Below are 57,671 nucleotides of genomic sequence, written 5' to 3'. Positions count from 1 at the left end.
GGGTTCTGCAGTGAACGTTTTGAAGTCGCGTGTTCCCTCGGTCATGAGAGCCTCAACATCGATCGAAGGATCTTCGACGTTCCCTGCGACCAAGCCAAAATCGATGTGCGAAAGGTTCTCGCACGCTTTTAGTTTGTCCCGAAACGCCTGCGGAGTCGTGATGGGGGTCTGTGTTGGAAGTTCAACGACAGTCGTGACCCCACCGGCGACGGCACTCGCCGTCTGGGAAGCGAAATCAATGCCGTCGGGGAACAACTTCTCATCGTGCATGTGATTGTGAACGTCTACGACTCCAGGGAGTGCGACCATCCCTTCAGCATCGATGTGTTCCTCCGGAGAAGGGACTTCGGTCTCGAGTGCGGAGCCGATCGCTATCACCTCACCGTCATTGATTGCGATATCGCCGTCTCGAACACCAGTCCCACTCACTATTTGAGCGTTTGAGATGAGACAATCGGTCATGCCTCAATTCACTGTCGGTACAAGTAAAACAGTTGCCGAAAATGTAATCTGACAAACTATAAATCAAATTCGAGTTGCATTTGCCATGCGCATCGGCGATTTATGGCACGGTACCGAACAGATTCACAGCTACTCGTGGTTATAGTTTACAAGCTTCTTCCCCAGTTTTGTCAGTTTTAGTAAAAATAGATTTTTGTGCGTTACTAGCAATCCACATGATGTGATACTGAATGCCGGCACGCTCATCACGATGAATGATGAGCGCGAGATAAGAGAAGAAGTACACGTCGTCATCGATGACGGCGAAATCACCGAGATCAACGATGGATTTGAGACAGGCTCTGAGGTCGTCGATGCACGTGAGGAGGTTGTCATCCCAGGACTTGTCAACTGTCACACCCATATGTATGCGTTACCGATACGAGGCGCACCGCTGACGGCAGAACCACAGAGCTTCTACGAGGCGCTCGTCGATATTTGGTGGAAAGTCGACGAGACCTTTACACTGGAGGACGCTCGGTTATCCTCACTTGGTTCGTGCACCGAGATGCTTCGAGGCGGGGTCACGGCTTTTTGTGATAACTACTCGGGACCAAATACGCTCCCGGGAGCACTTGACGCCGTTGCTGAAGGTGTTTCTCAGACACCAATTCGAGGGATGATAACCTTTGAGACAACGGCTCGCAACACGGAGGAAGAAGCGTTGGCCGGTATTGAGGAGAACAGTCGGTTCATCGACGATGGTGAGGATGACTATGACCGACTTAGAGGACATTATTGTCTACACACTCTGTTCACAAACACCGAAGAAGTCGTTGAGGACTGTGTCGACCAGGCATTGACTGATGATCGTCCGATCCAGATCCACCTTGAGGAGGGACTCGTCGATGTCCATCGTTCGATCGAGAATTACGGTAAACGGCCCGTTCCTGCTCTAGAGGAGATGGGCTTTTTCGACGCTGATATCATCGCTGCCCACTGTGTTCACTCGACGGAAAACGAAATAGAAATCCTGGGGGAACACGATGTGAGTATTGCCCATAATCCGTATTCTAACACGAACAACGCCGTTGGAATCGCCAACGTCGAGAAGATGGAAGAGGAAGGTCTTACGATCGGTATCGGTGACGATGGCTGGGATCCCGATATGTTCGAGACGATGCGGTCTGCGGTCGGCATCCACAAACTAAAGAAAAACAACCCTAGTGGCTTTGATATGGCAAAAGCCCTAGAGTGGTCAACTATCGGCTCTGCCAGCGTTATGGGTATGGACGATGAGATAGGGAGTATCGAACTAGGAAAACGCGCTGACTTCGTCACACTGGATCTCGGTCCGAATCCGGTTCTCCCTGGAAGTGCTCCGTATTACGTCGTGAGCGCGGCAAGCGCAGAAAATGTTACTCGGACGATTGTTGGCGGGGATATCGCGTACGATCAGAATGAGGGTGTACGTGGCGTGGACGATGCAGATATGGATGCCGTTGGCAACGTGAGTGCCAAACTTTGGGATCGGCTCTGATCTCGAAAGTTACTCGTCTCTTTTCGTTAGTCGCGTAGAGATTCGGATGATCGATCTATAGACCCAAACTCGTCGGTATGCAACTGTCCACATTTTGGAAAGATCTCTCCCCGATGCAGTTTTCCCCGCTTCTGTTTTTAACAGACTAAGTGTGTTAATCTCTGCGTTAGGAAGAGGAGCGTCGGGTGTCGACTTTGATTAACAGACTAAGTCTGTTAATCAGGTCTGTTTCAACGAAAATCGCATAGAAAGGGGAACCACCATCGCGGGCAGCAGTGTGCCGCGTTTCCGATATCCAATTTTGGTCGCAAGGCGTATACGCTCCAACACAATTATTAAGACGAGGACGAAAAAGCAGGTAATGGATACGGAAAATGGTTGCAAAGTCGACCATGTAATCGATCGATATGAACTCGAGGAGGTGAATTCTCGCTATGCATCCATCGATGACCGATTACTCGCACGGTGGATCGGAGATGAAAGACACACCGCCGAAGGGTATCGATCACTGACAGAGTGGTTCAACAAACGTCTGCTTCGGCAAGTATTCAATGAACACGGTCGTGACGCCCTTGGTGCCCGTATCGAACATGATTACGAACTGTTAATTGGAGATGATGACCTCCTCCGGGAAGAAGTCACAGAAAGTCTGGAAGCCGACGGTATTGATGCTGAGCAAGTTCGCAAGGATATGGTGTCGTGGGGAACAATGCGGACACATCTGCTCGACTGTTTGAACGGAGAAAAAGAGCAGAAAACGAGCAGTAGCGGGTGGGAACGCGAAAGTATTGAGATGGCGAAGTCGTTTACCCGTGGGAAAGTTGAAGACGCCCTTTCTTCGTTGGCATCAAAAGACAAGATCGACGGTATCGAGACATCTTCAGTATCAGTTCAGATCCAAGTGAGTTGTGACGTCTGTCCCACTCGGGTTCCGCTTGAAGTGGCACTTGAGCAAGGCTACGTTTGTGAGCAACACACGGCAATGAACACGGAAACTAACGCATGACTTGGAACATCGAAATCGAAAACATCGCCGGAATTCTTAGCGGAAGCACAGAAATCCAATCGGGACTAAATGCAGTTCGTGCCTCGAATTGGCAGGGCAAATCAAGCTTTATTGAGTCAATTAAGACTGGTCTCGGAGTCTCAACGTCACTTACTGAAGGCAAAGAACGTGGACAAGTCCACCTTCAGACCCCTGAACACGACGTTTTTGTCGAACTCGTCCGCAAAAACGGAACTGTGCATCGGAACGGTCAGCCGTATCTTGAGGACGAGTACGATGTTATTCGAACCCTGCTATTCAGTTGTCTGGATGAACAAAACGAAATTCGACGGGCCGTTCGAGAGGGTGAGAATCTCGAAGAAGTGTTGATGCGTCCGCTGGACTTTCAGAATATCGACGAACAGATAGCAGATTTAAAACGAGAACGAGACCAAATCGAGTCGGAATTTGCCCAAGCAAAGGAGGCGAAAAACAGACTGCCTTCGGTACAAGAGAAGGTCACACGGATCGAAACTGAACTTGAAGCCCTACGAGAGGACTACGACGAACTTACTGGCCCAAATGATGAGAAACAAGCCTCATCTGCAACATCCAGTCAGAGCCAGTTAGCACAGGCTCGATCTGAGCGTGATAAAGCTGAAAATCAAATTGAACGCCTCGAACGTAGTATTCAACGACTTGAATCTCGTCTGCAAGACAAACAAACGGAACTCGAAGACATCGAAGTCGTGGAAGACAATAATGTGGAATCAGAACTCGTTGCAGCACGAGATCAATTACAGGATACCAAACGAGACGCCGAAGTGTTGCAGTCTGTATACTCTGCGAATGAGATGGTTTTGAATGAGAACCGTCTCGACCTTCTTAGCGAAGTTCAGCGAGAACTAACGGGTGATAAAATCAGTTGCTGGATTTGTGGCAATGAGACGCGTAGGTCTGAGGTGGAAGACCAGCTTGATGACCTCGGTGAGAAGATTGTCGATCTGCGCTCGAAAATCAAGTCCCATCGCGACGAGGTGGAACAGTTAGAAGCCCAGCGGGAAGATATCAAACAGAGCCGACGACGCAAGCAGGATTTGGAATCAGAAATCGGCGCCCTCAAGGACAACTTGGCAGATCACGAACAGAGCCTTGAAGATGCAAACGAGCGTCGTCAAAATGCCCAACAACGCGTTGAGGAATTATCCGAATCTGTCGACGAGACCGTAGAGAAAATTACAGACATCGAGAGTGATATCAAATATCGCGAGGCCGAGTTAAAGGATGTACAAGATGAACTCGGAGCTCTCGAAAGCCGTGCGAATCAGATGGAGATGTTGGAGACCGAACGCGACGAACTCATATCGGAGATTGAGGACTTACGGAACCGTAAGGACCAGATCAAGTACGAAGCACGAGAGGCCTTTGACGAAGCGATGAAGGAGATCATTACGCGATTCGATACTGGATTTGAAACGGCGCGACTAACATCAGAGTTTGATCTGGTGGTGGCCCGAGGAGGTCGAGAGGCAAGCCTTGACGCTTTGAGCGAAGGTGAGCTTGAACTTCTCGGGTTCGTGACGGCGCTTGCCGGCCACAAATCGTTCGACGTTGCGGATGTCACCCCAATTATGCTCGTCGACGGCGTCGGCGGCCTCGACGACGAGAACCTCCACACGCTCATTGATTATCTTCAGGAACGTGTAGATTACCTCGTTTTTACTATTTACCCAGAGTATACCTCATTCGAAGGAGCAGAAATCGACCCCTCTGATTGGGAGGTGGCGACCGACCAGCAGGCGACGGCGGACTAGGCTTTTACACAAATTCGAGGAGAAAGCTCACGACTTTAGTCGTGGAAGTAGTCACGAATTAGACTGCATTTGGCGAGTGATGTAGCCTGCAATACGATTTCGGAGATGGATGGAACGGAGGTCAGTGAGATTTTTCACTGCATTCCGGTTCCGGTTAAATTCCTCCGTAAAGGTGTTTGGATATTGGTTTATGAGACGATTCCCGATACTCATAACGTCGTTCGACTCCACATTCATTTATTGTACCTGCTTTTTACACCTTACACTATAAGGATTTTCGTTACACGAATCTGAGGGCGTTAGTGAAATTCCCCTTCCCACTCGCTTTCAGCTTGCACGAATTATATGTATAACGCCGTCACGGTCGGCACATCATGTTTGGCGGCGGAAATCCGCCCAACAGTCCCACTGAAGGGCTTCTACGACAAAATTCATGTATGGGTCGATATGAATGTGGCACTCTTTGGACGCTATCAGAGAGGGTTAGTTCCGTCTTCTAAGCGATCATCGAGGCCAATCTGCTGATAAAATTCTGCGAGCGTAAGATCGTCTTGAGTGGCCGAGAGACGACCAGTGACAAATTTGAGAAGGTCAAGTTCGGTGAGTAGGCGTCGAGTATCATCATAATCTGTTTCGAGTCGCTGCTTCACTTCGGAAACAGTTCGAGACTGATTGATAACATCGACAAACTCTCGAAGGGTTAAATCCTTCAAGATGCCTATTCCATCGGTTCTAACAACTTCCGTAGTATCGTCCTGATCCATCGACGCGAGTACTTTTGCTACAGACTCACCACCGTAGTTTGTTTCCTTGTTTTTCTTTGAGGCCGTAATCCCTTCACGCTCGGAATCAATCGCATCATCCGTGTCACTGCCGGTCGACTTTCTCTTGTTCTTCTCATCCTTTGGATTGTGAATACCATGTTTCATCATATATCGACGAACTGTTTCGGATGTGACGTCGACGTCGAGTGCCTTTGTCATTTGAGGAAACGTTTCGTAATTCTTGTAGACGGTTTGCAGCGCCTCAGGATCTTTGTATGCAGGAACACCTGGTACTGATGATGTGACAGTCTCGATGTTTGGTGATGACTTCTTTTGCCGTGGGGTGGATGCAATAGGAGCCGATTTTTTGAGAGACTCTGTCGGAATCGAAACGGACATCTCGACCTCTAATCGCTCTTCGGTTAATTCTGTATCCTCTGCTTCGATAATGACGCTGTCACAAAATTCTATCCCACTTAGAACTGGGATACCAGCACAGATATCCATCCGTAGTTCGTCCACGTCGTCTGTTGGTTGTTCACTTATTGAGATGTTCCGCACCTCAATATCGTTATGCTCTAAACACCCCAGTATCTCGGCTAACTCCCCTAGTGCGGTGCTAACCACCATGTCCACAATTCTTTATTAGATATGCATTAATGTTCGTGGTAAGAATCGGTATATCTTCTATCAAATTTAAACTGTTCTTTCCCAGAATCTCTTTGTAATCAGTTACCATCCACCATGCAGAGGATTAGTTCGGTGTAATTAATACGAAAAAATCCATTAAATGCATTGATCTATTGATGGTTCACCAGAATATATTCTGTAATAATAGGTGAATTTCACGATGTCATATTGGGCGAGTTTGTCAATTATCTCAGTCTCGACCGGGGTTTCCACGCCATCTTGGAGAAAGCACGCGAAGTAGTCCTTTACCTGTTCGGGTAATTCATCGAAGTGTGAGACATCACCATCCGGTGGCACTGATTCAATACGCTGAATTGTAATTTGCGACCCCATGTTATGCTAACCCGTGCCATGATTCAGTGCCCAACAACTTCAATATATCGCTGCTGATGAGAATGTCTATGTAACTCACTATGTAGTTCCTCCGCTTTACGTGCCTACGGCTGAGACAAATTGCTAGCCCAAACCTCAGTCTTCAGGCAGAGGAAAAGCGGGAGGCGTGCTAAACCAGTCAATGACCGTGTGTGATGCTGGATTTCTAGGATCTCTCAGGTTCAAAACCGACCACCGCGATGATAGTCACTCACCGGTGCCAGGAATTCAGATGGGGCTTTGTTGACCGCGCCACAGCCCTACACTCGAGAATGAGAGTTCATCCATAGTGTGTCATTGGAATCTACTGTGTGCGGGTTGGAACCTCGAAGACCACTACTGGTTGAACTCCCATTGGGAATGCTACGTCGTTCACGGTATGGAGGAGGATGATGCAATAGCGTTCCTCTACAGGTGAAGTAGGCTAGTTTCTTCTGGGATTGACAACGAGACGATTCACGAGTAAATCCATAGCTTGGTTCGAGGGGATTTGATCCGGACGTTGTGTACAGACTGTATACTCACCATACACAACTTGGACACATCAATTGTGTTCCTATAGTGTTTCATTTATGTGGCGATGTTGGAAGGGGCAAGAATTATTGTGGCTCCAAGTCAATAGTTACCAAATGGCGGTCGACGCTCACGACATAATGAGTATCGGAGATGACTTGTTGAACGGGTATCCAGATACCTTTAGTGAAGATTTTGCAACGAACAAACGGAAGGTAGAGCAGCTCACTGAACTTCGATCGAAGCGCGTTAGAAACCGAATTGCTGGATACATCACACGTAGACATAATCGTGCCAAATCAGAGTAACGTATGAATTTGGTAAGTTTCGCTATTATAAAATAGCTGTAATGTAAAGTACTAAGATGGTGTACACGCACTGTATACACAATGGCAACGATTAGAGTTCGCGATTGGACCAAGGAACAAATAGAGGTGATTCGAGAAAAAGAATCGCATTCGTCGCACGATTCAGTTATCAAGGCGCTCCTAAAGGATCGAGAGTTGGCAAAATTCGCTGGCACTCCACTCAAAAGAGAAGAAAAAGAGACGAACGATACCCCCGCTGAACCTACAGATAAAGTTTTCTCTGATTTAACTGTCCTTGCGGAACTCGACCACGCTGAAAACGGTGTCCTGTTTCTCTGGTGTCCAAATTGTGGGAACGAAATTGCACATCTCGGCGTTGAGAACCCCATCTCGATCCCTATATTTGAAATGGAATGTCAGCGGTGTCTCTCCCGTCTGAATCAGCACGCGATCGTCGGTATCGAAATTGGTTATCCTATAGAAGAACGAATAGTTGAAGAAACGTTGGACAAGGATCTAAGAGCATGTGTCATAGACTACTGGGACAGAACAATACAACGGATAGCCACTGAACCAAACCCTGAGGAAGATCTCGATGAAGAACAGTTGATACGACAATTTGAGGAATATCGAGACGAATTTGGATGGGACTGGCCGACAGACATACCGGTTATCGGATTAAAATCTGGCGAAAAATATTACAATAAACAAACAAATGCTCGTATAGAAGTGATGGAACAAATGGCTGAGGACAGAAACTCAGCAAAAACCTATCGAGTAAAGAAACTCTCTAATGATGATGGCAATGCAGAAGCTACAACAGAAGTATGGAAACCAACCACAGTTATTGATCTTATCCTCAGCCGTAATCTCTACGTAGAATAGCGAATCTACAACAATGAGCGACGAATGTAAATTGCGAAAAACTCCGTTCCGAAGGGTTGAGGACTATGAGTAATAAGAAAAGAAGTAAAACGACGATAGGTATTATATATTCTCCTACTATTTTAGTCAATATTTTGTGGTTCATTCTATCATTGGCCTACGGAGGGGTTATATTCTACTTGTTTCTGCTTGGACCCTACGACGGCGGAATTGTACTGACCGTAATTATTATGTCACTTTCTATATTGTTAGTTTTTGGCTCAGTTCAGCGAGTTCGTACAAGTAACCAATTTAAAATACTATCCTGTCTACTGATGATCGTTTATGGTATTGATGGTCTTTATCACAACGAAGAGTTACTCCTTTCCTTATTTCTTCTCTTTGCCTCTGGTGCTATACTATATGAAAGACTCATTTCACATACTTCTAAATGATGAACTAATGACTAGTATTTTAATATACCAATAACGAACTTAGTAATGTCGAGGAAGTCCTTGGCTAATCGTAGTGGAAAAATGCATTTCTCCCGAACGAAGGCAAGTTGGTAGCACTACGGTGTCAAGGCAGACGAAGGTAAGCGATTTGAACGGTGGTTTTACTCGCCTGTCCAGCACAACAGCAACCGATAACGATACTGTACTAGCCGATGTTTGTAAACCAAATCCCCGATCGGGATCTTCGATCTGCACAGAGTCTACCGCTGACTATGAGTGCTCTAAGAAAGTTCCATTGCTCAAATCTGGTGCATTACTTCGGACTACACAGAACAACTACTTCGAGAATAGATATATTGGTGCATGTCGGTTACCTCGCCGACGCACTCCTTCGACAGAATACACAGTAGGCAACTCACCATCTGTGCGCCGGTACCCTTTCCCGGCGCAGAAAAACTCTCCAAGCGAAGTGAACGTGCACTCAATATCTCGCTACTCGTCTGTGAGTTCACGTGGCCCGGTTCGCACACACTCCCAACAGGGGAAGCCATCGAGTGCAGCACACTCGCAGTCAGAATGGGCAGGAGATAGATGCGAAGCGGTAAACGTAGCCTTCCCAAATATGCTGGATGAGGACCCCGGAAATTGGCCGAAATCCATCCTGCGAAGCTCGTCTCCTCCTGTGATGACTAGGCTATCAATCTCGACACGGACAAGCACACAAATCTAGAATTCGCAGAAAATCCCTTCACGCCGGGCGACTACGTCATCAAACCGGATTACGACGACCCAAATCTGGCGGTGGTCGTGACGGCGAGCGACGACGATGACTGGGATGTCCGTATCGCGTTTTGCCACCAGCTCGAAGAGGAACTCGGTGACGATGCGTACGTGCCTCCAGCAGATCTCCAGTCAACGTATGATGAGGGCGATATAACATCGTACTCGTACAACTTTGCCGAACTAAGCTTTGAGCACCAATACTAAACGAGGCTAAACAGAAAAAGTCAGGCGACGTCACGAATATGCGCCTTCACAGATTGATAGAGGCTATCGAAGTCCTCGAAATCGTCCACCGTGACATGCCACCGATCCGAAACGGCCGCTATCATCGCGCTGTCAACGTTTCGTTCACCGAGGAAGAGAACCTCCTCTTTGAGTTCTTGATCCGAAAGATGCTCGCAGACAGATCCCGTTTCGATTCCGACACCTAAGTTGTCACCCATTGCAGGGGCGATGAAGACCGTCGCCACGGACGCTTTCGTGTATTCAATACTCTGCGTTGCCGCGTCCATCTCTCCGAGTGAGATTTGCGGATCCGTCGCGAGAAATGCGTTCACACCCCGTTCTTCACGGAGTTTTCGCTTGATACCGATGAGCAACCAAAGTGCTTCATCATGGTCGAATTCTTCATCACTGTCCTGTAAGTGGTACAGAGCTTCGTCGAGGGTCTTTCGTGACGTCGCTGCACGATCAGATGGAGGAGGTGATTGATATGGTGGGTGAGATTTGTATGGGCCCATGAGGTAGACGAGAAGACGTGGTTTTGAGACGTCCTTTCGGCCGATATACGGACTCTTCTCGAGTGCTTCGATGAGTCGGTCTTCCATTACTATCTGTGGATACTCTCGAATAATAAACGCCCGGATATGTGGATTGTAGGCACCGAGGCGACCCGCTACACCGGAGTAAAAACATTTAATGTGGTCGCTCTCGAAGTACCAACTGTAATGGAAACCCCGAAGCCCACACCGATGACCGATGGCGGCTCCCTGGAGCGAGTGGACCGTCCAGACAAAGAGGATGGCAACGGGTTTGATCTTGACGTTGAGTTGCCCGAAGACAGTATCTTCGACATTGAGGACTACCTCAAGATGTACGAGGTTGCGTCCAAGCCCAAGCAATTCAAGATCCTCACTGCGCTTGCTGAGAGCAATGAACTGAGTACGAGCGAACTCTCGATGGTACTTGGCGAAGCAGATAACGCGCTGCACTATCCGCTCCGCACGCTCAAGGACGTTGCCCTCATCCGAAATCGACGTGACCCAAACACCGGGACGAAAGAAACGTACTCGTACTACGAGCTCACGGACATGGGCCGTACCGTCTTAACGGAAGGAATCCGAGAGGGAGTCAAAATCCTCGCCCGTGAAGAATCCGCACTCGAAGACAAGTACAGCAAGTGAGCTCGCTTTTTCTCGACGCTTCGTCAACAACCATTTCGCGTGCACGGAGTGCTTTCTTCTGGTTGAAAATGCAGATCATGCGAAAGTGAGCACGAGAGGAGATTACGTGGTTAGCGAGTAGGAACGTCGACGCCATGTGGATTGTCGAGGGAGTCACCAGTGAGTGGGATGTCCCAGTATTTCTCTGCGTCAACGTCTGCGATGGACCCGTCAGCCATCGCTTCGAATGTTGCCATGAAACCGACGGTCGTCGCCTGAATCATCTGTCCGATGCCTTGCTGACCTCGGTCATCAGTCTGCCCGGTCACTTCGTAGAGAAGCCCTGCCGCGTCTGTCTGCGGACAGACCGTATCGAGATACGATCCCCACAGCGGATAGTACCCGTATCGAGTAATACTGTCGAAGATGCTATCGCCACGTTCGGCGAGTGCGTTTTCAATGAGCACGTTCAGCTGGAGCGACCGTTCGCTCGTTTCTGCATCGATAAACGGGTCGACGATCTGCTCAACCGGTGCGTCGGGATCGTTGAATGGAGATCGATTACGATATACTGGGCCATATGCGGGCATCACGCTCATGATGGTCTGTTTCGGTGGTTGATTCCCGTCACCGGAGCCCGGATAGAGATATCGACCCTGATGGTGGTGAGTAATAGCGTAATCTGGATCGGCACGGAGTGCGGAGGCAGCAACTGCGCGCACCTCGGGTGTGAGCATCAGCCCGCTACTCTGGAGCGTGTATCCTTCGTATTCCACATCGTAGTACCGCTCTTGGAACCACGACGCCGTCTGGTCGTCGATGGCGTCAGCGTTGAGCGAGATGTTGAAATCACGGTTCATGTCGTAGCCTGGCGGCGCATCGTCGGGAACGGCGTAGTGGTAATACGGTTCGTACTTCGAGTCACCTGGTTGCCACGCTTGGGTGTTCGTCCGGCGGCCGATCCATTCCTCTCTCCCGTCGTCGTCGATATCGTACTCGAACATCGCCCCGTCTGGGTTCACCCGAGGGATGATGGTGAACGTGAGTCCGTCGAGTAATCGCTCGATTTGTCTGGAGTTGCCGAGCGCGAGTTCGCGAATCAACTTGAGGGTAACTTCCGTCCCGACCGGCTCGTCACCGTGAATCTGGTTGATGAGGTGAACGCTTGTAGTGCCATCACCGACGGTCACTTCCCAGAGCGGATCGCCACGGCCAGCTGATCGTCCGATTTCTGTGAGCGTAATGCGGTCGCTCTGCTGGTCGATCTTCTTCAGTTCACCTGTGAGCTCTTCGTTCGAATGGAAGGCGTTGAGATTGTACGCCTGCTCATTGCCCGGCCACGGCCCTCCTGGCCGGTAGTCTCCACGGCGGTCATCAGCACTGTTTCCGATTACAGTGCCGGACGAAACGAGGCCACCGAGTACAATGCCCGTTGCTTCCAGATAGGTGCGTCGACGCATATCATTGGATATATCACCCATAGCAATAAAATATTTACGCTAAGTTAATAGAAAATTACTGTTGTTTAGTGATACACTGTAGCTCCTCTGGTGTCCAAGCTTGGGGTGGTGATGGGTGTGACGTGCTGACTTCACAGGAAGCTCTGTGAAACCATTTAATGTGAGTCGAACCAAGCCCCGGTATGTATCGTGTTACGCTCGACCTTTGGCAGGACGACTACCCGCTCGCACGAGCGTCTGCCGACCACGAAGTGACATTTACCACTCCATACTGGAACTACTCGCCGAAATCCCACCAGTGGGAGCTGTGGGGTGAGTCCTCTTCAGAGGATCAATCCAAGCTGGAGGCTGGTATTCGGGTGCTCAGGGATACCGAGGCGATGCAGCACTTCGAGTTGAAACGAGAACACGACTCCCATTCGACCCTCCAGGTAGGGTTCGATGAGACGGATGCAATCGATACAATCACCGCTCATGGTGAAGCCGTAGTCGGTCCACTCACTTACTCTCATGGCCGAGAACACATATTCAGTCGATGAACCGCAAGCGAATCTTAGCAACTGCTCCACTTCTCGCTGCGGTATTGTGGGGCGGGATGTACGTCGTCAGCAAGTGGGGGTTCAGTGAGATTCCTCCCCTTACGTTAGCGTTTCTTCGGGTCGTGATCGGTGCGATCGTCCTCTATCTGGGTGTTCGTCTGACGACACCGAACCGTTCGTTTTCTCGTCGGGAGTGGCGGCGATTCGCTACGCTAGCGGTCTGGCTCACAGCAGCGCTCACGACACAGTTCGTCGGCACGGATCTGACGAACGCGAGTCAAGGGTCTTTGCTTACTGTCTTGACCCCCGTGTTCATGGTTGGACTCGGAGTGACAACGCTCGGGGAACACCTCACACGAGGGAAGATTGTTGGGATAGGTCTCGCGTCTGTTGGGACGCTCGTCGTCCTCTTAGGCCAGTACGACGTGAGTACGCTTACGAACGGGAACCTCCTCGGTGTCGGCCTCCTGCTGTTTTCGGCGTTCAGTTTTGCTGCCTTCTCCGCGTTCGGGAAGCCGCTCATTGAACGCTACTCCGCACTCGAAACGGCCACGTACGCGACTGTCCTGTCGGTCCCGTTGTTCGGAGCGCTAGTTCCGCTCGAACTGCATATGCATCCGACCGCCTTGCGTTCAGTTTCAATAACGTTTCCCGTTATCGGTGCGGTTCTCTATCTCGGACTCCTGAGTACTGCGGCAGCGTGGTATTGCTGGTACAAGGGGATGGAGTACGCAGATGCAAGTACGGTCGCCGTATACTTCTTTGCTCAACCGCTTGTCGGGATTGTGCTCGGGTCCGTACTCCTTGGAGAGAGCACTGGTATCAGCATTTTCGGTGGGGGTGCACTTCTCGTTCTGGGTGTCTTCCTCGTGAATAGAGCGGGCTAGTCGCCTAGTGAGAGCCTTTGTAGGGAGAAGTAACTCATCCAATCTGTTGGGAGGATTGACTGAGTCGCGCGCTATATCCTGCACCGGCTCAACGAGTTGCCGAGCTTTTGTCACAAACGGTGTGTATGTCGACGTGTATTAGCCAGGTTAGCGGCGGCTGACATCCCCTATAAAATCGTGTCGGTCACTCACTCATACGATGTGAGCGGACTCCTGACCGAGCGCCAACGGGAGTTCATTTCTGAAGCGGTTGAACGCGGCTACTACGACAGTCCTCGTGGCTGTACGCTCGTCGAACTTGCAGAAACGTTCGGGGTCAATCAATCGGCGGCTAGTGGCGTTCTGCATCGGGCTGAAGGCCGGATTATCAAGGAGTTCATCTCCTAGGCTGCAGAGGGAGACGAATCAAGGGAGTCGGGAGTGAAGTCAATCTCTACCCATACTAACGTGACATCAACGATTTCTCGCCAATCCAAGCGATTATTTCGCTCCTCTGGGCGACGGGGTGGGTCTGAGGGATGACTGTGTGGCTTTATTCTAGCTTGTCGGCATCCCCAGATGCTGCTAAAGGTTCTAATAGAGCAGAACTCCTAGGAGTGACTGATATGGGGATGCTGCGTCTCGATCATGTGGGTGTTGTCGTCGATGACCTTGACGCCGTGGCCGCGTTCTTTCTCGCCCTGGGATTCGAGCGCGAGGGCGGGGCACTGGTCGAGGGCGAGTCTGTGGACAAGATCAACGGGCTCGACGGCGTCCGAGCGGAGGTGGTGATGGTGCGAGCGCCGGACGGCAGCGGCAAGCTCGAACTCGTCAAGTACTATGCGCCGGCCGACAACGAGGGCGCCCACCCCTTGCCGGCGAACCGGCTGGGCTTCCGGCACATCGCCATCGAGGTCGATGACCTCAACACGATCGTCGACGGACTGCGAGACAACGGCTTTGACACGGTCGGCGAGGTCGGCGATTTTGAGGACACCTATCGGCTCTGCTATGTCCGCGGTCCTGAAGGATTGATCGTCGAGCTCGCCGAGCAGATAGCCTCCGAGGGGGCGAGCTAGGCGACCATACGGCTCTCCGACTCCCATATCTGGTCGCGACGAGCGGCGATATCAGAATCTCCAAGAATGGGCCATCGACGAACCCCGCATCCTGGGCGAGGAACTGCTGGTCATCACGTCCGAGTACACGAATTTCGAGGACACTCGAGACCGATTGAATATCCTCGCGCTCGATCCTTTGCGTAGGTTGGTCTTTGGGCACCGCCCTCGATGCGTGAGTACTGCTATCACGATAGCGCTGCGGTGGTTGGCACTCCGTGGCCGATGCTGGCACTATCGTGAATCGAACCGCAACAATGCGATGACAGGCGAAGGGGAAAGCGGGTGCAACATGTGCTTTCTCCTTCCGACAACCTTCCCGCCAATATAACGGTTGATAGCATAGCTAATAGAGATTACTGCCACGAATTGGAGCATTGTATATTTATTCTTTTTATTACTATGGTTCTCGATTACTCACAGTACGAGTGGTACCTTAGTCATCTGGGAGTGTCCATTCAGCAGCGACGGCCACGCATCAGTCAGGTGTGAGTCCGATGCCGTCGGCCAGTAATTCGTGGGAGCGGAGCGCGTCCTCGTGGTCGGCGACCGCGTGCTGGATCATGACTTCGTCGACGCCCACACGGTCAGCGAGTTGCTCCAAGACATCGGCGAGCGTGTCGGGACTGCCGGAAATCGCTCGCGGCCACTCGTCGGGATTCTCGATGTGTTGCTCCGTTCCAAGGGCACTGTCGGCGGCCGGCGAGAGTTTGACGACAGAGTGATCCAAATCCGGCCACGGAGATTGCGAGTGTTAATGATTTGACTAGCAGCAGTTTCTCACGTGTCCATTCGTGACTGACGCCTCGGCGAAGACGGGAGAGATGCGGCTCCCATCGATAAGAACGATGATCCATAGGATGGGACGTACGGAGCTGTGAGACGAGTACTATGCTGATTTGCTTCCATCAAGCGCATACACCGTCCCATTGACGCCGACGAACGCGACGCTACCAGCGGTAGCCACGCCCGCGAACTCGCCGCCGGGTGCGAACGCCCAGCGCTCCTCGCCGGTTTCTGGGTTAAGCGCCCACAAGCGTCGGTCGGTGCTTGCGAAAATCGTTCGTGAGGCGCCAACGTCGACATATCCTTCGACATTTGGCGTGAACGACCACTGTCGCTCACCGGAGACGGGATCGACTGCATGAACTCCCGCACCAGCGACGTAGAGTTGCTCACTGGTTCGTTCGACACTCGGATAGAACTGATCGCTGTCAACCGAAAGCGTCCACCGCGTCGTTCCATCCAACGGGCTGAGTGCGTGCAAGCGGCCGTCGAAGTCACCAACGAACACCGTTTCATCCATCGCCGCTCGTGGCGTCGTCAGCTTGGAGATACCGACGTCGAAGTCCCGGCGCCAGAGTTCGCTTCCATCAGCCAGTTTGAGCGCCCGGACTGAGTTGTCTGACTCGACGAAGACTCGCTCAGCGCGGTTGTCGTAGCCGACGCTCTCGGCAGTGGCTTGCCAGCGTTCATCGCCATTGGTGGAGTCGAAGGCACTCACACGACGAGACGTTTTGATGAGCAAGGTATCACGGCGGTGGGTGTTCCCGTGGTGGGAAATATCGCCTGTTTCGGTTCGCCAGCGTTCATCGCCAGTAGTGGCGTCGAGTGCGTACACGTGCTCACCGCTCTCGGCAAGCTGATCGTCACGCTGGCCGACGAAGACAGTCTTCTCGGTGGTCACAATCGGAAAGAGGAACCGGCGGTCGTCGATATCGAATTGCCAGGCACGATCACCGGTGTCGGGTGTAACAGCGTGAATCTCGAACGCAGTGCCGTGAAGACTCTCCTGCCCAGTCGCGAAGATGAGTCGCGGTGCCGCTTCGGTACCGGTGTATCGGGGTGCAGTCTGAATTGGGTTCGAGAGGTCGACGCGCCACTGCTCGTGTCCCTTCTGCAGGGAGAGTGCGTGGAGTGCGTGGGCGTCGGTCGATACATCGTCGGGATCGGTACTACCGACGAAGAGTGCGGGCGTCTGTGGGCCCCCGCCGAGCGACAGCAACGCGAGCTCACGATTTGGTATCTCCCGGCTCCAGTGTGCGAATGTAGGGGCGTCACCAGATTCTGACTTGGGTGACGTTGATGTGGATCCGGTGGACGTGTTCGTTCCATTCACAGTCGAGGAATCAGTCCCTGAGCGCAGACCGATACAGCCAGTGGTAACAGCGAGAGTAGTTGTGAGGAACGTTCGTCGGGGTGAGGGCATTCTACATACCGTGTATATCTTAACTGCTAAGTATTTGTTGCTGAATGAATTCGGTCAATTACTGAGCGGCGGTGGTCAGACGCCAATATGGGAGGGGTAAACCGTTTGAATTTGATGGATTGGTCAAAATTCGCAGGACGTTGGTCTCCAATACCTCCGCTAAGGGAAACTATGATCCAGAATGCAACGGAAGGGGGGTATACTCGCCAACGCATGATGGTACGCCCACTGAGGCTATCCTTAGAGTCATTGAAAAAGCGAGCTGCATCGGATCGTTCGTGGCTCCTTCAGCGATTTCGCCCATCTATGAGGGTACGTTTGGCACACCAGTCTCATTGTCCCCGACCAGATGCTTTTGAGCAACGTCAGTGACGTCCGGCCCACGAATCATAATCAATGTAACGCGTTCAGATCGGCCGAGAGACGGTTTTGACTATGGAACTCCGGTCGAGCCACGTTCATAATCGGTCTGCTTTCCCGCAAGGAGAGCTGTAATCTGGGTCTGAAAATGCGACGAGGAACGAAAACGGAGAGTCTATGGATGACTGCCTGGTCAGCAGGACATGGTGGCCGATGACCACTACGCAGTCTCCCGATTGGATTCGAGTGCCCAGTAGCCACATCGAGATCTCATAATCACCTAAAACCAGCAGACGGTGACCGATTATGAAGATTCACACGGGGGTTCGAGCCCATGGTGCAAGCCCTTCGACGGCCTGCTGGCAAACCCAGCGGGCCACGAACTCGGGCATTCTGAGCTTCGCAGTCGATTCCACTCGAGTGCGGTTGCATTCCTAGGTAGGTTTCGCGTGAAAACTATTTTCTCTCCTTACGGGGGTTCAGACCGATTATGAACCATCGATGGTGGCGTAGTAACAGCGCAGAGGTTTTCTCGCAACTCCTCGTCTCCTCACTCCGATTATGGATTGATATCGTCATCGACGCAAGATGAGCGGGCTTCGATGAGAACAATCGAAGACGAGGTGTCCATCAAAAGGCGTTCAACCATCCCGATGGGTTCTGTGAGAGACTACTTGCGCATTTCGGACAATAGCAATCCGATCACAGCCGTGATTTATGCGGCTGCATACCGATTACAGTGTCATGACCGACCACCATCTCGGTGAATCAGCCATCTCGTGGGCCGGGAAAACCGCACCCGAAATCACGAAACTTGCATCAGAACGTGGGTCGATTCTCGTCGTGCCGATCGGAAGCCTCGAACAGCACGGCGAACATCTCCCAGTTGCCACCGACACGATCCTGGTTGATGCCATCGTCACAGAAAGTGCAAACCGAGTCGCCGACGACCTCCCTATACTCGTGACACCACCGGTCTGGACTGGATACTCACCCCACCACTTACCATTCGGTGGAACCGTCACCCTCGACAACGAGACGCTTCGTCAAGTCCTCACGGAGATCGCTGATTCGGCGCTGGAAAACCGCTTCGACGCGCTCCTACTGGTCAACGGTCACGGCGGGAATGCATCGCTCGTGGATGACGTGACCAGTGCTATCGGCGTCGCACATCCAGACCACGAAATCCTCAGTCTGACGTACTTCGAACTCGCCACATCGTTCGTCGACGACATCCGCGAGAGCGATACTGGAGGAATGGCGCATGGAGGCGAGTTCGAAACATCGCTTCTCATGCATCTCCACCCCGACCTCGTTCGCGAAGACCGCATCGAAGGCGAGTATCCCGACGAACCATACGAACACGCTTCGGTCGACTTGGTGGAAAGCGACCCACTGTCTGTCTATCGGCCGTTCAATGCGTACTCATCGTCGGGCGCAATCGGTGACCCCGGATTAGCGAGTGCAGACAAAGGAGAGCGGCTTTTCGACCACCTCTGTGATACGCTCGGAGATATCCTCCAGGAGATCCACGAGCAGACGACCGGCGAAACGTGACTCGCCAACCGGAATGAGCTATTCCACCCCATTCTCCCGGTCGAGCGGTGACGCGGCATTTTCGTGATCGACGGCGATCGTCTTTACCTGCGAGAGCTGTTCGAGCGAGTACTTGCCTCCGATTCGACCATGGCCACTGTTTTTGCCACTGTACCCGCCGAACGGCGTGTGGATCTCCCAGTATGCACTGCTGTCGTTGACGTTGACGATGCCCGTCTCGACACGCTCAGCGAAGTAGTACATCAGTTCGATGTTGCTGGTGAACACACTCGACGTGAGTCCCAGGTCGATTCCGTTGGCGATTGCGATCGCTTCGTCGTAGCTACTGAACGTGATGATCGGCGCAATCGGCCCGAACGACTCCTCCCAGTTCACCGTCATCTCGGTCGTGACGTCGTCGAGAACCGTCGGCTGGTAGTAACGATCCGTCGGCAAATCGTCTGCACGTCCACCCCCTGTGACGACCGTCGCACCCTGTTCGGTCGCGTCTTCGATGTGGCGATCCATCTTGTCGGCAACACCATCGTTGTTGAGCGGGCCGAGATCTGTTTCCTCGGCCGTTGGATCGCCGAGTGTCAACTGCTGTGCGTGGTCGGCGAGGCGGTCGACGAATTCGTCGTGAACATCCTCGTGGACGAGGATGCGCTCGCTCGCGGAACAGATCTGGCCAGCATTGCTGAAACACCCGAACGATGTACTTTCGACCGCCGCGTCGAGGTTGGCGTCATCGAGGATGATGACGGGGCCATTCCCCCCGAGTTCGAGAAGCGTCGGCTTCGTTCCAGCGTCCCGTGCAATCGCTTCGCCCGTCTCAGGGCTGCCCGTGAATCCGATCACATCGGTGCCGTCATTGACGACGAGTTCGTTTCCGACGACCGGCCCTTCACCAGTGACGAGATTGAGTGCGCCATCAGGCAGTGACGTCTCCGCGAACACCTCCAACAGTTTGGTCGCAACGACCGACGTGGTCGGCGCTGGCACCCAGACGATACTATTGCCAGCGGCAAGGCCAGGTGCGAGATACTCCGCCGGGATGTTCAACGGGAAGTTCCACGGTGTGATGACGCCGAGGACACCGTGTGGTTTGCGGATGGTGTAGATGTGTTTCCCGGCGTCTTCCGACGGGATTACCTCTGTTTCGTCCCGCTTGACATCCTCAGCCGCATTCCGGAACTCCTTCGCACACAGATCGACCTCCACTCTCGCCTCGGAGAGTGGCTTTCCCTGATCTTTCGTCAGCCATTCGGCGAGAAAATCACGGTTCGATTCGATGGCGTCGGCAAGTTCGTGACAGAGTTCGGCGCGCTCGAACGCCGTCATGAACTCGAGGTCTGACGTGACTTCTCGTGCCGCATCGATCGCTCGTTGAGCGTCCGCTCTCGTCCCGGCGGGCATTTCGCCGAGGGCGTCCCCCGTCGCCGGATTCGTGACCGTGTACGTCTCGCCACTTTCGCTTACTGTCGGTTCCCCAGCGATGTACATCGCAAACGTCGATCCGTCTCCCAGTTCGGTCGATGATACGCTCCCCCCATCAGTCATGATGCGTGTTACCATCACCCGTTGTCAGATATAAGCCCTGTGGAGAACCGAACTACAATCCAGGGCAAACCTACGATGACGGTTTCCCGCTCGTAAGCATGTCCGTCACCGTCTCTTTGTCAGTCTGGTCCGGATCGACCGTCGCTACCAGTTGCCCACGATACATCACGGCGATGCGGTCTGCGAGGTTGAACACGTCTTCTAAGTTATGACTCACGACGATTTGCGTGTGCCCTTCATCCTTCAATCGATGCATCGTTTCATGAACCAACTCGGTACCTGCGACGGAGAGGGCACTCGTCGGTTCGTCGAGAATGAGGACTTCCGGGTCGAACAAGAGCGACCGCCCCACTGCGACGAGTTGGCGCTGGCCACCGGAGAGAAACGCCACCTCCGTGGTCGGACGGATATCCTGCTGGAGAAACTCCAGAATCTCGGTCGTATTCTCGTACGTCTGGTTCCAGTCGATGACGTCGAACGGGCCGACGTCGAGTCGCTTCGGAAACTTCCCCATATGGATGTTCGTGGCAATGTCGAGGTCGTCCATCAATGCCAGATCCTGATAGACGGTCTCGATACCCCGCTCGCGAGCCTCACTCGGGTTCGAAAACTGTACCGGCTCGCCGTCGAAGATGACACGACCGGCGGTCGGCCGGTGGACGCCAGAAAGCATGTTCATCAGCGTCGACTTTCCCGCGCCGTTGTCCCCAACGAGCGCGAGGATTTCGTTCTCGTAAACCGGCAGGGTCACGTCTTCGACGGCGATTACCCGTCCGAACTGTTTGGTGACGTCCTCGAAGCGGGCTTTCTCGGGTCGGTCGTCTCGCTCGTCCGTTGCAGTCGTCTCGAGGCTATCGTCCGTAGTCACGTGGTTCCACCTGCCGTGAAAGGATTCGTTCACGCAGCCGCCGCCGCGAGCTGTACAACAAAATCGCACCGAAGAGGACGAGGCCGTTTACCAGCGTCACCTGTTCGGGCGGGGTGCCGCTGATATTGAGCGCAGCCTGAATCACACCGAGGAGTAGGACACCACCGAGTGCACCAGTGACCTTGCCGCGACCACCGAAGAGGCTGACCCCACCGATGACGGCAGCAGCGAATGCCGGGAAGACGAGTTCGTCACCGATGGTCGGCGGGACGACACTGATGAAGCCGGTGAGCATCAACCCACCAGCAGCGGAGAGTACGCCACTGATGCCGTACACCGCGATTATCATCCATTCGGTGTTGATACCGACTGCACGCGCGGCTTCCTTGTCACTCCCGACCGCGTAGATCGCTTGCCCGAACGTGGTGTATTTCATCACGAACCCGACGAGGACGAACGTGAGGACGAGGAGACCGACCGATATCTCGGGAGAATTCCCGATTTCGACGTACCCCTCGGGCAAGCCGGTGACGGTAATCGTACTCAGGCTCAGCTTTGCGCCTTGCAGAATGATCAGGAACGCGAGCGTCTGGAGGAATGGATTGATACCCACCTTCCCAACCATTACACCGTTAACGAGACCGACGGCCAGCCCGATCGCAAGAATAACGAGAACACCAACGAGCGGATCGGAGACGAGGGCCCACTTGTTCGCCGAGACGATGAGTCCTGCCAGCATCGCGGAGAACCCGGCGATCGACCCGACGGACAGGTCGAAGTGGCCGGAGATGAGACAGACCGCTTCAGCGAGTGCGACGAAGCCGAGTCCGACTGATCCGTGGAGGATAAACTCGAACGACCGCAGATTCGTAAACGTCCGCGGAACGACCAGCCAGATCGCCAGCGACATCACCAGCAATATCGGCCAAATCATGTTCTCGAGCACCCGCAGCAGGAACTCGTCGATATCCACCGAGCGTCTAACGACGTTGATCGTACTCATGGGAATGAATGTCCGAAGGGGAAGGGGTCGTCACTAAATGGACGCGTCTGGTCCCCAGATGTTCCCCCACAGATATGGCGCGTCGGCGTTTTCTTCGGTGATTTCGACGTGACTCGTCACGAACTGGCGGTGGTTCATCGCTTGACCAACGTTTGCCGGTGACCAGATCGGTGCCTGCCACAGTTCGACACCTCGATGCTGAGCAGGTTCGATGGTGATCGTCTGCCCGCCACCGCCGTTCGTGGTCGTTGTCGTCGTTGTGGTCGTTGTGGTTTGGTTGCCCGTTCCAGTCACTGGCTCTTTCGTCGACGTCACGGTCGAGCCCTGCGACGGAAGTGCCGATTCACCCTGGTTGACGTAGCGTTCGAGATACGCCAGTGCAAGTGGGCCGTAGAAGTAATTCGGCTGGTCGACGGCCCCATCGATGAATCCCTCCATAATCATCTCGTGGGTATTCTGTGACCCATCGAGTTGCGTCATCACGATGTGCCCATCCTGTCCACGAGGCACGGCTAAGTCCATCTCCTGGAGCGCCGAAAGGGCGCCAAGACTCATCAGGAAGTTCGCCGAGTAGATCGCGTCCGGTGGTTGGTTGGCGTTGATCCACTCCCGCGTGCGCTGTTTGGACGTTTCCCGCACCCAGTCACCGACGATCGTCCCGGCGACAGTGACGTCATCTGTTTGGTCGACAAGGTTCACGAACGGTTCGTGTCGGAGGCGAGCGATATCGCGGCCTGGTGGTGCGCGCACTTCGAGCACTTGATATTGATCTTGATCCGGCTTCTGTTGTCGGAGATTCTCGACCAACATCTCACCAGCGCGGCGTGTCGCGGCTTCGTCATCCCACGAGAAGTGCATCTTGTCTGCACCCGTCGCAGCGTCGATATCGACCGTAAACACTGGGACGCCAGCATCGGTCGCTTCCTCGACAACTGACCCGATCGCCTGCGAGTTGAACGGAATCAGGACGATGCCGTCGAAATTCTGGTTGACCATCTGGCGGATGTCAGAAATCTGTTTCTGACTCTCGCCGCCGGTGGTGAACAGGTTGTAGTTGAACCCCTGGTCTTCCGCGTAGAATCGTGTCGCTTCGACAACCGCGGTCACCCACGCTCCAGACGTGAAGTGTGTCGAGAGACCGACTTTAAGCGGGCCATCCTGTCTCGCGTACCCCGACAGCCCCGCCATTCCCAGAGCGGTCGCACCACCAACGCCTTTCAGGTACGAGCGTCGGTCGAGATACGACCTCTCTTTGTTTTGTGACACCATGCAAGACTGAACTACCGCCTATGGAATGTTAATAGTTAACTATTATCACACAGCCGTCCATGGAGTAGTTCAAAGAATCTTCACTATAATATTCTTTTCATCAACTTAATTTCCGCAGGGCTGAATCGGGGAGTCCCGCAGTATATCGAAAGTTTGAGTCCATGAAACCATGTCATTCGGACATCGTAATGACAAAATAGAAATATATCTAATACTAAGATCCTCACCTCATATGAGGCGCGGATGCTGGCGCGAGCGTGTGACCAAGCCAGTTGAAGGTGATCGAGTTCTTGTACAGCGCCTTGCTCCTCACAGACGTTCAAGGAGAACTTCTACGGCATTACACAAAGTCGAGAAGAAAGCCCACGACTTTAGTCGTGGGAGGAAGTCAACCCCGAAGTCGAATCATCCTCGACAAGACTGTTATCACTTTTTGGGGCGGTTCTGCCGATAGTCCAGCGCGATGAGCCCTGCACGGGCCTGAATCGCGACGAGTTTCCAGATAGGAATCGTCTCGTACTCAAGTTCGGTGTGCAGTTCTCCGATTCGTTCGTGGAACACATCCTCAAGTGCCCGTTTTGTTTCAATAAGCGTCGTGTGGGTATCCATCTCCGCGCTCATCGCGGCGTGGTCGATGCACCGCAATAACATTCCGACGTATACCAACAGGTCGTACTGTCGGAGATAGCGTTCGTCAACACATTGTGCGACGGTCGCCGGTTCGTCCGTCTCCGCGACTGACTCCGCCCACTCGACCTTTGCTTCGTACTCGTCTTCGAAATAGGTGGCGACGCCTGTCACTTCCCGGGCCATCGGCGTATCCTGTAGCAAATCACCGATGGACTCGACTGCACGCTTCATCGCCTCGATGAGCGGTCGTCGATGCTGGACTCCCTCACGGATGACATCCTCACGGGACCGCTCCAGTTTGGTCAGATCCTGAATCTGTGGGTCGTAGAAGTATGGTAATTCGACGATGAACTCAACGACGTCGTCGTTGAACCTGCTGGCGTAATCGTAGGCGTTGCCGCCGAGCAGCACCTCACCGGGCTCGACATCGTCGCTATCCTGTACTCCGTCGAGTTGGTCTACGAAGGTCGGGAGGTGAATGATGGCGTCCCCGAACGTCTCGTCATTGAATCGCTCTGGTTCACCCCGGTCAAGCGGAACATCGTATTCCCCAGGGAGCGACAAGAGCACGTCATGAAGTGGTTCGAGTGGTTCGGACAGAACGTAGTAGCATCCCCCGAACGCGGTGTTGTGGAAGCTGTAGATAAACTCGGGGCGGTGAGTTTCGATCAACTCTGTCAGTGCTTGTGTCGCTGGAATCGAATCGTCGAACGCGTATCCTTCGTGCGTGACTGGAAACGTTGCTTCCACCTGTAGATCTGGCGGTGGTCGATAGAAGTTCTGTGCATAGTTCGAGAGTGTGAACGGGCCGTCGAACCACCCCTCATTCAGTCGGACGCCGTCCGGGTCGGCGATCGGCACACAGACGAACTTGTAGTCGAGCGACTCCCGTAGTTCGTCGTTCGTCGCGAGTTCGTGGATGAGGAAGTCGATCGTCATCGAGCCAATCGGCTCATTGGGATGGGGCGCACCGAACAGGAGTGCACTCCGGTCACCGTCGCCTACAGTCACCGCCCAGAGCGTCTCGCTGTCTTTGCTTTCGCCTAGTTCATCGTACGTGACATGACCGTGGTTGGCTGCGAGTGCCCGATCGCGATTACGGTGTTCGGTGACCGTGAAAAACGACTCGTAGCGGGGAACGGCATCGTCGAGAAAGTCGAATGTGCGCACCGGGGGTGACGGAGAGCCGACCATGTATTACTACATTCTATCTCCCGAGTGATTATAATAGATGCTCCGGCTGATAACGGAGCAATACAGTGAGACATTCTACACGGGGAGAAGTGAGTTCATCCCTGCTAACCACATCCTCTACATGCAGCACGCCGTTTGTGACAGTTGCTCGGCAGTTCGCTGAGCCACTGCAAGATACACGCTCTCTATTCAGCACGCGATTCCTATCACTCGTTGAGGGTTTTAACAGGGCCACTAGTTTCAGAGTATCGAAGTCCACTCGTATTCTCATCCTAATCTGGGTCAGGATGCAACCATATAAGACGAACGAGCGGGTAGTGGAGACACAGTTTCTATGCATTCGCGTCGCGCGTACCTCAAATCAGTTGTAACCGCAGGCGCAGGAGGTGCTGTTGGTTTTGCGGGTTGTACGACTCACATAGAACAGAACCAAACGAGAACAGCTACGCAGAAGGCGAAAGATGAATCCGCGTCGCTCGATATTCAACATTCTTGGACTACAAACATCGAAAAAGATGCGAGTAAAGCCCTCTTCGATGGCTTTCGAAAATCCTCGCCGGACATAACGATCACCGAACGAACTGTCGGTGGTCGGGCTGGCGGTGATTTGGAAACGACGATTAAAAAACGGATCATCGATGACAACCCTCCGAGCACATGGCAAGCATGGGCAGGAAAGAACCTTCAAACGTACGTCGAAGCAGGAGCGCTTACCACCATCGACGATAGCTTCTGGGATGGAGAGACGAAGTGGGATTCCTTTTCGCCCATCTCGAAGCAACTGTCGAAAGTCGATGGATCGTTTGTCGCCATCCCGCTGAGTATTCACCGCCTCAACAATCTCTATTACAACATCGATATTCTAGAGGACTTGGACATCGATCCGGAATCGATAGACGATCCACACGCGCTCTTGAACGAGGTAGAAACGGTTCATGAGGAGAGCGAAGCGGAGGGACTGGTTCATGCGACGAAACACATCTGGCCGACGATCGAGTTGTGGGAGTCGGTACTGCTAGGCAAATACGGCGTAGACACCCACCAGTCCATCGCGAATGGGAACATCCGGTCGAAGGAAGCGGCGGTGAGAGATGCACTCGAACTCGTCGACCAGTTTCACGAATACTCGCCTCGAGCGCTCTCCCCGATCAACTGGCACAACGCAGCGAATCAGTTTCGAAACGGAAACATTGCATTCTTCCAGCAGGGTGATTGGGCAGCGGCAGAGTTCATCAACGACGATGAGTTCGTTTTCGGAACGGACTGGGACTACATGGAATTCCCCGGGACAGAAGATCAGTATCTCCTGAGTATGGACCTGCTCCCGTTTCCGAAAAACAACCCATCCGCCGAAATCACCTCTCGATTTTTACAGTACGTCGGTTCAGCCGAAACGCAAAAACGATTCGCGCAGAAGCGAGGCGCTATTCCGCCGCGAAAAGACGTACCACGAGCCGCATTCTCCCCCTTTTTCCGTCGCCAGATAACTCAGTTTCGGCGCGTAGAAACACAACTGCCATCCATAGCACATGGACTGGCGATCGCTCCGGAACCACGAACGAAACTGACGAACGCGATGAAAGAATTCACGTCGACGTGGGATGTCGACCAAACAGCTGGCAAGATTGTGGAAATATACGACTGAATAGTATCGGCGTTCATCTCATCCTCCGTTCGGGATTGACGTGTTGGTCGTTCGCTTGAAGATGATAACTCCTCGATTTTGGTGAACGGCGTGGTATTCACTGGATCGACGAAGTTCCGTAATGAATGATTGTCGTTGGTCGTACTTGCGACCGTAAACTGTGTACGTTCCCTTTGGGACGTAGATGTAGTCTGGAGTGGTAGTGGTAAGCGCGATATTTTTGTTCAGTTCTTCGACGGTCGTGACTGTGGAAATTCGTTGGTACGCCGTGTATTGCCACTCGTAGGCTACAGGGCTACGCTCCCATTCGACACCCCAGGGACCGACGACGTTCGTCCGATTTGTTATATACGGGAACCATTCGGCGGCATCGCCGATGACGATAAACTCTGCGGACTGGTCGACGTTTCGCTGTGTCCATTGCATCGCCGAATGATCGTGTTCGTCGATGAACGAGGGCATCGAGTTACTCCCTTCGTACTCGTTAATCGCGCCAGAGACGTACAACGTCGAGATATTTGCTCCAAGGATCGAGAGAACCAATAGCACCGCAATGAGTGTATGTTGCCGTGTTAGAACCGGTTCTATCCGTCGTGTGATCCATGGCACAGCTCCATCGAGTACAAAGATAGTCGTCACCAGCGACCCGATCACGAAAATGAATCGAGTTTCACCAGTAATCGCACCAACGAGGAGAAGCCAGACTGGGAGGAAGCTTCGGCGCTTGACGAGTAGATACACGATGCCAGCGACCGGGATCACATACCACAGTGAAAGAAGGAGTACACCATAGAGGTTCGGCGATGGCGATGCTGTCGCAGTAGACTGTGGATTCATGAGAATGATGTCGACCACGACACCGAGTCCTCCGCCGAGCCCACCATGTGTACTCGACGCTGAGACGAGATTCTCGAAGCTGTAGATCGAGATGATCCTTCCCCACCAAGGGACGGTCAGAATGAATCCGCTGATACCAACCATCGCAGCATATGAGAACCCCCGAACCGTCCGAGCGTACATCATGGTAAATACAGCGATGCTCAGACCGAGAAAGACGGTATATTCTGGATGAGTGAGTGCAGTCAGGGTAAACCATACAATCGTGGGAACAACCCATCGCAACGACGTCGTTTTGAAAAGCCGCAAAGCGGTGTACACTCCGGCGAGCGAAAAGAAGAAGGCTGGTGCACGAATGATACCACCGGCAGAGAAGTGCCACCGGGCAAATGCAGGCGTCACCGCAAAGATGAAACTCGCCATACCCGCTCGTTGAGGGGATCGTAGCAACTCATTGCTGAGCAGGTAGAACGGGACCAAACTCGCGATTGTGATCACTCCAGGGAGGTAGCGAGTCAATGTGAACAGATCAACGCTGAATATATCATAGAGTACGGCAAGACAGTAGAACATCAACGGCGGGTACGCGAACGGAACACCATTCGCTGTGTACTGGGGTACTACTCGAGGAAATTGATATCCATGTTTGGCGATTTGTTCAGCCATCGAGAGAAATAAGCCGCCACCAAAGGCCGGATACTGATGTGTTGCTAAATAGCTGGCATATGTGAGCCCTGCGATGAAAAGAGCAGGCGTGAGCCAGAGATACTTCAGCACCCACTGTCTCGCATGGCCGTATTCGAAATCAGTGGTAAATAATTCAGTTTGCATTTGAAGAGGTATGAGGTGAACCAGTTTGCAATACACCACGGAACCATCTTCTAAGTTGTGGGAATTCCTGAAGACGATGAGTTGGAGATTCTCATCTGCATGGGCAGGATCGAGTAGGGTGAGAAAGTTCACAGTGAACCGCCTCGGCCTGTTCAGCCTGTCGACCACACCATTTCAACCAGCATCTGCGTATGCTCTTTCGGACAGAATCACGGTTCGTATCGAACGTGCTGAACCCACTCGATTCAACCCCCGTCAGCGAACGCTGTCTAGCGACATCGACTGCCAGTAGTAACTACTCAACTACTCGTCTTGCCATGCGTTCTCGCAATCCTCACTACAAAAGTGGTGGATCTGAATCGATCCATCGGCTTCTCGATCTTTGGTGATGGGGTGCCAGTCGCTCGTATCGATCGACGTTCCACAGTGGTCACAGGTTTTGCCCAGCGTATCGCGTTGGTTGTTCGACGCTGAAGGTGGCGTCTCCCGGTCATCGTTCCCATGGGCTAACCTCCCGGCGAGGGTCTCGACGGCCACTCGACGGCAGTAGATGTGCAGCACTCGCTGCACTTCACATACCCGAGATTGCTTATGGGATAGGTTTGGCACTCTACGTATAGCGATCATTACCTCACATCACGTCTCGAGCGTCAGTTGTCGGCCTTTCATTGTTCGCCTCCGGTATTACAGTGACTATGCCGGGATCTCTGATGATGACACGACAGTCTGCCATCAAAAATCGGATCTCCATGGAGGTCGGTGGGTATTCATCCGATTGGCGAAACATGCTGTTCAATGCATCAGGATCAACGACGTCATAGAGTGGATCCATGTCGAGTGGATCGACACCCTTTGCTTCTGCCACCGCAGCAATCACCGTCTTACTCGGTCGTCCATTTCGACATACTTTCGTAACCGATTCAGGTGCGGTCTCAGTCATCGAATTCACAACTAAATCGATGGGAAGAGAGTGGAAAGGGCCTCTTCCAACAATAGTAGGGTACTGGAATTTTCGACCCTACATATGTTGGTCAAGTTGTCCGGCAGTAGGTGAGATGCCGTCGAAAATCATCGCATACAGTTTTTGTTCTGCTATCCGAAGATGCCCGTTGAACGTAGACTGAGTAATATCAAGCATCTCAGCGACCTCTTTGCCAGTTTGTTCGCGCGGCCACTCGAAATAGCCACTCAGATACGCCGTTTGCAGAACCTCACATTGTCGGTCGGTAAGATCTTCCGTCAACGCCGTCTCAAATGCCTGTCCTGACCGAGTTTCCCGTTCCCTGTTGCGCCGTGCGATTAGCTCTGTGTCAAGATTGGTTGTCTCCAGGCGTTCGATAAACGTCCGGACGTTACTTGACTGCGGGAGTTCGACCACGACCCGGGTTTCAGTGTCTGTGATTTGAATAGTTCGAGGAATCACACTGGACTGGGCAAGAGTTGTCGGAATTGTCGAGCCAGAAACCGTAATTTCGAATCGGCTCTCGTCAGCATCGTCACCCTCTTCGTTTAGGTGGGTTACACGCTCAATACGCATCGACTCTTCTGCACACGCTCGGACAGTGTCAGCTGTAACGTCGCTTGCGGTGACGAAGACACGAACTTGATTTTCCGACTGGGGCACAATCCCCTGGAACTCAAGCTGACCGCCGGTTTCGGCTGCGAGCTGAACCAGCGGGTCGTCCGCCTCGTAAATTGCCACCTCAAGTTCGACGATGTTATCGGTAAACAAGGCCCGTCTCGTCTCAACAGCGTTCATTGCATTCGCGATGGTATCCCCAAGTTCGCCCAAGACCTCTCGAGATAGCGGATCCAACACCTCAGACTCGGCGGCATACACCGTTAACACACCGTAGTGGACTTCATTGTGCTGGAGCGGGATTGCAATGGCCGACTGGAAGTTACGCGCGAGGGCCGCTTTACGCCATGTAGAGCCTCGCAGGTCGGCTGCTACGTTCGACACGAGTGTCACTTCCCCAGTTGCTGCTGTCGTCACAGCTGGGTCGCTATCATCAGCATCGGTCGCCAGAGAAATCTCATCGAGATACCCTTGGCCAGTGCCGGCCCACGTTCGTGGCGTAAGCGCCCCATCTGCCGCATCGCTTATCCAGGCGAAGGCGAACCGCTCATCCTGAGTGAGGAGTTCACAGACCGCCTGTTCGATCGCATCTTGTGTCGTCGCTTCGATGAGCACCTGGTCGATCTCACGGATGATATCGTTCATCCGGTTGAGGCTTTCGAGATGACGGTTTTGCTCAGCGAGTTCGTTCTCTTGTTCGCGAAGGGATTCCTCGCGTTCGATTCGGTCAAGCGTGGCCTGTGCTGTCGCCGCTAGGTGATCCGCCAATCGAAGAGTCTGGTACTCAATCCCCCCGATTTCTTCCGAGACGATGAAAAATACCCCGTGATCACTGAGCGGAATCCATACTCCACTTCGTATGGGCGTGTCGCGACGGTACGTGTCTTCGGTTTCGAGTATATTGTCATGTGTAATCGTCTCCTCGGCAATGAACGATCTCCACGTTATCGACAAGTTTTCGGGACTGAACGTAGGTAGCTCACCGAGGATATTTTCCATGTAATCGGTGGTTGCGGCTGGCTGGAGGCTGTAGTCATCGTCGTCAAATAAATAGAAAGCGACGCCGTTGAGGTTCAACATATCCGTCGCAGTATTGACTGTACGTTGACTCACCTCAAGCTTCGATTCAGCCTGAATGAGATCGCGGCTCGCCCCGTGGAGGCTCGTAAGCGTCCGCTCGAACTGTTTCCGGTCGGTAATGTCGGAAACTGCGCCAAGTAACCGTTGCGGAGTTCCGTCTTCAGCGAACTCGTAGCGACCTCTGGAAACGACCCAGACTGTATCGCCATCGGTATTCTCGACTCGGAATTCTGCGTTGAACGTATCTCCTTCTTCCATCGTGTGTTGGAGTGCTTCCTCGACAAATTCCGATTCATCGTCGTGAATCGCGGAAAGGAAAACATCAATGGAAGCGCCTTGTGCATCGTCTGGAGCAAGGCCGAACATCTCGGCGACCGATGCGTCCACAAACACCTCATCTTCTTGTACATCCCACAGGTATGTGCCGACCGAACCCGCCTCCGTCGCGATTTCTAACCGTTCTTCCCCCTTGCGGAGCCGTTGTTCTTTCTGTGTCCTGTCACCGGATGACTCGGCATGTTCAATTGCATACGCGATGGTCGTGCCCAATTCTCTAAGTGATTCTCGTTCGGTTACGGTAAATCCCTCAGGGCGATCAGCGGTCAGATGAAGCACGCCATATAGCGTGTTCTCACAGACGAGTGGCACGATGACCAGGGACTGATAGCCATGATCTTGTGCATGATGATGCAAGTCTGTATCGGGTGGATTGTCGAGTAGTCGTTGTTTGACTTGGATTTTCCGCGTACACACTGCTGCGCTTGTTATCTGCTGACGGGTAGTCTCTGCCGAGAGGGGAATTTCGTCGAGAGACCCCGCTGGTATCCCGGCTGAGGCTATCGGTGTCACCGTTTCGCGGCCTGAATTGTAACGGCTCACCCAGGCGAATGTATACAATTCCGAGGCGATGAACTGCTCGCAGATCCGTTGTCGCAGTTCATTTTTTGTGCCAGTAGGAATGAGCGCCCGAGCGACTTTATTTTCCATTCTGGATAATGTAGAATAGTTGTCTGCATTCATGTTGATCTCCCAAGAATAAGGGGCGTCCTACTCAAGAGTCTCTCGATTTGGCGAGTTTGAAAGGGCATCGTCAACCGTGACTGTTGTCTTTGCTGCTGGTCTGTCCACTCGGAGTGATGTGTCATAGCTAGTCCAACCCCAACGAGTCCCATAGGATTTGTGTCCAACGAATTCGTCTAAGAAATCGGATGTTCGATTACCGAGCGACTAGTTTAGTCGCTGGCAATCTGCTGCTCGTCGAATCGTTCACCGGCTTGCGAAAGTTCGTCGAGTGCGGATTCCTCTTCTCGAAGCGTCTCCTCTAAGAGGTCAGCGGCCTCGTCGTAGCCAAGCTTGCCAGCTAATGACGTTACGTTCCCATAAGCAGCAATCTCGTAGTGTTCGGTCTTCTGTCCGGCGGCGATGTTGTAGCGGTCAAGTATGTCACCGTCGTTCTCTCGGGCGAACTGTTCGTGCTCATCGATGAGCGCATCAACGACCTGTTCGTCCTTGGTCTGTGGCTCTTCGCCAATCTGCTCGAACACTTTTTCGAGCCGGTCGACGTGTCTCTGCGTTTCCTCGCGGTGCTCCGAGAACGCCTGACTGGCGGTTTCGTCGGTCGTCTGGTCGGCAAGTGTCTCTAACGCATCGACTAGTTGCTGTTCGGTGTAGTACAGTTCTTGCAGTCCATCAACGAGCAGTTGCTCTGTCGATTCAGTAGTCATGATTGTTCCCGTTTACTGAGTTGGTCGTCGGGACAATGAGTAGCGAGGCTACATGGGCAGGCTGATTAAGTCGGGGGCGAGAAGTTGACATCCTCCGCACGACTGAAGTCGTGGGATTCCCCGCGCTTGGGGTCGGGCGTTCCGACACCAACGGAGGCAACTTTCCGACCTCGGTGGTCGGTCTCGGTTTGTAGGTGATGCGTCGGGGCGGTGGGCGCGTGGCGACGCCAGCCCATACGGACTACCCTGCTAACACCCTACAGGCCGTGCCATCGGCCCGACTCGGACTCGCGCCCAAGCCTCACTTGGGCAGGGTTGCTTTTTGGTGACGGAGACCCCAATCCAACTCCAATTTTCCCGAGCGAGTTACGCTAACATCCGACCCCATCCAACCTAAGTATTGCGGTTTTGTCATCGTTGGTCGGATTCATCCCACGACTGAAGTCGTGGGCTTTCTCCTGTACTCGTGTAATTCCGGCAAGAATCAACCCCTTTTATCGTGCCTTACAAAGCTTCTCTGTTGGTATTCGTTGCTAATATTCGATACCGTTCTACCAACAAAGAATTTCAAGCGAAGGGAAGGATGAGAAACCCTTTGACCGTTGTAGACTGCCATTCGATATCGAATTGTCCAACAGACCGAGAATTCCCAAAGCACCACTCAAACCGGCGTAGACCCAAATCTCATCGGTTATCTTTCTCGACGGCGAACGTACTTCCAATGAGTTGCTCCGTGTCTCTCCGGAGTCGTTGGGAGATCGCTGACGTCGAAATGTCAAGTTCTCGGGCGAGTTCGTCCTGTGCAATCCGGCGTGGGATCTCGTAGTACCCTCGTTCGTACGCCATCCGAAGGAGTTGTTTCTGACTCTCGGTCAGGCCCACGACGTCATACTCTTCGCGGTCTGCTGTGTTTGCGAGCTGGTTGACGTGAAACGTCACGTCGTTTATTAGACAGTACTCTCGGAAGGAGACGAGTGCCTCACGGTTCGGTAATTGCATCCGAACGTTCCATTCCCCATTACTACTCTCGACGTCAAGGATTCGTGCGTTGAGGTCGGGATGGCGAGGGGCGATGAGTTTTACGTCTGATATTGGTTCAAGTCGGTAGACTCGTCGACCGTCATACGTCTCGACTAGCACTGGGTCGGCAACGGTGTGGTCGCATTGGAGTTCTCGCTCGAACTTATCAAACGTGTCTCCAACGACGGAGATGAACAGATATCTCGGCGTCGTCGCTGTCATGTATTCGGTTCTGACGGAGTTCTCTGGCGCTGCTTTCAGCGTGGGTGAAAGAAGGAGGTCGGCCCCCGAGAGAGATACCTCCGCAACGATCTCGTGGAGCTGTTGCTCGATAGCTGGCGTGTTGTTATCAGTTGCCGTCGGTGATAGCTCCGTGAGACCGTCGGAGGGTGGCTGTTCAGCGGCATTGTTGGATTCCTCGGCCATCTTTACTATATATAGGTGACGGCTATCGGATGGATGTTTTAGCTAGTCACATAGATAATATTCATTATCCAGTCTACTATAATAAATACATGGATTTTATTTACATAGAATCATAGAGTATTCCTCCGTACGGGAACACATCGAGCCGCTCATTTGGTTGTAGTTCGTCTCGAATCTGGGTATTGAAATCCATGCGTGTTCAAAACTGGTTTCCATCAGATACTGCCGCAGTACTGTATGTTGCCGTTAGTATTACTAATCAGTTAAACGAGCCAGTCTGACTAGTAATACCTCTATGAGAGCTCGCTGCTAACTCACCCCGATACTCCGACATCGAAATAAACGAGCTTTGTCGAAGGCGAATCCCGAGATCGGGTATCGATTGGTCGATTTACCCCGGCAATAGACGGAGCAAGAGAGTCATCGTTCGGTTACTGTTTCGAGTCCATGGGCGTCCTCCATCCGCTCCCTTAGCCCTTGAATGAACCGAGCAGCGGGCGCACCGTCGACGACATCGTGATCGAACGTCACCGTGAGATCGAGGTACTCCCGCGCTGAGATCTCCCCATTGATGATTCCCGGCTTTTTCCCGATACCGCCGACGGTCAACTGCAGGGTGTAGTTCGTCGGGCTAACTCCCCATCCACCTCCCGTTCCGAACATTCCAACAGAGGTTACTGCGACGGTTCCAGCGAGGTCTTTCCATCGCCGGGGAAACCACTGTGGGAGCCGCCAGATCTGTCGGCGGACGACTCCAGGAAGACGAAGCGCCAGTGATTCCCCTCGTGACTGCCGGGTCGTCTCCGGGTTCTTCTGCGCGGTTCGTATCTCTTCGTGGATCGAACGAAGGGATCGCTGATTCGCCGCTCGAACGACGTGTGGGACACCCATTCGCTCGCCATCGATGGTCGTTTCGATGAGGACATTCACGTCGACGTCGTCAAATCGATGGATCCGTCCACGCCAATCGTGGTACGCCTGGACAGTGGGATGCTCTTCGATAGTTTCTGCCAGACAGAACACGACGAACGCGGTGAACGAGAGTTGTTCCCCCGTCTCCTCTTCGAGGGCTTGGATGCGTCGCCTCGCTTCGGTTACATCGATCTCGACGAGGCCATGGACGTTACTTCGTCGCCCCGCCATTCGCATATAATCGACTGTGCCTCGACGACGGGGCGAAAATGGCTCGATCCGATCACCTCGTTTGGTCATAATCCTCGTAGAGTGGCGAGAAGCATACATATTGCCACCACGAAAGCCAGTATCTCGCTTTGACAACCTCCACAGGACGAAAGTCGTGGGCTCCCGATTAAATTCTATTACTTCTGTATATTCATTTACAACGGCGAAATTGTAAACATACACGATATCATCGAATCCGTCCTTTGAGGCATCTTGTTACAATCCCAATACTACCATACTATAATTTCGAATATCATAATAGGTGCCAATGGTACAACGGAGAGTGCGTTGAACAAAGTTTAACAAGGTATGGCTGGAACGTCCGACTTGCGTTGAGGGATAGCCGTGAAGATAGAACGCCGCCATCTCCCCAGAAAAATGATACGCGCCCTCCGAAAAGTAACACGCGAACTTACCGAGCGGGAGATTCAATTCTACGATTTGTGTTGGGAATACCATAAAATAACTGACAGAGGGAGTAGTGCGGATATGATACTGCTACCATATAGCAATCGCTCCCCGGCCGTGACCAAACCCTCTGATCCATTGAGTCACGATGCGTGTAATCCAGATCGAAGTATCCGATGACAAAATTGATTCGGCTAAACAGACTCTGAACGACGAAGGAATCGACTACAGAATCACTGACATCCAGGACAAAAACGGAGATAACCTCGTCGAATTTCCGATTCCCCGACAAGCGGTGGAGTACGTACTCGACGAACTTCGCGAAGCCGGAGTCAATGTTGACGATGAATATCGCGTTAATCTCCACGCGGAGGTTGCCAAGACTGAAAACGTTGACAGCATTATCGAACGATTCGTTAAAGGCGAGGAAAAGAGCAATTACATCTCTCGGGAGGAACTCATCGCACGGGCCCGCGACTCGACCTCAAGTAGCTTCACCTATTATCTGATGACCCTACTAGGCGTCATCATCGCGACGTCTGGCCTTCTGTTGAATTCGCCCGCCGTCGTGGTGGGTTCGATGGTGGTCGCCCCACAGCTCGGTGCAGCATTAACGGCGTCGGTCGGTATCGTCACCAACGACCGTGAGATGATCGTCGGTGGGTTCTCAGAGCAGCTCGCAGGGCTCGGACTGGGACTCGTTGGGGCAACCGTGTACGCGACATTGCTTCGTTCGTCGATGATCGTGACACCGGTCCTCAATATCGCGACGATATCCCAAATCGGTGGCCGGACGTCGCCCGGACCACTCGCGATTGTGGTTGGCATTGCAGCCGGTGCTGCAGCAGTGGTCAGCCTGGCTACACATGATAGCCCCTCGGGAGCACTTGTCGGCGTCATGGTCTCAGCAGCGCTCATCCCAGCAGCCGCGACCGCTGGTCTCGGGATTGCCTGGAACTTCCCCCGTGTCGCTCTCGGTGCAACGGTGCTGTTGATCATCAACCTCGTCATGATTAATATAGCCGGTCCGGTCGTCCTCTGGCTAATGGGCTACCGACCTGACGGGTGGGAGGAAAATCCCATCGAGTTGCTCGGAAGTCCGCGAGTCTCGTTTCATCGTCTGAGGCGATATACAGCATCGGTGGCCGCGGTGCTCCTCTTGGTCAGCGCGATGAGTACCGGTGCTGTCGCATTCACTCAGCAGATCACATACGAACAGACTGCGAAGTCGTCGGTCGACGACGTTCTTGATCAGCCTAAATATCAGAAAGTAGAACTAAAGAAAGTCAGCGTTAGCAAGGATTACCTCAGCATGGATCAGAAGACGCCGGCTCGCGTTGCCGTCGTCATCGGTGAACAGAATGGGTCTTCGTATCCACAGTTGGCCAGCGAGATCCAAAAGGAGATCATGGAGGATGCAGGCATCCCCGTCACCGTCTCCGTCACGATGGATACCCAGAAGAAAGACACCTCGACAGCCGACCGTAAGCAGGTGCAACAGACGGAGAAACAGTGGTTGGTGAGCAGTAACTAGAATTCCTCTCATACTCACCAACTCGTAATAATACCATGATTCCAACTCGAACGCAGCGTGCAGTAACGCTTGTCAAATCCATTGCGTACGAGATTCGGACAGAAAAGATCACGTTCATGGCCGCCAGCATCGCTTATCACGCGTTCATCTCCCTGTTCCCTCTACTACTCCTTTTGCTCGCTGTGATTTCGACGGTCGGTAACCTGTCGCTAAAGCAGGGCTTCATGGAGCTTGCACAGACGATGCTCACCCCTGGTGCAAGCGAGGTGCTGATCGGCGAACTACGGCGGGCGAGCGCGTCAACCGGAATTTCGATCGCCAGCATCGGCTTCTTCCTCTGGGGCACCTTGCGAATCTTCCGAGGGCTGGATACAGCGTTCTCCGATATCTATGCGTCCCAGGCAAGAAACACGCTCGTCGACCAGTTTGTCGATGCACTGGTTGTACTGACTACGGTTACTGCCATCATCGTGGTCACTATTGTCGTTGAATGGAAGGCTTCCATGCTTCCGGTGGGCGATTTCGACTGGCCACTCAGACGACTGGTGTTCGTCGGCGGCCTGCCGTTCATGTTCCTTCCGATGTACTACGTCTTTCCCGACGTGGACGATCTGAGTATCCTTGAAGTCCTTCCCGGTGTGCTGATTGCGACCGTTGGAGTGACGACACTCGAGTCGCTGTTTCAATTTTATATCTCCTTCAGCAGTAAATCGCCAAACCAAAGCATTGTCACGGCGTTTCTCGTACTCCTCACGTGGCTCTACCTTAGCGGCGTCGTAATCCTGCTCGGTGCCGTGGTGAACGCTGTCACCGCCAACCGGAGCCAGAACGTGAACGTTCGGCCGCTGATCAACGGTGTGCCGTTCAAGGAGCAGGTTCCCGAATCGGACATCGAAGAACTCCTCGCCACACTCGACAAACTCGACGACGGTACAACCCGTCCCGAAGGTATTGTGTTAGACATCGACGGTGAAGACGTGGTGCTCCCTTCAGCCGACATCTCCCGCGTCGAGACCGGCGAATCGGGCGTGCTCCACGGAAGCGGTCTTGTCGGAGTCGAATTCTACTGGTCACTGCAGGAACAGCGTGACGAACGGCCGGATGATATGAAAGACATATTTAAAAGGAGTTGATGATGTGACATCCTCGCCCGCCGTAAACGGCGCCTGTATGGTACTCGGCGTTGAGACGCGACTTCGGGTTCGTAGGTTGGATGCCGTCGATAGATCTCCAGTGCTCGATGTCAAACCGGCACTTCAACCAGAGCGATACGCGGATCGGTACGCAAAATCGAGGATAATGCGCAGACCGTTAGGTCGGAGAGGATGTCAAGTAGCACATCGCGCGGAACCGGACCGGCAGACATCCGTAATTGGTGACTCGATAAGCCTTTTCATCGGCTCGTGAATCGTCTCTTCGCTATCTGGGCTTCAGTCCCGGTTCCATGATACGCATCACGGCCTCGCCATCCGGGAGGTTCGGCGCATCGATCAGCCGGACGATACGTTTGTTCCCTTTCGATTTGCGGAGATAGATGCGTACCGTGCTGTTGTGTCCGAGGATATGCCCGCCGATGGGTTGGGTCGGGTCGCCGAAGAACGAATCTGGGTTGGCCGCTACCTGGTTCGTCACGACGATTGCCGCGTTGTGCAGATTCGCGAGCCGCATCAGATCGTGGAGGTGCTTGTTGAGCTTCTGTTGGCGTTCAGCGAGTTTCCCTCGACCGATGTACTCGGCCCGGAAGTGCGCGGTCAGCGAATCCACACATACCAACCGAACAGGCCACTCGGTATCCGCGTATTCGCCAGCGACCTCCCGAGCCTTTTCGGCGAGTAGGATCTGGTGGGCTGAATTGAAGCCCTTCGCGACATGAATCCGATCGAGAACGTGATCAACTAACTCGTCAAGCGCAGCCTCGTCGGCGGGGTCTCCCTCGATACCACGGTCGACCATCGTGGCTGCGATGACGTCGTCTGGCAGTCCTCGGACAATATCGTCGATACGGTCGGGGCGGAACGTATCTTCGGTGTCGATGAAGATAGCACGACCGTGGAAGCCACCGTCGTTCTGGGGAAGCTGCACGTTGACGCACAGTTGATGGGTGACCTGTGACTTGCCGGATCCGAATGCGCCGTAGAATTCAGTGATCGATTGCGTTTCGATACCGCCACCTAGCAGTTCATCGATCTCGTCGATCAGCAAACTGAGCTTCCCGACCTGGTCACGCTGTCGTCGTACCGCAATCCCTGTTTCGAAGTCGCCAATATTGGCGGCCTCCCGTGCGGCCTGAATGATGGCAGTGGCGGTACCCTCGCCGACGTCAGCGGCGTTGGTGAGCTCGCCGGGACTCGCTACGGCTAGCGCTTCATAGGAGTCGAACCCAGCTTCGACGAGTTTGTCGGCTGTTGCTGGACCAACTCTCGGTAATTGGTCGAGCTCTACTGCCATATGTGACCAATGCACATGCAGTCTCATAAACTCTCGTTAACAGGATGGTGAAAGTGAATTGCCGGGGCTGTTCACAGAAGTACGAGACGAATGCAGCAGGGCTCGACCCCGTGGATGAAGCCGACACTCGATGACGCCAACCATTCGGTAGCAATATGCCGATAATCGACGTACAGCGATGTGGTACGACTTCCGATTTCGCGCCTACCCCGACCGGACAGGCGTGACTGCCGAAGCGGAACGCCACAACGGTATCCACCGCCAAGCCTCCAACCACATCCGAAACGAATACAACACCCTCGACACCGGCACTCGCAACATCGGTTCGGCGTACCAACACCAGAAGCGCCTCCCCGAGTGGAACGATGAGTGGTCGTCATCAGCCGCCCAATTCTGCTCTCCAGAGATCTCGTTATCGAGTTCCAGTACGGTGGGCCCCTTGCCGATGTCGCTGCCGAGGGTGTAGTGTTATGGCTCTTCCGTCGACAGAACCCGAGACCCCAGTAGGCGGTACCCTCTGGTGCAAACGCCGTGAGATCGCTTGGATTGGTCGGACCGTCGAGTGACGCTCCGGAATTTTCAGATTTTCCAAAAAAGAGTGCCAGTAATTGTTCCCAGTGTATGAGAATCATTGGCACACTATATGCTCTCTAATATCATATTTAATCGTGGAGGTTGGGAGACAATGCCAGAAACGACCACAACGACACGAACCCAATACAGAACTTGGCAGTTCTGGGTACCTGCGATCGTCAGTGGCCTGTTTGCAGGCCTCATCATGGGATATCTGATGCGAACAGCGATGCCGATTATCGGCGGGCTGTACGGCCAGCCGACCGTGCTCGCCGGATGGGTGGCGCACTTATTCCACAGTGTGGTGTTCGCACTCATCTTCGTCGCGATCATCACGCGACCACAGGTGAAAGATTACGCGAACACGATCCCGAAGGTGGGGATACTCGGTGCCATCTACGGATTTGCGATGACATTCGTCACCGCTGGAGTGGTTCTCCCGCTCTGGGCAGGTGCAGTCGGTGCAGCGGATCTGCCGTTTCCGTTCCTCCCGGTGATGGAGTTCACCTTACACCTCGTCTACGGCATCGTGCTCGGCGTGACCTACGGAGTCATCCGATCGCAAACCCTAACGAAAGCAGGAGAAGCACAGCCAACGTGAACGACGATACCTCTTTTCAAATTGGCGGCGAATTCACCAGCACAGCCTGTGAACAGCCTCGGAGTCACCCCCCGGGGCACTTGGCCTGCTTAAGCTGTAGATACATACGGAAGTAGCGTGTACTGGGCAACCAGCATGGTCTCCCAGGCAGAGGTCGACGAACTCCGCCAAGAAGCCGACACTATTCTCACTCGTATCCAGCACGTCGACGAGGCCCTTGAGCAAGCGCATAGTCAGGCTGGCGACCACTGGGACGACCGCGAACTCGAACTGAGCCTCAAGACGCCCCAGGGGGAGTCGATCGACATCGTACTGAACCTGGACGCGAGCGCGGCAGAGAACGCTCAACGTCGCTACGAACAAGCCTCGAAATTGGAGGCTGAACTCGAACGTCAGCGGGCGATCGTCGGGCAACTCGCGCCGCTTCCGGCAGACCCCGTCGCGTATCTCATCTGCTATCACCTCAAGCGGGTTGGGGGAAACTACCCGCGGTCGATGGCAGGGCATCTCGACGCCGAGCGAGGTCATGTCGAAGATCTCTGTGCGGAGATGGAGACCGCTGGCATACTCGAACGAATCGAGTCGGGAACGGTCAAACAGCGACAGGTAAAAGCGAAGCAGGCTGAGGAAGTCCGTCAGCACCACACCTACTACCGGCTCTCGCAGCAGGGTGACCATCTCCTTCGATTCCTGACGGAGCGAGAGGGGAAGCTGAACGTTCTCCGGCATCTCCAAGATGGACAGGTAATTGCGAAGCGACTGGCACGTGGCGGTCCAGATTACCCACGGATGACCGCTGACGAACTCGAGATGGACTTCGAGTTCGTTCGGCATCTCTATCGAGCGCTTCAGCGCGTTGGCCTCGTGACGACCTACGAGGGCGGCACGATCAAGCAGAGTGAACGGAAGTTGAAGCCCAAGGACGAGACACACCGCAAACACACATATTATGTGACCACGTCAGTCGCTGAGCAGTTGCTGCGAGAACTCGAGGAGTGAGCGACCCGCGGTTGTTCGCCTCTTCCCGGCAAGCCGAGAGGCTTATTGTCCGGGGGCGGTTAAAGTGTAGGGGTTATGAACGACCTACGCACGGGGTTGAGTTATGGCGACGTGCTCCTCGTTCCGAAGCGCTCGCCAGTCGACAGCCGCAGTAACGTCGACCTTACCACGAATCTGACGCCAGGTATCGAGATAGACACGCCGCTCGTCTCTGCCGCCATGGACACCGTGACAGAGGCCGCTCTCGCGACCGAACTCTCGCGGGCAGGGGGGTTCGGTGTCATCCACCGATTCTTACCGCCCGAGGAACAAGCTGAGCAGGTTGCGGACGTCAAAGCTGCTGACGAACAAGTCGGCGCCGCAGTCGGTATCAACGAGGACTACGTCGAACGCTGTGCTCTGTTGGTCGAAGCGGGCGTGGACGCACTCGTGGTCGACGTAGCTCACGGCCACCTCGAACGAACGCTCGACGCTGTCGAGACGCTCTCCGAACAGTTCCCTGACATCGGGCTCGTCGCTGGCAACGTTGCGACACCGTCCGGGGTCGAAGACCTCGCGGCTGCTGGCGCTGATTGTGTCAAGGTCGGCATCGGCCCAGGTTCCCACTGTACCACCCGAAAAGTCGCCGGCGCTGGTGTCCCGCAATTGACTGCTGTCGACGACTGTGCAGAAGCCGCTGAAAAACTTGGCATCACCATCTGCGCGGACGGTGGCATCCGGACCTCGGGTGATGCAGTGAAGGCGCTGATGGCCGGGGCAGACACGGTGATGCTCGGGAGTCTCTTCTCCGGCACCGATGAAGCGCCCGGTGCGATGGTCGAAGTCAACGGGACGCGATACAAGCGTTCCCGAGGGATGGCGACCACCGCTGCCGCCGACGAACGCGACGACAAGGAGAACAACGTTCGAGCCGACGAGGGCGTAGAGGCGCTGACACCATACAAGGGGTCGGTTGCGACCGTCGTCAAGGAGTTCTGCGCGGGCATTCAGTCCGGGCTTTCATACTGTGGTGGTCACACGATTCCAGCGGCGCGTGAGAAGGCCGAGTTCATCCGCGTCGCCCCGAGTGCGAAAGAACGCGAGGGATACCACACCGACCACGACTGGGAGGGAGTCAGCGTGGACAGCGAGGTGACGAGAATCGACGAGGCCGACGTGGGGACTGATGACGAGCTCGCGAACGCCGCTGCCGAGAGCGACGACTGATTTCGAGACCGCCACCCTCAGATACGTCCACGACCGAAATCGAGGACGACTGACGATCGACCATCTCCATCGACGTGGTGTCACAGCGAGTCGACGGGGGTCGCTACACCGACCTGCATCACACGTTCCCATCGTTGGATATTAATCATACATAACTAATCGTTAGATAGTAATCTTACATAACTAGAAGGCCAATAGAATGAATTAGACATCGAATTTCGTAGGACGTGATGGCCTCGCAAAAAGACGACACGGAACAATCCGACACCAACTGTTCGAAACCCCCCGAAGAACGAGACGCCACCGCGTACGTCCCACCGGATGGGTACGGACTCCAGCCCGACCGCCGCCGCTTTCTCACCAGTATCGGTGGAGTCGGAACGTTCGCTAGCGTATCCGCTTTCAGTCAGCCAGCGAGTGGTCGCTCCCCCCGCGGCGTCGTCGGGAGCTCCCAGAATCCCACGTCGAATGCGAAGAAACCGGACGCGGCGTACTCCGCGACCGACCTCGGCACCCTCGGTGGTGCCGAGAGCACCGCGACGGGTATCAACAGACGTGGGAGCGTCGTCGGAGTTAGCCAGCGAGACGATCTGATCCAGCACGCATTCCTGTGGTCGAAGAAGGACGGCATGCAAGACCTCGGCACGCTTACCGACGATACCGTACGGTCGGTGAATACGCCGAGAAGTACTGCTACCGACATCAACGGTCGCAGTCAGGTCGTGGGCGCGAGTCGAGTGACCGATATCTGGGATACCCAGTTCGGAACTCAGCTAGAAGTCTATCCGAATCACGCAATCCGCTGGTCTAAACGCGAGGGGATGCGTGATATCCGCCCTACCGGCGAATCCAGTGAAGCCACAGCTAACAACGACCGAGGGGATATCGTCGGAAACAACCACTATTTTGGTGAAGACGACACCGAAGCGTTCATCTGGTCAGAGAAAGAGGGCGCGCGCTCTATCGAATTCGGTCCCGGGACCATGACTCACCACGCCGAGGACGTAAATAACAGTAGGCAGGTCGCCGTAACGACGTGGGATTTCCTCGATGGTGATCCCGAACGGGCGGTCATCTGGACGGAAGATGAGGGCCCACGAGAACTTGGCACGCTCGGTGGACCCAATAGCAGTGCATCGGGCGTCAACGATAGCGGTCTGGTCGTTGGCGACAGTAGTGCAAGCGAGGGCTATCGCGCATTCATCTGGTCGGACGACGAGGGGATGCGAAGCCTCGGGACACTTGGCGGCAACGTCAGCAGAGCCACGGCCATCAACAACCGCTGTCAGGTCGTGGGCACGAGTCAAACGGCGGACGGAACCCGCCACGCGTTCATCTGGTCGGAAGACGAGGGGATGCGAGACCTCGGTACGCTCGGGGGCAACTACAGCTACGCCACGGATATCAACGAGCGGGGTCAGGTCGTCGGATATAGCCGAACGGCAGATGGGTATCCGCGCGCCACGTTGTGGGAACCGTAGTTCACCGTGCTCATCGAGAAGTTTCGGACTCTCCGATAGGGAAGGCGCTGTTGAAATATTGACTTTGTATGTGTTCGCGCGGACGTACTGCGTACATTCTCTCTATTCCCCGCGAATCACACATCCTTCCAGATGCTCGTTATCGGCTAACACGAAAGCTGGCGACAGACTCAGAACCCAGTGAACCAGTTGAACAGCCAATGTACGCACCTCTCGTAACTCGCCCTGCGTTGCTGGAGAGACCCACCCATTGGGGGCGGATCTCAGCCCCAACACGTCGTGGTCGGGTTCTCAACAGTCTGGCGGCTCGACGGGATTCGTCGGTGACTCACCATCGGGTACTCCGAGGAAGATCACGTATGTCATCGCTGGTTCGGTGTCGCTCGCGTTTTCAACTATATCGGCGCCCCTTCCAGTGATGAGGATTGCCTCGCCTGCCGCGTAGGTCTGGGTGGCACACCCCTCCTCGAAGCCGACGTCGACTTCGCCTTCGACGACGCTGAGGAGGGCCGGACCTACGTCGGTGTGCCAGCCGCTCGTCCCTCCCGGCTCGAAGCGTGCCCTGACGATGACGACGGTTGATGCATCGGGAACGAATGCCAATTCCGTATCACCGTCCTGATAGGCGACGCCAAAGGACGCGGCCACGTCGTCGGGGAAGGTCGCATGGGGGGCGACCACTTCAGCCTCGAAACCTTCCGCCTGGTCGACCAATCCTTCGTCGACCTCAGCATCGTCGGCAGTTACGACGCTACTACCCATCGAGAGCGCAGCGCCAGCACTGACCGCTTTCAGGAGTGGGCGCCGCCCGACGCTAGGCCAATCGCCGCTCGTTCGATCCGCTGGTTCCTCTACCCGGTTCTCCGTTGCCGGTGTCATGGTTTCCTTCTCCGGTTTTGCAGTTGTCTAGCTGCCTCTGTCCCTCCAACCCGAGGTTGCATAAACCATCAGCATTGTTGATATGTTTCGCATGAATTTTTTGTTCAGAGTGCTGAAACAACAGGGTGGTAAGAACCGCTGATTGAAATATCTGGAATCTAGTGGTAGTAACCGTGAACCATCACAATAACTGCGGTAAGGTGTGTTTGAGTCTGGTAATATTATCGAACCAGATAGGCAAGCGACAATACTGCTAGTAGGTGGTTCCTGAACTCGGTAACCAGCTTGAATCGACAATCAAGAGACTGCTGATAGCCCAACCGTTATCTTTCGCAGTCCCCGAGACCGGATATGGAACTCTCCGTCGTCGATCTCTCACCAGTTCCCGACGGTGGCACCGCAGTCGATGCCTACGCGAATACCGTCGAAACCGCACAACAGGCCGAGCGGCTCGGTTACTCGCGATTCTGGGTAGCAGAACACCACGGGATGGCGGACACCCTCGCGGGGACGACGCCCGAGGTACTGCTCGGCCATCTCGCCGCCGAAACCGATTCGATTCGGCTCGGTTCGGGAGCGGTGTTGCTCAACCACTACAGTCCGTTCAAAGTCGCTGAAGCGTTCGGTGCGCTCGATGCGCTCGCACCCGGACGAATCGATGCGGGTCTCGGACGGGCGAACGGTTCGCCGGCCAGCGACCGTGCTCTCGGAACGAAACGACACGTCCAGAATCCCGACGAGGACCACGCCGAGAAAATCGAAGCCGTCGTTAATCACCTCTACGACGACTACCCCGACGAGCACGAGTACAGCGACCTGAAAATTCCGCGTTCGGGGGAGGACGAGCCCGTTCCGTGGGTGCTCAGTTCGAGTCCATCGAGCGCGGCTATCGCAGGTGAACTCGGATTGCGATACTGTTTCGCGGCGTTCATTCGACCACAGTTCGCCACACATGCATTCGAGGAGTATCGTGAGCACTTCCAACCGTCACGGTTGGCTGGCAGTATCGACGAGCCGGAGGGAATCGTCGCGGTGAACGCAGTCTGTGCTGAGACCGACGAAGAGGCGGCGCGGCTTCGAGCGGTGGCTGAAGCGTCGTATAAGCGAATGCAACGTGGAGAAGTCGGCACCAGGCCGTCTATCGAGGAGGCCATCGACGAACTCGGCGGTGTTCCCGAGTTGACCCCGGCCACGCTCGATTCCGACGAGTGGCCGCGAGCGATTTCCGGCAGTCCCGACACGCTCGCCGATGTCTTGGAGCAACTCGCTGACCGTGTGGGCGTCGACGAAGTCATGATCCAGCACGCGGTCGCCGACCACGAGGACGCGCTCCGCTCCCACGAATTACTGGCCGACGGCATCGGACTCACACCTGACTGACGAATGTACACCTCCGATGAATGTACACACCCACACGACCGTTTACACTGGGCAGAATGTCCTTCTTCCAGTATGATGCGCAAAGAGAATGGTAGACTCGACGTTTGCGCTGTCTCGTCGAGAGAGATCAACGCCGATCAGTGAATCATCGTGCTATGTCGGGAGATCGATCCGCACCTTCGCACTCACTCGTGACCGGAAACGGGAATGGGCTGGTACGGCTCTTCGAGGTACTCCATCTCTGAGTCCGTGAGGTCGATGTCGAGGGCTTCGACAGCATCTTCGAGGTGCTCGATGCTCGACGTACCGACGATGGGGGTCGTCACCCACTCCTTGTGGAATTGCCACGCGAGGGCAATTTGTGCCATCTTTACGCCCTTCTCGTCTGCGAGTTCTTGCACACGCTCGTTGATGTCGGGGCCGCCGCCTTGCAGATAGCCACGTTCGAGGGATGCTTCGTGTTCGCCACGGGTCGTCCCGGCGAACTCCTCGTGTGGGCGCGTGAGGAACCCGGCGGCGAGCGGACTCCATGGCATCACGGCGATATCTTCTTTCTCACACAGTGGGCGCATCTCACGTTCTTCTTCCCGGTAGGTGAGATTGTAGAGATTCTGCATCGAGACGAAGCGGTCAAGACCGAGATGCTCGGACGTCGAGAGGGCCTCGGCGAACTGATATGCCCACATCGAGGACGCGCCGATGTGTCTTACCATCCCTCGTCGAACTGCATCGTCAAGAGCACGGAGCGTCGTCTGGATGGGTGTCTCGTAGTCCCAGCGGTGAATCTGGTAGAGGTCCACCGTGTCCATTCCGAGTCGGTCAAGGGAGTTGTCGAGTTCTTGTTCGATAGTCTTTCGCGAGAGACCACCCGAGTTCGGGTCGTCCTCGTCCATTTCCCCGTAGACCTTGGTGGCGACGACGAATTCGTCGCGGTCGTAGTCCGAGAGAACTTCTCCCAGGATCTCCTCGGACTCGCCGTACGAGTAGACGTTGGCGGTGTCGAAGAAGTTGATGCCAAGGTCGATAGCGCGTTCGATAAGTTCTCTGCTCTCCTCGCGGTCGAGCGTCCAGTCGTTCCAATCCGTTCCGAAGCTCATACCGCCGAGACAAAGTTCACTCACCGTCATCCCGGTCTGTCCGAAGGTTGTATACTCCATGCAATACCATCACGCAGGTAGGTCAAAAAAGTACGTCAGGCCGTCCTCTTTGCCGGTTCGTAAGCCGTATGTGAAAATGGAATGGTGAAGACAACGCCGTTCGATGCGACGAATACCTGGTGATTTCTTGTCGTGATGACTAATGGAATTGAGTTTCTGTTTTCGATCGAGATGAGGCGGTTGCTTTTGAACCTCTTGCCGAATGCGTTCAACGTGGGAACCCGGACTCTACAGGCGGAACAGGCCGAGTGCCTCGGGGCGTGACCCCGAGGCGGTTCACGAATTCGAGCAGTCTCCAAAGCCTCTCCCGATTCTCAGGTGCTGAAAAAACGTCCTCTTTCTAATATTTCGAAGAATAAATTGCGGAAAATACGGCTCGATATCGATCATCATCCGACAACGCATCTCAGCAATGTGGATTTCGACCCAGTGTCAGGGTGTCAAATTAGGCGGTTGGATCTGTGACGTTCTCGAGAAGCGTATCGCCGAACGCGAGCACGAGTAGTGCTCCACCAAGGTCGAAGATGATATCGAAGAACGTGTCTGACTTGCCATAGGGGATGAGCAGTGGTTCGAATCCGAGTCTCTCAGCAACCGCATGAATGATGTGCTCCATGGCCTCCCAAAGAACACCTATGAAGACGACGGTAGCCAGGACACGCGGACGTGGGTCGCAGCCTCGGCGGCGCGAAGCAGCGTATACGAAGCTGGCGAGGATGGTTGCGGAATGTGTATGCGTAAGGTGATCCCACCACCAGATGTCTTCGTATGGTCCGAGCATTCCGACCGCGTGGGTAAGCATCGCAATCTCCATGTAGACGCGTTGCCACGACCGGAATTCGACATCGTATCGACGTTCAACGATATCTGGAAAGTAGGTACCCACAAACGCGACGACGGCATTCACCAACACACTCGGGTTCCATCGGCGAATGCCGACGACGAACACAGCGATAGTCGCGTACCTGATACCGCGCTCGACATCACGTTCGATTGAATTCATTGGAGGCCAAGTCACCTACCAGATTCGTCTACTGGAACATGAGTACCCGGGAAATCGGCTCGCTCTCCAGTCGTTCCGTTCGATTGGATACTAGTGGAAATCAAGCGGAGTAGTTTTTCGGGTCGCTGCGGCGAACTCGGTTTCGAAACCGTCCATCACGAATCGTCGATACACAAGGCGACCCTGTCGGATATCGAGTGAGTACGACATCGGTATCGACGTCGTCAAGATCGATGGGCGGTGAGTCGAGATCGCACGCTCGTTCGCCAGGTCGATACCGCCAGGCGCGCACGTCGTCAGTGGTGAGCAACATCCGATCATCCACGAGTATCTCGAAGAAGAGATCACCCGAGTCGGCTCCACGAACGAACAGGTGGAGATTCCCAGCCACCACCAGGGACTTCTCGGAGCCGAAACCGTCCATGCAGTGAATCATGTCCTGGAAACCCTCGGCCAACCCCCAGTAGCCTCCCCGGAGCTCAACGTCTACCTCGAACAGATACAACCGACGTGGGTGCACCTCCAAGAGGGCAATATCTACAATGCGGCTGAAGTCAACGACGTCGAAAGCACCGAGGCGGTACGGCAGGCACTCCCGGGTTCGGATCGGATCACGCCGTTCGTGTTTCTTCGGCGGGATAGACGCGGTCGCACGGCGTCGTTCGTCTCTTATCTCGATCATCTCGCAAAGCGGGGCATCATCGACCACGCATTCGTTTCGGGTCGTGACGGTATGGCCTTCGCCCGAGCGGCTCGCTTCGCGGTGACCGAATTCGAGACGGATAGTGATCCGAGACATGTGCTCGACGAGTTGCTGTCCCCGACGCGACCGGTGATGCTGATGGGGAATACCGTCGACGAATTCATGCGGAAACTAGACAAGGAGATCGAAACCCGTGCCCGACAGGTGGTGGATTACACTCCCGTCGACACCAGTTCAGAACGTGTGACTGGTACACAGTATGGCTCAGGGTGAAGAACACAGTATGACTCAGAACTATACCCGATGGACCAGGACTCTCGCGATGGACTACCCGGTCTGCGGTTTGAAGATGTTGGCGATACGCCCGACGAATGAGTTTCGAGCGGTTGGATCAGAGATGATTTCGAATCCACGTTGGAGCGCCCCGTCTTTCGTCGACCGAAGGATCGTCAGCCGATCGTCGGAGACGAGCTGCTCGATCTCTTCTCCGACGACGTTTCCAGACGTCGTGATCAACAGTGCACGTGCGTCCACATCCAACGCGATCGTGAGAAGCTTTGTAATATCACTCTCGTCCGGTAGTTCGTGTACTGCTGCGACGATGTGGTCATCTAACAGTTCATCCTGCGCATAGATGTGAACCGGAACATCCTCACCCGAACTGTTGGGCACCGTTGTGTCTATCTGCGTCTGCAGGGTCCTGCTTTCAAGTGTCTTGACTGCCGCCTCCCGTGCGGTCAGTTGCTCTTCGACCCACCTTACCCCTTGGTCGGTGAGATAATATTGATAGAGGATTCGTTCGGTCGTTCGCCTCGGATGGGCGACGAGGTGACAGTTCCGACACCGGAGTCGGTGATCCGCCTTATCAAAGATTCTATCACATTTTTCACAGACGTGGACGGGATCTGATGACAGATATCCAAGCGATTCGAGAGACATCTCACACTCTGGACAAATGATGCCATCATCACCATCATCATCGAGGAACTGCTCCTGTGTCCCTTCGTGACCGCACTCTCCATGACGATATCGCTCCGTCCGAATCGTCTGTGGAGAGGCACAGGACGGACAGGCGGACGTATACTGCATCCCCTTCGTCTCGCACTGCGGACAGATGTACTGTTTCTCTTGAAACTCTCGATAAAGCCGGTCTTGTTTTGCGAGTGTTTCCAACACTTCGAAGGCAGAGCCGTCACGTTCGTCGAGACGAGCCGTCGCTTCAGGATATGTGACTTGGCCTGTCTCGATGTCGAGGGTCGGATGAATCCCATCCAACGAGTCATCCCTCAGGTCGGTCATCAATCGGACTGTCCCCGGTGAAGCCATGCAATGCAAAAACAGTAGACCGCTATTTAATTATCATCCAACTACTGACCTTGGCTTGGGTAGTAGGGATATGGTACAAGCGATGTCTCGAACGAAAACGAAATTCGAGTGAGTTACCGACGAAAAACTACTCCTCGTCACGTCACTCAACGACTAATACTCTAATTCTGAGTTTGTTATCCACCTTTGAATCCGCTCATCAGTCACACTAATACCTCCATTCGTTTTTAGCTGCGCCTATAGAGAACGCGCGGACACAGTTTTATATGATTAATGGTTGTAGAAAAGAACACACCGGAGGTGACGAAGCATGACGACAACTACTCGAGAGCGGCCCGAATTTGAAACAGTCCAGCTCGCCATCGAGCCGAATGAAGCTCACGAACTTGTCCAGCAAACGTTGAAAGGGTTGAGAGCTTCGGACACTGAGAGTGGGATACTGTTACGGACGAGCCATGGAATGTTGGTCGCGATTCTTGATGAACACTCGACACCCAGTGAGGAGCAACAAACTGAACTTGCCTATCGGGTTGCACCGCTATCCGAGTCTGCAACCCGAAAAGGAAAGAAAGTATTCGAGATTCTCGAATCGCACAGAGCTTGATACTGGGACAATATCAGGGATGACGCGGTCAGACTACCGACCACCCCTCACTCGAACTAGGGACACCTGACATCACTGCTCGATACGCTGAACACGAACGGTTAAAGAATCAGGATTTCCGAACGTGAGAACGGGATAACTCTCTGTGGTGATGAAATCTCCCTGACTCACTTCTCCGTTGTCATTCGAATCAACGTGGACACTTACGATGTAGCGCGCCTTGTCGTCTGGAAGTTGCCCATAGAGTTCGAAGGGGATTCCATCCTGTTCGATCATATCGTCTGTCACGTCGGACAGTGTCTGTTCAGAGATGGTTTCAGATGCCTTGTCTGCGATGCTAACGTCTTCTAAGCGGATATGGATCGTGGCACCGGCGAGGTGGGGGGTGACTGGTTCGAAGATGATTTTCCCGCTCACGAGTGGGTCAGTCATGTTTCGTGCTAAGTCTCCATCGCGAAAGCGGTTTTCGGCACCGCGATCAGATCAGTCCCACATTGAGCCGATGCTGGGAATCGGTGCCAGTCCAGCTCCAGAGCATCCGCGTTTCATCACCTGGTGGATCAAGCGTCCCAAGGGCTGGTCCGTCGATGCAGGTCTCACCGGATGTAATCTTCCCATGCCAATCGATTCCATCCCGACTCGGAATGAGATTCAAATAATTATTACCAACTCCTTGCCAGCACAAATATACCCTCTCACCGTGGGCATGCAACTGGGGCTTCGAGATCGTAGTCTCTGAGAGGGTTGTTTTGCCGTGGAAGGTCGTTCCATTGTGACTCCGCATGACGTTAAGCCGGTCGTTCCCAACACCACGCCAGGCGATGAGGAGTCTTCTTTGGTGAGAGACTATCGATGGTCCCGAATTCGTCGTATCGGTTCTGATGACTTGCTTGTGCGACCAGTTTCGACCATCAGTACTACGCATGACGTTCAACCAGTTGTTTCCAACACCACGCCAGGCGAGATAGAGATACGGCCCAAACGTGGCTACGCTTGGCGAACTTTCGGTCGTGTCATTCAGGGTCACCTTGTCGTGCCAGTTATTCCCATCATTCGACTGCATGATATTCAACCGATTATTGCCGGTTCCTGTCCAGGCGACGATATACCGATCGTTGTAGACCGTTACGTCCACCGCATCCGGTGATGTCTCACTCAGGGTGACCTTGTCTGCGAAATTCACGCCATCCGAGGACCGCATGAAATTCAATTGATTATCGCCGGTTCCAGTCCAACCAAGTAGTAAACTCCCGTTTCGATCCGCTAATACCGGACCCTTGTTACTGGTATCCCCAAGTGTGGTTTTTCGGGGATACATCGTATTCACTGTTCGAATGTCATAGGCGCTCAGTCTGTTTCTTTGACCGATTGGTTGTGGTGAGAGAATGGTTGGCTTCGATGAATCGATAGCGAACGCCCACTCGGGATAATGCATTATCGAATCGTAATCGTACGGTCCCAAATCATCTCCATCGGTTATATGTTGATTGAACTGCGACCGTAGATTAGGTTGGATATTTGATCAATTGATCGAGATGTAACGGTCTCGGTCTTCATGACTTTGCTCGTGCCAGAGGCAAACGGCGTGTCCAATTTCGTGGATCGTACTCCCCGTGGTACAGCCATCCGCTAATTCGATCACCTGCCGCCCCCCTATCATTCCGTCGAACGAGGAGCATCCCGTTCCCTTTACGAATTCGACGTAATTATCCTCGCAATCACGTTGCTTGAAGCGAATATTGGTATGTTCCTCCCACTGTTCGATAGCATCAGTTACACGCTGCTGATTTGGCAGGTTGTTATTGATGACGAACGGCACAACTCCACTTGGCCAGCGAAATCTCGCATCAGGTACGAACACACCGCGTGCGACGATAGATTCGATATCGCCAGGAGATTCGATCGACTGTCTGTTCTCTTCCATCTCCTCGACAGAGCCCAAGAGGATGTCACCGTCGAAAACCGCATCACCGTCCACTTCTGCATATGTGATGGGTTTATTGATGAAGTTTAAACCAGAAACGTACGCTCGATTAGTGCTGTTCGAGACTCTTAATTCACCCTGACTGGCTTCGATATCTTGAATCTCATCACGTATCTGATCGTCTATGGTGGGTTCTTCTTCCATCATCAGTCGCGTGTTCAACGCTGGCGTACATTGATATTGGCTAGCACGTCAGAGAGAAACCTCAGTTGGGGTTTTCGGGCCGGTCCTTACTGACATATTGTCCGCAAATTTCTGTGGGTTTGGGTTGAGGCGTAGCGGTTCGAATCGAAAGCTCACGTCGAGTATTCCTGCATCTCCCCCTAACGAACTCATAAATTGCATAACTGATAAGTTAGTCATTTTAATAAGAAATCTGAAAATTAGGGTTGATTTGCAGGATACAGCACGTAAATAAATTATTTGATTTAACTAATAAGGGAGATGTCAAATGGTGCTTTACTGATCACCCTGCCGTTCTAATGGTTGGTTGTCATGTTTCTCAGGTTTCGAGAAGCGGTATAAACATTGTAAACGATGAATGTAGTTCATGTAGAACTAGATTGATTTGATATTGAGAAACAAAATGACTCCTCCGGACAAAGAACTGTCAGAAGGACAGGTTCGAGAGGAAATCGATTACAATACTACATCAACCATTTACAAACATGAATTAAAAGAATATAAAGAGTCGCTCAAAGCGAGATATGACTATGAAAACGACGAAGTGATGAAAACCCACTTCGAAATTGCGGAATCATTGCTGGAGAATGCAAACGTTGCGCTCGAAACGAACGATGAGCTCACTTTTTTACGGTATTTCTATGCTGCACTTCGGCGACAGTATCCTATCTTAGCGAAACTAGACTCTTTGGACGTGAGTAACCGTGGAGACGCGGAGTTGCGCACAGATCAGATGACGGCAAACGGGGGAACGCTCACGACCAAGAGTAGTCCGACGAGACTTCAAGCGGCTGCCGACCGATTGTGGGCTCAAATCGATGGCTTAGAGCAACCAGATGTACGGGAAAAAATTCGGAATATGATCCGAACCCCTGAAGATCAGCGTAAACAGGACGTGAATCTCTACGTCTTAGATAACGCCAGTCGACTTCTCCACGATGAGTACATTATGAATTATGAATCAATAACGGTGCTTGAACGAATCCTTCGCAAATTGAATCGTCTCCTGGTGTTTTTACTCGTTTCGTTGCTTGTACTCGTTGCCATTCTCGAACTCAACTATGATCTCAACGTTCCGATCGAGGGCTTTCCGCTAGAAGGCATCTCGCGAACCGAATCAGTTGCCAAAGTGGATGGGTTTTTACTCTATGTCTACGTGGTTTTTGTCGGTATTTTTGGAGCCGTAATCAGTAATCTATTAAAATACTATGATATGTCTGCTCACACAGGGCCACGGATGCCGGATGAGGAATTTCAGATCGTAGACGAAGTCATTTATGCACGAATACTGATCGGTGGAACCGCTGCTGCCTTCCTCTATACCGTGCTTCTGTCCGGTCTTCTCCTTCCCAATCAACTGCAACTCTCTGCCCTCTTCGTCATGGCGGTAGCATTCACAGCGGGATTTTCGGATCGGCTCCTCGTAAAAGCTTTAAATTCTATCGAAGGGAATGTGCTAATAACATAGCAGTGAAGTGCCTCGAATCTGTAGATGCCATAGTCGTCGTTTCTCCGGCTCTCTTGCGATCCTTAGAGATGGGCAGGTCGATTCGACGTGCTGAATACGAGACGCGTACGCACCGCCCTGACTGCCTCGAAACTAACGATTTGGACCCTTCTGACCAAAGCAGCGTGGAGTCTTGTACCTATGACCAGAGGCACGAACACCCGCGCCGCCAGTGCAGCCGATGGTAGAGAGGAGTCTTCCGTCTGAAGGGCGGTTCGTCGTGTGGATTTCGCCGCGTGTCTTGTGAGTGTTACTAGTCAGTGATATTGGTCAGTACTGCTAGTCATACTCATGTGGCACTTTCTTTATTGGGCACTGTCTAGTTTAGCTCCTCCTCGACAGGTGTTCGATTGTCGAGCGATTGGTGGGGTCTCTGATGGTTATAGTAATGCACAAATTGTTCAAGCCACTGCTGGACGCTCGGTTGACTGCCTACCCACGACGTATAAAAGCGGTCGATGCGCTGTTTGAGCGTGTGAAACCATTTTTCGATCAGGTTTCGCTCTGTGTAGTTGAGCCGACCGCTCAATCCAATTCGAAAGAGGGCAGTCCGATATCCGTAGCCATCGACGAGAAACACTGCATCCGAGAGATCGTGTTTCTCGGCCAAATCAGAGAGGAACGCAGCCGCTTGATCAGTGCCATGCCGATCAAACACGTCGATACCGAGCAGCAGCTTTGTTTCAGTATCTATTGCAGCGTACACCCAAGACCACTCGCCGTTAATCTTGACAGCGGTTTCGTCTACCGCGACCCGCGTCGGCGTCGCCGACGGCGGGTCGGAGACGCTGTCAGCCAGCCGATACACCCACTGAAAAATCGCTTGATGTGACCGTTCTACGTCGAAAATCCCTAAAATTGCTTTTGTCTCCCTGAGCGAACAACCGGTCGCATGGAGACGGACGGCGAACGCCCTGACGGGCGTCGCCGTCCGCTCGTTCTCCCAAGTTTCTTCTACATCCGCGTCTAGGTCTTCATTGAGCAGGTTTGCGAGCATCTCTAGGCAAGTTACTCAACAACCTGCTCATTCCTCAAGTTGGCTCAACTAGACAGTGCCTTTATTGGGAATTTTCAATTTGCATGCATCTACCGCTTCGGTCGTTCTGTCGGTGCATCTATCTCTACAAAATTCTTCTCACCGGCCATGTCTCATCTACTCTTTCGGCGAGAAGTCATCGTCTTCGCGAGTGTTTTACAGGCGGTATAGGAGAATGCCCCGGGGCTTGACCCCGAGGCGATTCACTCGCAGGTTGCTCTCTTCCTCAGTTTGGGTCAAATCGCACTATCTTTGAAACCGATATTGGTCTCGACGCTGACGAGTACCAGGTTGTTGAATTCCAGCTAAAGGGCTCTGGTGAATCACTAGACTGCGTCGATCTCGACCGTTAGAGCTAGGGAAGTGAAGCGGGAAACCGTCGATGCCTATGTCGAAAATCTCCCGCTTCACGAGCAAAGCGGTCACGTTGGCTAAAAATGCTGTTGGTGGGCGAGGCGAAGTCGCCGCCCCCGAAGGGGGTGGCGGCTTCGCCGACTACGCCCTCGTCTCGCTGCATTGTCTGCGGGTTTACCTCGATGAATCGTACCGCAACACACTCGATTTGCTGAGCGAGATGCCGCATATTTGCGGGGAGATCGGCCTCGACGAGGGCGATCTCCCTGACCACTCAACGCTGGTTAAGGCGTTTGAGAGGTTCAAAATGAAGGTCTGGCGAGTGCTGCTGCGCCGACAGGCGCAGCTGCACGACCTCTCGGGCCACGCCGCCATCGACGCCACGTTTTTCGACCGCGAGAACGCCAGCAAGCACTACTGCCGCCGGACGAATTATCGCGTTCAAACACTGAAAGCGA

Annotated in this window: 50 protein-coding genes and 3 pseudogenes (1 of these 53 running past the window's edge); 25 read left to right on the top strand and 28 right to left on the bottom strand. The window is 53.6% G+C overall.

Going from position 1 to position 57,671, the window contains the following annotated elements:
* Positions 1-462: the start of a dihydroorotase gene (locus ACR3FE_RS21960; RefSeq protein ID WP_458209824.1), read on the bottom strand. The gene continues 885 nt to the left of window position 1, outside the view; 462 of the gene's 1,347 nt are visible here — the first part of the coding sequence; the start codon lies at positions 460-462; its stop codon lies off the left edge, out of view.
* Between the two features lie 220 nt (positions 463-682).
* On the opposite strand from ACR3FE_RS21960, the gene ACR3FE_RS21955 reads away from it, so the two are divergent.
* The 3 genes from ACR3FE_RS21955 to ACR3FE_RS21945 all read left to right on the top strand — a co-directional run bounded on the left by ACR3FE_RS21955 (position 683) and on the right by ACR3FE_RS21945 (position 4,780).
* Positions 683-1,981 carry an amidohydrolase family protein gene (locus ACR3FE_RS21955; RefSeq protein ID WP_458209823.1) on the top strand — a complete coding sequence of 433 codons (1,299 nt, stop codon included), beginning with the start codon at positions 683-685 and terminating at the stop codon, positions 1,979-1,981.
* A gap of 361 nt (positions 1,982-2,342) precedes the next feature.
* The gene (rdfA, locus tag ACR3FE_RS21950; RefSeq protein ID WP_458209822.1) at positions 2,343-2,987 is read left to right on the top strand and encodes a rod-determining factor RdfA; all 645 of its coding nucleotides are present in this window, start codon (positions 2,343-2,345) and stop codon (positions 2,985-2,987) included.
* Entirely contained in the window at positions 2,984-4,780 is a 1,797-nt protein-coding gene (locus ACR3FE_RS21945; protein WP_458209820.1) for an archaea-specific SMC-related protein, read from the top strand. Before rdfA ends, ACR3FE_RS21945 begins: the two co-directional genes overlap by 4 nt.
* Positions 4,781-4,831: 51 nt before the next feature.
* Here the strand turns inward: ACR3FE_RS21945 and ACR3FE_RS21940 are convergent, their stop codons facing one another.
* Together ACR3FE_RS21940 and ACR3FE_RS21935 are read right to left on the bottom strand one after the other, a co-directional pair.
* The gene (locus ACR3FE_RS21940) at positions 4,832-5,017 is read right to left on the bottom strand and encodes a 30S ribosomal protein S17e (protein ID WP_458209818.1); all 186 of its coding nucleotides are present in this window, start codon (positions 5,015-5,017) and stop codon (positions 4,832-4,834) included.
* 236 nt (positions 5,018-5,253) lie between these two features.
* Entirely contained in the window at positions 5,254-6,174 is a 921-nt protein-coding gene (locus ACR3FE_RS21935) for a DUF8073 domain-containing protein (RefSeq protein ID WP_458209817.1), read from the bottom strand.
* Positions 6,175-7,235: 1,061 nt separating this feature from the next.
* Here ACR3FE_RS21935 and ACR3FE_RS21930 point away from each other — a divergent pair.
* From ACR3FE_RS21930 to ACR3FE_RS21920, 3 genes and pseudogenes are all read left to right on the top strand, one after another.
* Complete coding sequence (locus tag ACR3FE_RS21930) at positions 7,236-7,427, top strand: 30S ribosomal protein S17e (RefSeq protein ID WP_458209816.1); 192 nt, start codon at positions 7,236-7,238, stop codon at positions 7,425-7,427.
* Positions 7,428-7,508: 81 nt separating this feature from the next.
* Entirely contained in the window at positions 7,509-8,312 is an 804-nt protein-coding gene (locus tag ACR3FE_RS21925) for a hypothetical protein (protein ID WP_458209815.1), read from the top strand.
* Positions 8,313-9,341: 1,029 nt separating this feature from the next.
* A pseudogene (locus tag ACR3FE_RS21920) lies at positions 9,342-9,733 on the top strand (DUF7961 domain-containing protein); the annotation flags it as partial.
* Between the two features lie 20 nt (positions 9,734-9,753).
* Here the strand turns inward: ACR3FE_RS21920 and ACR3FE_RS21915 are convergent.
* Positions 9,754-10,356, bottom strand: coding sequence for a DUF7509 family protein (locus ACR3FE_RS21915; RefSeq protein WP_458209813.1), 603 nt, complete (start codon positions 10,354-10,356; stop codon positions 9,754-9,756).
* A gap of 120 nt (positions 10,357-10,476) precedes the next feature.
* Between ACR3FE_RS21915 and ACR3FE_RS21910 the strand changes: the two genes are divergently transcribed.
* Positions 10,477-10,932 (top strand): helix-turn-helix domain-containing protein, encoded by a 456-nt coding sequence (locus ACR3FE_RS21910; RefSeq protein ID WP_458209812.1) that lies wholly within the window; start codon positions 10,477-10,479, stop codon positions 10,930-10,932.
* A gap of 110 nt (positions 10,933-11,042) precedes the next feature.
* Here the strand turns inward: ACR3FE_RS21910 and ACR3FE_RS21905 are convergent, their stop codons facing one another.
* Complete coding sequence (locus tag ACR3FE_RS21905) at positions 11,043-12,371, bottom strand: M14 family zinc carboxypeptidase (protein ID WP_458209811.1); 1,329 nt, start codon at positions 12,369-12,371, stop codon at positions 11,043-11,045.
* Between the two features lie 182 nt (positions 12,372-12,553).
* Between ACR3FE_RS21905 and ACR3FE_RS21900 the strand changes: the two genes are divergently transcribed.
* From ACR3FE_RS21900 to ACR3FE_RS21885, 4 genes are all read left to right on the top strand, one after another.
* Positions 12,554-12,910: a hypothetical protein gene (locus ACR3FE_RS21900; RefSeq protein WP_458209810.1), complete on the top strand. Its 357-nt coding sequence runs from the start codon at positions 12,554-12,556 to the stop codon at positions 12,908-12,910.
* Positions 12,907-13,797, top strand: a complete 891-nt coding sequence (locus tag ACR3FE_RS21895) for a DMT family transporter (RefSeq protein ID WP_458209809.1) — start codon at positions 12,907-12,909, stop codon at positions 13,795-13,797. Before ACR3FE_RS21900 ends, ACR3FE_RS21895 begins: the two co-directional genes overlap by 4 nt.
* Positions 13,798-13,998: 201 nt before the next feature.
* Entirely contained in the window at positions 13,999-14,184 is a 186-nt protein-coding gene (locus ACR3FE_RS21890; RefSeq protein WP_458209808.1) for a helix-turn-helix domain-containing protein, read from the top strand.
* A gap of 218 nt (positions 14,185-14,402) precedes the next feature.
* Positions 14,403-14,855: a VOC family protein gene (locus ACR3FE_RS21885; RefSeq protein ID WP_458209806.1), complete on the top strand. Its 453-nt coding sequence runs from the start codon at positions 14,403-14,405 to the stop codon at positions 14,853-14,855.
* A gap of 517 nt (positions 14,856-15,372) precedes the next feature.
* On the opposite strand, the pseudogene ACR3FE_RS21880 reads toward ACR3FE_RS21885, so the two are convergent.
* Together ACR3FE_RS21880 and ACR3FE_RS21875 are read right to left on the bottom strand one after the other, a co-directional pair.
* Positions 15,373-15,549, bottom strand: a pseudogene (locus ACR3FE_RS21880) (alkane 1-monooxygenase); the annotation flags it as partial.
* 234 nt (positions 15,550-15,783) lie between these two features.
* Entirely contained in the window at positions 15,784-16,899 is a 1,116-nt protein-coding gene (locus tag ACR3FE_RS21875; RefSeq protein WP_458209804.1) for an outer membrane protein assembly factor BamB family protein, read from the bottom strand.
* A gap of 1,308 nt (positions 16,900-18,207) precedes the next feature.
* On the opposite strand from ACR3FE_RS21875, the gene ACR3FE_RS21870 reads away from it, so the two are divergent.
* Complete coding sequence (locus ACR3FE_RS21870; protein ID WP_458209803.1) at positions 18,208-19,020, top strand: creatininase family protein; 813 nt, start codon at positions 18,208-18,210, stop codon at positions 19,018-19,020.
* A gap of 18 nt (positions 19,021-19,038) precedes the next feature.
* Here ACR3FE_RS21870 and ACR3FE_RS21865 read toward each other — a convergent pair whose 3' ends face one another.
* The 5 genes from ACR3FE_RS21865 to ACR3FE_RS21845 form a co-directional block, all read right to left on the bottom strand.
* Complete coding sequence (locus ACR3FE_RS21865) at positions 19,039-20,559, bottom strand: aldehyde dehydrogenase family protein (RefSeq protein ID WP_458209802.1); 1,521 nt, start codon at positions 20,557-20,559, stop codon at positions 19,039-19,041.
* A 70-nt stretch (positions 20,560-20,629) separates the two neighbouring features.
* Complete coding sequence (locus tag ACR3FE_RS21860) at positions 20,630-21,427, bottom strand: ATP-binding cassette domain-containing protein (protein ID WP_458209800.1); 798 nt, start codon at positions 21,425-21,427, stop codon at positions 20,630-20,632.
* Positions 21,411-22,430, bottom strand: coding sequence for an ABC transporter permease (locus ACR3FE_RS21855; protein WP_458209799.1), 1,020 nt, complete (start codon positions 22,428-22,430; stop codon positions 21,411-21,413). The genes ACR3FE_RS21860 and ACR3FE_RS21855 overlap by 17 nt, the downstream gene beginning before the upstream one ends.
* A gap of 33 nt (positions 22,431-22,463) precedes the next feature.
* Positions 22,464-23,699: a sugar ABC transporter substrate-binding protein gene (locus ACR3FE_RS21850; protein WP_458209798.1), complete on the bottom strand. Its 1,236-nt coding sequence runs from the start codon at positions 23,697-23,699 to the stop codon at positions 22,464-22,466.
* Between the two features lie 426 nt (positions 23,700-24,125).
* The gene (locus ACR3FE_RS21845) at positions 24,126-25,499 is read right to left on the bottom strand and encodes a M14 family zinc carboxypeptidase (RefSeq protein ID WP_458209797.1); all 1,374 of its coding nucleotides are present in this window, start codon (positions 25,497-25,499) and stop codon (positions 24,126-24,128) included.
* Between the two features lie 358 nt (positions 25,500-25,857).
* On the opposite strand from ACR3FE_RS21845, the gene ACR3FE_RS21840 reads away from it, so the two are divergent.
* The gene (locus ACR3FE_RS21840) at positions 25,858-27,168 is read left to right on the top strand and encodes an ABC transporter substrate-binding protein (RefSeq protein WP_458209796.1); all 1,311 of its coding nucleotides are present in this window, start codon (positions 25,858-25,860) and stop codon (positions 27,166-27,168) included.
* 18 nt (positions 27,169-27,186) lie between these two features.
* On the opposite strand, the gene ACR3FE_RS21835 is transcribed toward ACR3FE_RS21840, so the two are convergent.
* From ACR3FE_RS21835 to ACR3FE_RS21800, 8 genes are all read right to left on the bottom strand, one after another.
* Positions 27,187-28,968 carry an ArnT family glycosyltransferase gene (locus ACR3FE_RS21835; protein WP_458209795.1) on the bottom strand — a complete coding sequence of 594 codons (1,782 nt, stop codon included), beginning with the start codon at positions 28,966-28,968 and terminating at the stop codon, positions 27,187-27,189.
* A gap of 171 nt (positions 28,969-29,139) precedes the next feature.
* Positions 29,140-29,463 (bottom strand): DUF7576 family protein, encoded by a 324-nt coding sequence (locus ACR3FE_RS21830; RefSeq protein WP_458209794.1) that lies wholly within the window; start codon positions 29,461-29,463, stop codon positions 29,140-29,142.
* A gap of 4 nt (positions 29,464-29,467) precedes the next feature.
* Positions 29,468-29,776 (bottom strand): HalOD1 output domain-containing protein, encoded by a 309-nt coding sequence (locus ACR3FE_RS21825; protein WP_458209793.1) that lies wholly within the window; start codon positions 29,774-29,776, stop codon positions 29,468-29,470.
* A gap of 78 nt (positions 29,777-29,854) precedes the next feature.
* Positions 29,855-32,515 carry a bacterio-opsin activator domain-containing protein gene (locus ACR3FE_RS21820; protein ID WP_458209792.1) on the bottom strand — a complete coding sequence of 887 codons (2,661 nt, stop codon included), beginning with the start codon at positions 32,513-32,515 and terminating at the stop codon, positions 29,855-29,857.
* Positions 32,516-32,727: 212 nt separating this feature from the next.
* On the bottom strand, positions 32,728-33,219 hold the full coding sequence (locus ACR3FE_RS21815; protein WP_458209791.1) for a YciE/YciF ferroxidase family protein: 492 nt from the start codon (positions 33,217-33,219) through the stop codon (positions 32,728-32,730).
* Positions 33,220-33,284: 65 nt separating this feature from the next.
* The gene (locus ACR3FE_RS21810; RefSeq protein ID WP_458209790.1) at positions 33,285-33,455 is read right to left on the bottom strand and encodes a hypothetical protein; all 171 of its coding nucleotides are present in this window, start codon (positions 33,453-33,455) and stop codon (positions 33,285-33,287) included.
* A 448-nt stretch (positions 33,456-33,903) separates the two neighbouring features.
* Complete coding sequence (locus tag ACR3FE_RS21805) at positions 33,904-34,665, bottom strand: helix-turn-helix domain-containing protein (RefSeq protein WP_458209789.1); 762 nt, start codon at positions 34,663-34,665, stop codon at positions 33,904-33,906.
* Positions 34,666-35,085: 420 nt separating this feature from the next.
* A complete protein-coding gene (locus ACR3FE_RS21800) occupies positions 35,086-35,877 on the bottom strand; it encodes a 2-oxo acid dehydrogenase subunit E2 (RefSeq protein WP_458209788.1) in 792 nt (263 codons plus the stop codon).
* A gap of 526 nt (positions 35,878-36,403) precedes the next feature.
* On the opposite strand from ACR3FE_RS21800, the gene ACR3FE_RS21795 reads away from it, so the two are divergent.
* Together ACR3FE_RS21795 and ACR3FE_RS21790 are read left to right on the top strand one after the other, a co-directional pair.
* Positions 36,404-37,789: a TIGR00341 family protein gene (locus tag ACR3FE_RS21795; protein ID WP_458209787.1), complete on the top strand. Its 1,386-nt coding sequence runs from the start codon at positions 36,404-36,406 to the stop codon at positions 37,787-37,789.
* A 35-nt stretch (positions 37,790-37,824) separates the two neighbouring features.
* Entirely contained in the window at positions 37,825-38,922 is a 1,098-nt protein-coding gene (locus ACR3FE_RS21790) for a YihY/virulence factor BrkB family protein (protein ID WP_458209786.1), read from the top strand.
* Positions 38,923-39,208: 286 nt separating this feature from the next.
* Here the strand turns inward: ACR3FE_RS21790 and radA are convergent, their stop codons facing one another.
* Positions 39,209-40,237 (bottom strand): DNA repair and recombination protein RadA, encoded by a 1,029-nt coding sequence (gene radA / locus ACR3FE_RS21785; protein ID WP_458209785.1) that lies wholly within the window; start codon positions 40,235-40,237, stop codon positions 39,209-39,211.
* Between the two features lie 178 nt (positions 40,238-40,415).
* Between radA and ACR3FE_RS21780 the strand changes: the two genes are divergently transcribed.
* The 5 genes from ACR3FE_RS21780 (at position 40,416) to ACR3FE_RS21760 (ending at position 45,097) form a co-directional block, all read left to right on the top strand.
* Positions 40,416-40,703 carry a hypothetical protein gene (locus ACR3FE_RS21780; RefSeq protein WP_458209784.1) on the top strand — a complete coding sequence of 96 codons (288 nt, stop codon included), beginning with the start codon at positions 40,416-40,418 and terminating at the stop codon, positions 40,701-40,703.
* Positions 40,704-40,922: 219 nt separating this feature from the next.
* Positions 40,923-41,411, top strand: coding sequence for a hypothetical protein (locus ACR3FE_RS21775; protein WP_458209783.1), 489 nt, complete (start codon positions 40,923-40,925; stop codon positions 41,409-41,411).
* A gap of 135 nt (positions 41,412-41,546) precedes the next feature.
* Entirely contained in the window at positions 41,547-42,410 is an 864-nt protein-coding gene (locus tag ACR3FE_RS21770) for a DUF2250 domain-containing protein (protein ID WP_458209782.1), read from the top strand.
* A gap of 75 nt (positions 42,411-42,485) precedes the next feature.
* Positions 42,486-43,616 carry a guanosine monophosphate reductase gene (locus ACR3FE_RS21765; RefSeq protein ID WP_458209781.1) on the top strand — a complete coding sequence of 377 codons (1,131 nt, stop codon included), beginning with the start codon at positions 42,486-42,488 and terminating at the stop codon, positions 43,614-43,616.
* Between the two features lie 230 nt (positions 43,617-43,846).
* Complete coding sequence (locus tag ACR3FE_RS21760) at positions 43,847-45,097, top strand: hypothetical protein (RefSeq protein WP_458209779.1); 1,251 nt, start codon at positions 43,847-43,849, stop codon at positions 45,095-45,097.
* Positions 45,098-45,388: 291 nt separating this feature from the next.
* Here ACR3FE_RS21760 and ACR3FE_RS21755 read toward each other — a convergent pair whose 3' ends face one another.
* The gene (locus ACR3FE_RS21755) at positions 45,389-45,976 is read right to left on the bottom strand and encodes a cupin domain-containing protein (protein WP_458209778.1); all 588 of its coding nucleotides are present in this window, start codon (positions 45,974-45,976) and stop codon (positions 45,389-45,391) included.
* Positions 45,977-46,327: 351 nt separating this feature from the next.
* Between ACR3FE_RS21755 and ACR3FE_RS21750 the strand changes: the two genes are divergently transcribed.
* Entirely contained in the window at positions 46,328-47,356 is a 1,029-nt protein-coding gene (locus ACR3FE_RS21750) for an LLM class flavin-dependent oxidoreductase (RefSeq protein WP_458209776.1), read from the top strand.
* Positions 47,357-47,541: 185 nt separating this feature from the next.
* Here the strand turns inward: ACR3FE_RS21750 and ACR3FE_RS21745 are convergent, their stop codons facing one another.
* Positions 47,542-48,513: an aldo/keto reductase gene (locus ACR3FE_RS21745; RefSeq protein WP_458209774.1), complete on the bottom strand. Its 972-nt coding sequence runs from the start codon at positions 48,511-48,513 to the stop codon at positions 47,542-47,544.
* 445 nt (positions 48,514-48,958) lie between these two features.
* Positions 48,959-49,516: a DUF2238 domain-containing protein gene (locus ACR3FE_RS21740; protein WP_458209773.1), complete on the bottom strand. Its 558-nt coding sequence runs from the start codon at positions 49,514-49,516 to the stop codon at positions 48,959-48,961.
* 373 nt (positions 49,517-49,889) lie between these two features.
* Between ACR3FE_RS21740 and ACR3FE_RS21735 the strand changes: the two genes are divergently transcribed.
* Complete coding sequence (locus ACR3FE_RS21735; protein WP_458209772.1) at positions 49,890-50,492, top strand: hypothetical protein; 603 nt, start codon at positions 49,890-49,892, stop codon at positions 50,490-50,492.
* A 54-nt stretch (positions 50,493-50,546) separates the two neighbouring features.
* Here ACR3FE_RS21735 and ACR3FE_RS21730 read toward each other — a convergent pair whose 3' ends face one another.
* Positions 50,547-51,518 (bottom strand): TackOD1 domain-containing metal-binding protein, encoded by a 972-nt coding sequence (locus tag ACR3FE_RS21730; RefSeq protein WP_458209771.1) that lies wholly within the window; start codon positions 51,516-51,518, stop codon positions 50,547-50,549.
* Positions 51,519-51,855: 337 nt separating this feature from the next.
* On the opposite strand from ACR3FE_RS21730, the gene ACR3FE_RS21725 reads away from it, so the two are divergent.
* Positions 51,856-52,149 (top strand): hypothetical protein, encoded by a 294-nt coding sequence (locus ACR3FE_RS21725; RefSeq protein ID WP_458209770.1) that lies wholly within the window; start codon positions 51,856-51,858, stop codon positions 52,147-52,149.
* 72 nt (positions 52,150-52,221) lie between these two features.
* Here ACR3FE_RS21725 and ACR3FE_RS21720 read toward each other — a convergent pair whose 3' ends face one another.
* Both ACR3FE_RS21720 and ACR3FE_RS21715 read right to left on the bottom strand, forming a co-directional pair.
* Complete coding sequence (locus ACR3FE_RS21720) at positions 52,222-52,581, bottom strand: YbaY family lipoprotein (protein WP_458209769.1); 360 nt, start codon at positions 52,579-52,581, stop codon at positions 52,222-52,224.
* A 46-nt stretch (positions 52,582-52,627) separates the two neighbouring features.
* Positions 52,628-54,073: pseudogene (locus ACR3FE_RS21715) on the bottom strand (M12 family metallopeptidase).
* A gap of 646 nt (positions 54,074-54,719) precedes the next feature.
* Here ACR3FE_RS21715 and ACR3FE_RS21710 point away from each other — a divergent pair.
* On the top strand, positions 54,720-55,784 hold the full coding sequence (locus ACR3FE_RS21710; RefSeq protein WP_458209768.1) for a hypothetical protein: 1,065 nt from the start codon (positions 54,720-54,722) through the stop codon (positions 55,782-55,784).
* 358 nt (positions 55,785-56,142) lie between these two features.
* Here ACR3FE_RS21710 and ACR3FE_RS21705 read toward each other — a convergent pair whose 3' ends face one another.
* The gene (locus ACR3FE_RS21705; RefSeq protein WP_458209766.1) at positions 56,143-56,820 is read right to left on the bottom strand and encodes an IS6 family transposase; all 678 of its coding nucleotides are present in this window, start codon (positions 56,818-56,820) and stop codon (positions 56,143-56,145) included.
* Positions 56,821-57,247: 427 nt separating this feature from the next.
* Between ACR3FE_RS21705 and ACR3FE_RS21700 the strand changes: the two genes are divergently transcribed.
* On the top strand, positions 57,248-57,671 hold a 424-nt coding region (locus tag ACR3FE_RS21700), incomplete at its 3' end, for a transposase (protein WP_472850192.1).

Source organism: Haladaptatus rarus, assembly GCF_054177585.1.
Note: the sequence above shows the minus strand (reverse complement) of the source record. Positions and strands in the feature narration are given on the sequence as shown.

Excerpts from the sequence above, each read along its gene's own strand:
- ACR3FE_RS21730 (WP_458209771.1), bottom strand. The coding sequence starts at position 51,518 with ATGACCGACCTGAGGGATGACTCGTTGGATGGGATTCATCCGACCCTC.
- ACR3FE_RS21945 (WP_458209820.1), top strand. The coding sequence starts at position 2,984 with ATGACTTGGAACATCGAAATCGAAAACATCGCCGGAATTCTTAGCGGA.
- ACR3FE_RS21895 (WP_458209809.1), top strand. The coding sequence starts at position 12,907 with ATGAACCGCAAGCGAATCTTAGCAACTGCTCCACTTCTCGCTGCGGTA.
- rdfA (WP_458209822.1), top strand. The coding sequence starts at position 2,343 with ATGGATACGGAAAATGGTTGCAAAGTCGACCATGTAATCGATCGATAT.
- ACR3FE_RS21725 (WP_458209770.1), top strand. The coding sequence starts at position 51,856 with ATGACGACAACTACTCGAGAGCGGCCCGAATTTGAAACAGTCCAGCTC.
- ACR3FE_RS21855 (WP_458209799.1), bottom strand. The coding sequence starts at position 22,430 with ATGAGTACGATCAACGTCGTTAGACGCTCGGTGGATATCGACGAGTTC.
- ACR3FE_RS21885 (WP_458209806.1), top strand. The coding sequence starts at position 14,403 with ATGGGGATGCTGCGTCTCGATCATGTGGGTGTTGTCGTCGATGACCTT.
- ACR3FE_RS21705 (WP_458209766.1), bottom strand. The coding sequence starts at position 56,820 with ATGCTCGCAAACCTGCTCAATGAAGACCTAGACGCGGATGTAGAAGAA.
- ACR3FE_RS21795 (WP_458209787.1), top strand. The coding sequence starts at position 36,404 with ATGCGTGTAATCCAGATCGAAGTATCCGATGACAAAATTGATTCGGCT.
- ACR3FE_RS21800 (WP_458209788.1), bottom strand. The coding sequence starts at position 35,877 with ATGACCAAACGAGGTGATCGGATCGAGCCATTTTCGCCCCGTCGTCGA.
- ACR3FE_RS21825 (WP_458209793.1), bottom strand. The coding sequence starts at position 29,776 with ATGACTGAGACCGCACCTGAATCGGTTACGAAAGTATGTCGAAATGGA.
- ACR3FE_RS21790 (WP_458209786.1), top strand. The coding sequence starts at position 37,825 with ATGATTCCAACTCGAACGCAGCGTGCAGTAACGCTTGTCAAATCCATT.
- ACR3FE_RS21760 (WP_458209779.1), top strand. The coding sequence starts at position 43,847 with ATGGCCTCGCAAAAAGACGACACGGAACAATCCGACACCAACTGTTCG.
- ACR3FE_RS21805 (WP_458209789.1), bottom strand. The coding sequence starts at position 34,665 with ATGGCCGAGGAATCCAACAATGCCGCTGAACAGCCACCCTCCGACGGT.
- ACR3FE_RS21930 (WP_458209816.1), top strand. The coding sequence starts at position 7,236 with ATGGCGGTCGACGCTCACGACATAATGAGTATCGGAGATGACTTGTTG.
- ACR3FE_RS21910 (WP_458209812.1), top strand. The coding sequence starts at position 10,477 with ATGGAAACCCCGAAGCCCACACCGATGACCGATGGCGGCTCCCTGGAG.
- ACR3FE_RS21840 (WP_458209796.1), top strand. The coding sequence starts at position 25,858 with ATGCATTCGCGTCGCGCGTACCTCAAATCAGTTGTAACCGCAGGCGCA.
- ACR3FE_RS21720 (WP_458209769.1), bottom strand. The coding sequence starts at position 52,581 with ATGACTGACCCACTCGTGAGCGGGAAAATCATCTTCGAACCAGTCACC.
- ACR3FE_RS21810 (WP_458209790.1), bottom strand. The coding sequence starts at position 33,455 with ATGGGCTGGCGTCGCCACGCGCCCACCGCCCCGACGCATCACCTACAA.
- ACR3FE_RS21865 (WP_458209802.1), bottom strand. The coding sequence starts at position 20,559 with ATGACTGATGGGGGGAGCGTATCATCGACCGAACTGGGAGACGGATCG.
- radA (WP_458209785.1), bottom strand. The coding sequence starts at position 40,237 with ATGGCAGTAGAGCTCGACCAATTACCGAGAGTTGGTCCAGCAACAGCC.
- ACR3FE_RS21940 (WP_458209818.1), bottom strand. The coding sequence starts at position 5,017 with ATGAATGTGGAGTCGAACGACGTTATGAGTATCGGGAATCGTCTCATA.
- ACR3FE_RS21830 (WP_458209794.1), bottom strand. The coding sequence starts at position 29,463 with ATGATCGCTATACGTAGAGTGCCAAACCTATCCCATAAGCAATCTCGG.
- ACR3FE_RS21755 (WP_458209778.1), bottom strand. The coding sequence starts at position 45,976 with ATGACACCGGCAACGGAGAACCGGGTAGAGGAACCAGCGGATCGAACG.
- ACR3FE_RS21765 (WP_458209781.1), top strand. The coding sequence starts at position 42,486 with ATGAACGACCTACGCACGGGGTTGAGTTATGGCGACGTGCTCCTCGTT.
- ACR3FE_RS21905 (WP_458209811.1), bottom strand. The coding sequence starts at position 12,371 with ATGCGTCGACGCACCTATCTGGAAGCAACGGGCATTGTACTCGGTGGC.
- ACR3FE_RS21850 (WP_458209798.1), bottom strand. The coding sequence starts at position 23,699 with ATGGTGTCACAAAACAAAGAGAGGTCGTATCTCGACCGACGCTCGTAC.
- ACR3FE_RS21870 (WP_458209803.1), top strand. The coding sequence starts at position 18,208 with ATGACCGACCACCATCTCGGTGAATCAGCCATCTCGTGGGCCGGGAAA.
- ACR3FE_RS21900 (WP_458209810.1), top strand. The coding sequence starts at position 12,554 with ATGTATCGTGTTACGCTCGACCTTTGGCAGGACGACTACCCGCTCGCA.
- ACR3FE_RS21915 (WP_458209813.1), bottom strand. The coding sequence starts at position 10,356 with ATGGAAGACCGACTCATCGAAGCACTCGAGAAGAGTCCGTATATCGGC.
- ACR3FE_RS21710 (WP_458209768.1), top strand. The coding sequence starts at position 54,720 with ATGACTCCTCCGGACAAAGAACTGTCAGAAGGACAGGTTCGAGAGGAA.
- ACR3FE_RS21770 (WP_458209782.1), top strand. The coding sequence starts at position 41,547 with ATGGTCTCCCAGGCAGAGGTCGACGAACTCCGCCAAGAAGCCGACACT.
- ACR3FE_RS21775 (WP_458209783.1), top strand. The coding sequence starts at position 40,923 with ATGCCAGAAACGACCACAACGACACGAACCCAATACAGAACTTGGCAG.
- ACR3FE_RS21780 (WP_458209784.1), top strand. The coding sequence starts at position 40,416 with ATGTGGTACGACTTCCGATTTCGCGCCTACCCCGACCGGACAGGCGTG.
- ACR3FE_RS21935 (WP_458209817.1), bottom strand. The coding sequence starts at position 6,174 with ATGGTGGTTAGCACCGCACTAGGGGAGTTAGCCGAGATACTGGGGTGT.
- ACR3FE_RS21745 (WP_458209774.1), bottom strand. The coding sequence starts at position 48,513 with ATGGAGTATACAACCTTCGGACAGACCGGGATGACGGTGAGTGAACTT.
- ACR3FE_RS21925 (WP_458209815.1), top strand. The coding sequence starts at position 7,509 with ATGGCAACGATTAGAGTTCGCGATTGGACCAAGGAACAAATAGAGGTG.
- ACR3FE_RS21750 (WP_458209776.1), top strand. The coding sequence starts at position 46,328 with ATGGAACTCTCCGTCGTCGATCTCTCACCAGTTCCCGACGGTGGCACC.
- ACR3FE_RS21820 (WP_458209792.1), bottom strand. The coding sequence starts at position 32,515 with ATGAATGCAGACAACTATTCTACATTATCCAGAATGGAAAATAAAGTC.
- ACR3FE_RS21815 (WP_458209791.1), bottom strand. The coding sequence starts at position 33,219 with ATGACTACTGAATCGACAGAGCAACTGCTCGTTGATGGACTGCAAGAA.
- ACR3FE_RS21740 (WP_458209773.1), bottom strand. The coding sequence starts at position 49,516 with ATGAATTCAATCGAACGTGATGTCGAGCGCGGTATCAGGTACGCGACT.